This is a genomic window from Streptomyces sp. NPDC032940 (assembly GCF_040636935.1).
GTDB lineage: Bacteria > Actinomycetota > Actinomycetes > Streptomycetales > Streptomycetaceae > Streptomyces.
Genome location: NZ_JBEZVJ010000020.1, coordinates 57,672 through 113,590, shown reverse-complemented (window position 1 = coordinate 113,590; position 55,919 = coordinate 57,672). Strand labels below are relative to the sequence as shown.

General features: G+C 70.2%; 52 protein-coding genes and 1 riboswitch (2 of these 53 cut by a window edge). Of the genes, 28 read left to right on the top strand and 24 right to left on the bottom strand.

Annotated features, from left to right (window positions below; translation table 11 throughout):
• From AB0E77_RS23235 to AB0E77_RS23215, 5 genes are all read left to right on the top strand, one after another.
• Positions 1 to 194, top strand: the 3' end of a protein-coding gene (locus AB0E77_RS23235; protein WP_361573570.1) for an SDR family oxidoreductase. 1,564 nt of this gene lie to the left of the window's left edge; the window shows 194 of its 1,758 coding nt (coding positions 1,565–1,758); the start codon falls outside the window, past its left edge; the stop codon is at positions 192 to 194.
• Positions 195 to 262: 68 nt separating this feature from the next.
• Positions 263 to 811 carry an RNA 2'-phosphotransferase gene (locus AB0E77_RS23230; RefSeq protein WP_361573569.1) on the top strand — a complete coding sequence of 183 codons (549 nt, stop codon included), beginning with the start codon at positions 263 to 265 and terminating at the stop codon, positions 809 to 811.
• Between the two features lie 6 nt (positions 812 to 817).
• Complete coding sequence (locus AB0E77_RS23225) at positions 818 to 1,276, top strand: hypothetical protein (RefSeq protein WP_361573599.1); 459 nt, start codon at positions 818 to 820, stop codon at positions 1,274 to 1,276.
• 75 nt (positions 1,277 to 1,351) lie between these two features.
• Positions 1,352 to 2,254, top strand: coding sequence for an LLM class flavin-dependent oxidoreductase (locus tag AB0E77_RS23220; protein ID WP_361573567.1), 903 nt, complete (start codon positions 1,352 to 1,354; stop codon positions 2,252 to 2,254).
• Between the two features lie 121 nt (positions 2,255 to 2,375).
• Entirely contained in the window at positions 2,376 to 3,263 is an 888-nt protein-coding gene (locus tag AB0E77_RS23215; RefSeq protein WP_361573565.1) for an HAD family hydrolase, read from the top strand.
• A gap of 45 nt (positions 3,264 to 3,308) precedes the next feature.
• On the opposite strand, the gene AB0E77_RS23210 is transcribed toward AB0E77_RS23215, so the two are convergent.
• From AB0E77_RS23210 to AB0E77_RS23190, 5 genes are all read right to left on the bottom strand, one after another.
• Entirely contained in the window at positions 3,309 to 4,358 is a 1,050-nt protein-coding gene (locus tag AB0E77_RS23210; protein ID WP_361573563.1) for a peptidoglycan DD-metalloendopeptidase family protein, read from the bottom strand.
• A gap of 149 nt (positions 4,359 to 4,507) precedes the next feature.
• Positions 4,508 to 6,190, bottom strand: a complete 1,683-nt coding sequence (locus tag AB0E77_RS23205) for a GAF domain-containing protein (RefSeq protein ID WP_361573561.1) — start codon at positions 6,188 to 6,190, stop codon at positions 4,508 to 4,510.
• 120 nt (positions 6,191 to 6,310) lie between these two features.
• Positions 6,311 to 9,820: a thiol reductant ABC exporter subunit CydD gene (cydD, locus tag AB0E77_RS23200; RefSeq protein WP_361573559.1), complete on the bottom strand. Its 3,510-nt coding sequence runs from the start codon at positions 9,818 to 9,820 to the stop codon at positions 6,311 to 6,313.
• Between the two features lie 22 nt (positions 9,821 to 9,842).
• Positions 9,843 to 10,847, bottom strand: coding sequence for a cytochrome d ubiquinol oxidase subunit II (gene cydB / locus AB0E77_RS23195; protein ID WP_361573557.1), 1,005 nt, complete (start codon positions 10,845 to 10,847; stop codon positions 9,843 to 9,845).
• Positions 10,848 to 10,867: 20 nt separating this feature from the next.
• Complete coding sequence (locus AB0E77_RS23190; RefSeq protein ID WP_361573555.1) at positions 10,868 to 12,373, bottom strand: cytochrome ubiquinol oxidase subunit I; 1,506 nt, start codon at positions 12,371 to 12,373, stop codon at positions 10,868 to 10,870.
• A 200-nt stretch (positions 12,374 to 12,573) separates the two neighbouring features.
• On the opposite strand from AB0E77_RS23190, the gene AB0E77_RS23185 reads away from it, so the two are divergent.
• Positions 12,574 to 12,978: a cyclophilin-like fold protein gene (locus AB0E77_RS23185; protein ID WP_361573553.1), complete on the top strand. Its 405-nt coding sequence runs from the start codon at positions 12,574 to 12,576 to the stop codon at positions 12,976 to 12,978.
• Between the two features lie 87 nt (positions 12,979 to 13,065).
• On the opposite strand, the gene hisC is transcribed toward AB0E77_RS23185, so the two are convergent.
• Positions 13,066 to 14,145 carry a histidinol-phosphate transaminase gene (gene hisC / locus AB0E77_RS23180; RefSeq protein ID WP_361573551.1) on the bottom strand — a complete coding sequence of 360 codons (1,080 nt, stop codon included), beginning with the start codon at positions 14,143 to 14,145 and terminating at the stop codon, positions 13,066 to 13,068.
• A 401-nt stretch (positions 14,146 to 14,546) separates the two neighbouring features.
• Between hisC and AB0E77_RS23175 the strand changes: the two genes are divergently transcribed.
• The 3 genes from AB0E77_RS23175 (at position 14,547) to AB0E77_RS23165 (ending at position 18,060) form a co-directional block, all read left to right on the top strand.
• Positions 14,547 to 15,659: a LacI family DNA-binding transcriptional regulator gene (locus AB0E77_RS23175; protein ID WP_361573549.1), complete on the top strand. Its 1,113-nt coding sequence runs from the start codon at positions 14,547 to 14,549 to the stop codon at positions 15,657 to 15,659.
• Between the two features lie 263 nt (positions 15,660 to 15,922).
• Complete coding sequence (gene sppA / locus AB0E77_RS23170) at positions 15,923 to 17,014, top strand: Ser/Thr/Tyr protein phosphatase SppA (protein ID WP_361573547.1); 1,092 nt, start codon at positions 15,923 to 15,925, stop codon at positions 17,012 to 17,014.
• 182 nt (positions 17,015 to 17,196) lie between these two features.
• Positions 17,197 to 18,060: a hypothetical protein gene (locus AB0E77_RS23165; protein WP_361573546.1), complete on the top strand. Its 864-nt coding sequence runs from the start codon at positions 17,197 to 17,199 to the stop codon at positions 18,058 to 18,060.
• Positions 18,061 to 18,081: 21 nt separating this feature from the next.
• Here the strand turns inward: AB0E77_RS23165 and AB0E77_RS23160 are convergent, their stop codons facing one another.
• Positions 18,082 to 19,536 carry a VWA domain-containing protein gene (locus AB0E77_RS23160; protein ID WP_361573544.1) on the bottom strand — a complete coding sequence of 485 codons (1,455 nt, stop codon included), beginning with the start codon at positions 19,534 to 19,536 and terminating at the stop codon, positions 18,082 to 18,084.
• Complete coding sequence (locus AB0E77_RS23155; protein ID WP_361573542.1) at positions 19,533 to 19,874, bottom strand: helix-turn-helix domain-containing protein; 342 nt, start codon at positions 19,872 to 19,874, stop codon at positions 19,533 to 19,535. Before AB0E77_RS23155 ends, AB0E77_RS23160 begins: the two co-directional genes overlap by 4 nt.
• 189 nt (positions 19,875 to 20,063) lie before the next feature.
• On the opposite strand from AB0E77_RS23155, the gene AB0E77_RS23150 reads away from it, so the two are divergent.
• On the top strand, positions 20,064 to 20,483 hold the full coding sequence (locus AB0E77_RS23150; protein ID WP_361573540.1) for a nuclear transport factor 2 family protein: 420 nt from the start codon (positions 20,064 to 20,066) through the stop codon (positions 20,481 to 20,483).
• A gap of 51 nt (positions 20,484 to 20,534) precedes the next feature.
• Here the strand turns inward: AB0E77_RS23150 and thiC are convergent, their stop codons facing one another.
• Positions 20,535 to 22,346, bottom strand: a complete 1,812-nt coding sequence (gene thiC / locus AB0E77_RS23145) for a phosphomethylpyrimidine synthase ThiC (RefSeq protein WP_361573538.1) — start codon at positions 22,344 to 22,346, stop codon at positions 20,535 to 20,537.
• A riboswitch (TPP riboswitch) is annotated at positions 22,339 to 22,528 on the bottom strand. Its footprint overlaps the gene before it by 8 nt.
• A gap of 71 nt (positions 22,529 to 22,599) precedes the next feature.
• On the opposite strand from thiC, the gene AB0E77_RS23140 reads away from it, so the two are divergent.
• Complete coding sequence (locus AB0E77_RS23140; protein ID WP_361573536.1) at positions 22,600 to 24,093, top strand: YibE/F family protein; 1,494 nt, start codon at positions 22,600 to 22,602, stop codon at positions 24,091 to 24,093.
• A 101-nt stretch (positions 24,094 to 24,194) separates the two neighbouring features.
• On the opposite strand, the gene AB0E77_RS23135 is transcribed toward AB0E77_RS23140, so the two are convergent.
• From AB0E77_RS23135 to AB0E77_RS23120, 4 genes are all read right to left on the bottom strand, one after another.
• The gene (locus AB0E77_RS23135) at positions 24,195 to 24,632 is read right to left on the bottom strand and encodes an SsgA family sporulation/cell division regulator (protein WP_161166502.1); all 438 of its coding nucleotides are present in this window, start codon (positions 24,630 to 24,632) and stop codon (positions 24,195 to 24,197) included.
• Positions 24,633 to 24,731: 99 nt separating this feature from the next.
• Entirely contained in the window at positions 24,732 to 25,445 is a 714-nt protein-coding gene (locus AB0E77_RS23130) for an IclR family transcriptional regulator C-terminal domain-containing protein (protein WP_361573597.1), read from the bottom strand.
• A 339-nt stretch (positions 25,446 to 25,784) separates the two neighbouring features.
• Positions 25,785 to 25,997, bottom strand: a complete 213-nt coding sequence (locus AB0E77_RS23125) for a DUF5326 family protein (protein ID WP_361573535.1) — start codon at positions 25,995 to 25,997, stop codon at positions 25,785 to 25,787.
• Positions 25,998 to 26,131: 134 nt separating this feature from the next.
• On the bottom strand, positions 26,132 to 26,449 hold the full coding sequence (locus AB0E77_RS23120) for a cupin domain-containing protein (protein WP_361573533.1): 318 nt from the start codon (positions 26,447 to 26,449) through the stop codon (positions 26,132 to 26,134).
• Between the two features lie 59 nt (positions 26,450 to 26,508).
• On the opposite strand from AB0E77_RS23120, the gene AB0E77_RS23115 reads away from it, so the two are divergent.
• The 6 genes from AB0E77_RS23115 to AB0E77_RS23090 all read left to right on the top strand — a co-directional run bounded on the left by AB0E77_RS23115 (position 26,509) and on the right by AB0E77_RS23090 (position 31,168).
• The gene (locus AB0E77_RS23115; RefSeq protein ID WP_361573531.1) at positions 26,509 to 26,886 is read left to right on the top strand and encodes a phage holin family protein; all 378 of its coding nucleotides are present in this window, start codon (positions 26,509 to 26,511) and stop codon (positions 26,884 to 26,886) included.
• 5 nt (positions 26,887 to 26,891) lie between these two features.
• Positions 26,892 to 27,386 (top strand): low molecular weight protein-tyrosine-phosphatase, encoded by a 495-nt coding sequence (locus AB0E77_RS23110; RefSeq protein ID WP_361573529.1) that lies wholly within the window; start codon positions 26,892 to 26,894, stop codon positions 27,384 to 27,386.
• Positions 27,383 to 28,552 (top strand): cystathionine gamma-lyase, encoded by a 1,170-nt coding sequence (locus AB0E77_RS23105; RefSeq protein ID WP_361573527.1) that lies wholly within the window; start codon positions 27,383 to 27,385, stop codon positions 28,550 to 28,552. Before AB0E77_RS23110 ends, AB0E77_RS23105 begins: the two co-directional genes overlap by 4 nt.
• Before the next feature lie 213 nt (positions 28,553 to 28,765).
• On the top strand, positions 28,766 to 29,671 hold the full coding sequence (locus AB0E77_RS23100) for a LysR family transcriptional regulator (protein ID WP_361573525.1): 906 nt from the start codon (positions 28,766 to 28,768) through the stop codon (positions 29,669 to 29,671).
• Between the two features lie 53 nt (positions 29,672 to 29,724).
• Entirely contained in the window at positions 29,725 to 30,207 is a 483-nt protein-coding gene (locus AB0E77_RS23095; protein ID WP_361573524.1) for an NUDIX hydrolase, read from the top strand.
• Between the two features lie 94 nt (positions 30,208 to 30,301).
• Positions 30,302 to 31,168 (top strand): GNAT family N-acetyltransferase, encoded by an 867-nt coding sequence (locus AB0E77_RS23090; RefSeq protein ID WP_361573522.1) that lies wholly within the window; start codon positions 30,302 to 30,304, stop codon positions 31,166 to 31,168.
• A 30-nt stretch (positions 31,169 to 31,198) separates the two neighbouring features.
• Here AB0E77_RS23090 and AB0E77_RS23085 read toward each other — a convergent pair whose 3' ends face one another.
• A complete protein-coding gene (locus tag AB0E77_RS23085) occupies positions 31,199 to 31,627 on the bottom strand; it encodes a heme-binding protein (RefSeq protein WP_361573520.1) in 429 nt (142 codons plus the stop codon).
• Between the two features lie 119 nt (positions 31,628 to 31,746).
• Complete coding sequence (locus AB0E77_RS23080; protein WP_361573518.1) at positions 31,747 to 32,955, bottom strand: MFS transporter; 1,209 nt, start codon at positions 32,953 to 32,955, stop codon at positions 31,747 to 31,749.
• A 138-nt stretch (positions 32,956 to 33,093) separates the two neighbouring features.
• Here AB0E77_RS23080 and AB0E77_RS23075 point away from each other — a divergent pair, with 138 nt between their 5' ends.
• Together AB0E77_RS23075 and AB0E77_RS23070 are read left to right on the top strand one after the other, a co-directional pair.
• Positions 33,094 to 33,558, top strand: a complete 465-nt coding sequence (locus AB0E77_RS23075) for a MarR family transcriptional regulator (RefSeq protein ID WP_361573516.1) — start codon at positions 33,094 to 33,096, stop codon at positions 33,556 to 33,558.
• Between the two features lie 55 nt (positions 33,559 to 33,613).
• A complete protein-coding gene (locus AB0E77_RS23070) occupies positions 33,614 to 34,066 on the top strand; it encodes a GNAT family N-acetyltransferase (RefSeq protein ID WP_361573514.1) in 453 nt (150 codons plus the stop codon).
• 64 nt (positions 34,067 to 34,130) lie between these two features.
• On the opposite strand, the gene AB0E77_RS23065 is transcribed toward AB0E77_RS23070, so the two are convergent.
• Together AB0E77_RS23065 and dnaB are read right to left on the bottom strand one after the other, a co-directional pair.
• Positions 34,131 to 35,516 (bottom strand): serine hydrolase domain-containing protein, encoded by a 1,386-nt coding sequence (locus tag AB0E77_RS23065; RefSeq protein ID WP_361573512.1) that lies wholly within the window; start codon positions 35,514 to 35,516, stop codon positions 34,131 to 34,133.
• Between the two features lie 57 nt (positions 35,517 to 35,573).
• On the bottom strand, positions 35,574 to 37,055 hold the full coding sequence (dnaB, locus tag AB0E77_RS23060) for a replicative DNA helicase (RefSeq protein WP_361573510.1): 1,482 nt from the start codon (positions 37,053 to 37,055) through the stop codon (positions 35,574 to 35,576).
• Between the two features lie 459 nt (positions 37,056 to 37,514).
• Between dnaB and AB0E77_RS23055 the strand changes: the two genes are divergently transcribed.
• Complete coding sequence (locus tag AB0E77_RS23055; protein WP_361573508.1) at positions 37,515 to 38,852, top strand: MATE family efflux transporter; 1,338 nt, start codon at positions 37,515 to 37,517, stop codon at positions 38,850 to 38,852.
• A 142-nt stretch (positions 38,853 to 38,994) separates the two neighbouring features.
• Here the strand turns inward: AB0E77_RS23055 and rplI are convergent, their stop codons facing one another.
• From rplI to rpsF, 4 genes are all read right to left on the bottom strand, one after another.
• Positions 38,995 to 39,441 carry a 50S ribosomal protein L9 gene (rplI, locus tag AB0E77_RS23050; RefSeq protein WP_189230198.1) on the bottom strand — a complete coding sequence of 149 codons (447 nt, stop codon included), beginning with the start codon at positions 39,439 to 39,441 and terminating at the stop codon, positions 38,995 to 38,997.
• 18 nt (positions 39,442 to 39,459) lie between these two features.
• The gene (rpsR, locus tag AB0E77_RS23045) at positions 39,460 to 39,696 is read right to left on the bottom strand and encodes a 30S ribosomal protein S18 (RefSeq protein WP_003949403.1); all 237 of its coding nucleotides are present in this window, start codon (positions 39,694 to 39,696) and stop codon (positions 39,460 to 39,462) included.
• Positions 39,697 to 39,736: 40 nt separating this feature from the next.
• Positions 39,737 to 40,321, bottom strand: a complete 585-nt coding sequence (locus AB0E77_RS23040; protein ID WP_361573506.1) for a single-stranded DNA-binding protein — start codon at positions 40,319 to 40,321, stop codon at positions 39,737 to 39,739.
• Between the two features lie 75 nt (positions 40,322 to 40,396).
• The gene (gene rpsF / locus AB0E77_RS23035) at positions 40,397 to 40,687 is read right to left on the bottom strand and encodes a 30S ribosomal protein S6 (protein ID WP_077798159.1); all 291 of its coding nucleotides are present in this window, start codon (positions 40,685 to 40,687) and stop codon (positions 40,397 to 40,399) included.
• 279 nt (positions 40,688 to 40,966) lie between these two features.
• On the opposite strand from rpsF, the gene AB0E77_RS23030 reads away from it, so the two are divergent.
• The 3 genes from AB0E77_RS23030 to AB0E77_RS23020 all read left to right on the top strand — a co-directional run bounded on the left by AB0E77_RS23030 (position 40,967) and on the right by AB0E77_RS23020 (position 43,668).
• Positions 40,967 to 41,272: a hypothetical protein gene (locus AB0E77_RS23030; RefSeq protein WP_361573504.1), complete on the top strand. Its 306-nt coding sequence runs from the start codon at positions 40,967 to 40,969 to the stop codon at positions 41,270 to 41,272.
• A 137-nt stretch (positions 41,273 to 41,409) separates the two neighbouring features.
• Positions 41,410 to 42,531 carry a peptidoglycan bridge formation glycyltransferase FemX gene (femX, locus tag AB0E77_RS23025; RefSeq protein ID WP_031040037.1) on the top strand — a complete coding sequence of 374 codons (1,122 nt, stop codon included), beginning with the start codon at positions 41,410 to 41,412 and terminating at the stop codon, positions 42,529 to 42,531.
• A 105-nt stretch (positions 42,532 to 42,636) separates the two neighbouring features.
• Positions 42,637 to 43,668: an alanine racemase gene (locus AB0E77_RS23020; RefSeq protein WP_361573502.1), complete on the top strand. Its 1,032-nt coding sequence runs from the start codon at positions 42,637 to 42,639 to the stop codon at positions 43,666 to 43,668.
• Positions 43,669 to 43,750: 82 nt separating this feature from the next.
• Here AB0E77_RS23020 and AB0E77_RS23015 read toward each other — a convergent pair whose 3' ends face one another.
• Positions 43,751 to 45,259, bottom strand: a complete 1,509-nt coding sequence (locus AB0E77_RS23015) for a glycosyltransferase 87 family protein (RefSeq protein WP_361573500.1) — start codon at positions 45,257 to 45,259, stop codon at positions 43,751 to 43,753.
• A gap of 121 nt (positions 45,260 to 45,380) precedes the next feature.
• On the bottom strand, positions 45,381 to 48,086 hold the full coding sequence (locus AB0E77_RS23010; RefSeq protein ID WP_361573498.1) for a transglycosylase domain-containing protein: 2,706 nt from the start codon (positions 48,084 to 48,086) through the stop codon (positions 45,381 to 45,383).
• Positions 48,087 to 48,438: 352 nt separating this feature from the next.
• Here AB0E77_RS23010 and AB0E77_RS23005 point away from each other — a divergent pair, with 352 nt between their 5' ends.
• The 4 genes from AB0E77_RS23005 to AB0E77_RS22990 all read left to right on the top strand — a co-directional run bounded on the left by AB0E77_RS23005 (position 48,439) and on the right by AB0E77_RS22990 (position 52,229).
• Positions 48,439 to 49,116 (top strand): helix-turn-helix transcriptional regulator, encoded by a 678-nt coding sequence (locus AB0E77_RS23005; protein ID WP_361573496.1) that lies wholly within the window; start codon positions 48,439 to 48,441, stop codon positions 49,114 to 49,116.
• A gap of 44 nt (positions 49,117 to 49,160) precedes the next feature.
• Positions 49,161 to 50,243, top strand: a complete 1,083-nt coding sequence (locus AB0E77_RS23000; protein ID WP_361573494.1) for an inositol-3-phosphate synthase — start codon at positions 49,161 to 49,163, stop codon at positions 50,241 to 50,243.
• A 77-nt stretch (positions 50,244 to 50,320) separates the two neighbouring features.
• Positions 50,321 to 51,583, top strand: a complete 1,263-nt coding sequence (locus tag AB0E77_RS22995) for an MFS transporter (protein ID WP_361573492.1) — start codon at positions 50,321 to 50,323, stop codon at positions 51,581 to 51,583.
• Positions 51,584 to 51,704: 121 nt separating this feature from the next.
• On the top strand, positions 51,705 to 52,229 hold the full coding sequence (locus AB0E77_RS22990) for a hypothetical protein (protein WP_361573490.1): 525 nt from the start codon (positions 51,705 to 51,707) through the stop codon (positions 52,227 to 52,229).
• Between the two features lie 104 nt (positions 52,230 to 52,333).
• On the opposite strand, the gene AB0E77_RS22985 is transcribed toward AB0E77_RS22990, so the two are convergent.
• On the bottom strand, positions 52,334 to 53,779 hold the full coding sequence (locus tag AB0E77_RS22985) for a CCA tRNA nucleotidyltransferase (RefSeq protein WP_361573488.1): 1,446 nt from the start codon (positions 53,777 to 53,779) through the stop codon (positions 52,334 to 52,336).
• A gap of 226 nt (positions 53,780 to 54,005) precedes the next feature.
• On the opposite strand from AB0E77_RS22985, the gene AB0E77_RS22980 reads away from it, so the two are divergent.
• On the top strand, positions 54,006 to 55,919 hold the 5' portion of the coding sequence (locus AB0E77_RS22980) for a DUF6049 family protein (protein WP_361573487.1). 492 nt of this gene lie beyond the right edge of the window; the window shows 1,914 of its 2,406 coding nt (coding positions 1–1,914); it begins with the start codon at positions 54,006 to 54,008; its stop codon lies beyond the right edge, outside the window.

The following is a 55,919-nucleotide window of genomic DNA, read 5'->3' as shown; positions in this document are numbered from 1 at the left end:
GGCAGCAGCGCAGCGCCCGGCTCTACGGGATGCGCAACTACCCGCCGGAGAAGGTCGCCGACGCGATTCTGGCGGCCGTCGTGCACGACCGGGCCGTCGTCCCCGTCACGCCGGAGGCGCGCGGCGCCCACCTCATGTCCCGTTTCCTGCCCGGGGCGTTGCGACGGCTGGCCCGCGTGTCGCCGCCGCTGTAGTTTCCACGCAAAATCGATCGCGTGCTGCCCGCCCGGCTCGGCACGCTGGCGGTATGAACGATGAACGCATGGACGACAGACGCACCGTGAAGGTGTCCAAGTACCTGTCGAAGCATCTGCGGCACCAGCCGGACCGGATCGGGCTCACGCTCGACGAGGCCGGCTGGGTCGAGATCGACACACTGATCGCCGCGGCGGCCGCGCACGGCTTCCGCTTCACCCGGCACGAGCTGGACCACGTGGTCGCCACCAACGACAAACGGCGCTTCGCCGTCGAGGGCACACGCATACGGGCCAGCCAGGGCCACAGCATCGACGTGGAGCTCGGGCTGCCCCCGGCGGACCCGCCTCCGTACCTCTACCACGGGACCGTGGCCCGGGCCCTCGCCGCGATCCGCACCGAGGGCCTGCGCCCGATGAACCGGCACGACGTGCACCTCTCGCCCGACCGGGAGACCGCCACCCGGGTCGGCGCCCGCCGCGGCCGGCCGGTCGTGCTGTCGGTGGACGCCGCCGCCATGCACCGCGACGGCCACGTCTTCCACGTCAGTGCGAACGGGGTCTGGCTGACCAAGTCCGTACCCCCGCGCTATCTGCGCTTCCCCGCATCGCACTGACCCCGCATCATCGGGGACATGGAGCATCTGCCCACGACCGAGTCCGCCGTGACCGCCCTCGTCGCCCTCGCCGCGGAATACGCGCGCGAGATCGAGGTGACCCATGACATCGGCGCAGATCAGACGTCCCGCCGCAGCACTGCGGGCCTGGGCGTGACCACGGATCCCGACGGCTCCCTTCCTCATGAGGCCCTCGTCGAGTTCGGCGGGGTGCCGCGGGTGAGCGTGCGGCTCTTCCCCGAGGACGACGCGCTGATCACCGTCGAGACCGTGGAATGCCCCGACATCCCGCGCGACGACGTGCCCGCGTTCCTCCGCTCCGTCTTCGGCGGGCCGGCCTACGTCCGGGCCCGCCGTTTTCCGCCCGGCTACCGTCTGGTCGTGCCGCTGCCCGGAGATCGCACGTACAAGGAACACGTGCCGATGATTCTCCTCACCCCCTGGCTGAGCAGCCGTGTGCGATGACGGCAGCGGCCGTTTCACGTGAAACCCGCCTGGCCGTTTCACGTGAAACCTGCGCGTCCGCATAGGCTCGGTGGCATGAGCCTGCGTCTGAGCACCGTGATCCTCCCGTACCGCCGCTGGCACGACGGCGGCCGCTCGACCTGGACTCGTGCCGAGCAGCTCGGTTTCCACAGCGCGTACACCTACGACCACCTCTCCTGGCGGAGTTTCCGGGACGGCCCGTGGTTCGGTGCCGTGCCGACCCTGACCGCCGCCGCGGCGGTCACCGAGCGGATGCGTCTCGGCACCCTGGTGACCTCGCCGAACTTCCGGCACCCGGTGACGCTCGCCAAGGAGCTGATCTCCCTCGACGACATCTCCGGGGGCCGGATCACGCTCGGCATAGGAGCGGGCGGCACCGGCTTCGACGCGACGGCGCTCGGCCAGGAGCCGTGGACGCCGCGCGAGCGGGCCGACCGGTTCGCCGAGTTCCTCCAGTTGCTCGACCGCCTGCTCACGGAGGAGGCGGTGTCGTACACGGGCGACTTCTACGCGGCGCACGAAGCGCGCAACATCCCGGGCTGCGTGCAGCGGCCCCGGCTGCCGTTCGCGGTGGCCGCCACCGGCCCGCGGGGGCTGCGGCTCGCCGCGCGGTACGGACAGGCCTGGGTGACCACCGGCGACCCGAAGCTGTACGAGAACGGCACTCCGGAGCAGTCGGTGCGGGCCCTGCGCGGGCAGGCCGAGAAGCTGGCCGACGCGTGCGCCGAGATCGGCCGCGACGTGGACGAGCTCGACAAGGTGCTGCTCACCGGCTTCACACCGGACCGTGGCCGGCCGCTGCAGTCCGTGGACGCGTTCGTGGACTTCGCGGGAACCCACCGGGAGCTGGGCTTCACCGAGATCGTCGTGCACTGGCCGATCCCCGATTCCGACTTCGCGACGGACGCCAAGGTATTCGAGAAGATCGCCATGGAGGCGCCGGCCCAGCTGCGCTGAAGACGCGCCGAGACGCTCCGTGCGGGCCCGGCCGGGCGACGGCGGGCCGGCGGGACGGAGGAGGCGCCGATGAGAGCCGTAGCTCACAGATGTGCAGACTCTCGCACGGGCGTGCGGGCATATGCGTGACAATGGCCGGGTGACCTCAGCGACCCGACAGCCCGAGACCCCGGCCGCCGCCGTACGCCCGCGACTGATCGCCACCGACCTGGACGGCACGCTGCTGCGCGACGACAAGTCGGTCTCCCCGCGCACGGTCGCCGCCCTGGCGGCCGCCGAGAAGGCGGGGATCGAGGTCTTCTTCGTCACCGGACGCCCCGCCCGCTGGATGGACGTCGTCAGCGAGCACGTCCACGGCCACGGCCTCGCCATCTGCGGCAACGGCGCCGCCGTGGTCGACCTGCACGGCGGCCCCGGCGCCCACCGCTTCGTGAAGGTCCGGGAGCTGGCCCGCGAGAACGCGCTGGACGCCGTACGGCTGCTGCGCGACGCGGCACCCGGCACGATGTACGCGGTGGAGCAGACCTACGGCTTCCACCAGGAGCCGGAGTACCCGAGGTTGCACATCGAGGTCCCCGACACCCTGGCACCCGCCGAGGAGCTGCTGGCGCCGGACGGGCGTGCCGCGGCCGAGCCCGTCCTCAAGATCCTGGCCTTCCACCCCGAGCTGGAGCCCGACGCCTTCCTCAAGCTGGCCCGCATCGCCATCGGCGACCGTGCCAATGTCACCCGGTCCAGCCCCAGCGCCCTGCTGGAGATCAGCGGACCGGAGGTCTCCAAGGCCAGCACGCTGGCCCTGTGCTGCGCCGAGCGCGGCATCTCGCACGAGGAGGTCGTCGCTTTCGGTGACATGCCGAACGACGTCGAGATGCTGACCTGGGCGGGGCGGTCCTACGCCATGGGCAATGCGCACCAGGAGGTGATCGCCGCCGCGTCGGGGCGGACGGTCGCCAACAACGACGACGGGGTGGCGGTCGTGATCGAGCGCATCCTGGCGGAGACGGCGTGAACCAGGCGTGGGCCGCAGGACGGCCCTGTCACAGGGGTCGCCCGGTCAGATCCGCACCCCGCGTCGCTCCAGCCAGGGCACGGGGTCCAGGGCCGAGCCCGTCTCCGGTGTGATCCGCACCTCGAAGTGCAGATGCGGCCCGGTGGAATTGCCGGTGCTGCCCGACTGCGCGATCCACTGCCCCGGCTCGACCCGCTCGCCCTGGTCGACGGCGACGGCGGCGAGGTGCGCGTACTGCGTGTAATAGCCGCCCGGGTGCCGGAGGACGACCTGGATGCCGAAGGCGCCCCCGCACGACACCCTGACGACCCGGCCCTCGCCGACCGCCCGCACCGGCGTCCCGACCGGCACCGCGAAGTCCTGCCCGGTGTGGCGGTTCGCCCACCGTGCACCGCCGCTGCCGAAGGACGCCGACAGTTCGTACGTCTCCACCGGTGTGACCCACGCCGACGAGGGGCGCCGCTCCGGCTGCTCCAGGCGGACCGCGCCCGGGCAGGAGCCGGCCGCCACCGAGGCATCCGCCTCGCCCTCCAGCCGGGCCCGCGCGGCCAGCAGTTTGCCCTCGATCTCCGTCTTGAGGTCCGCGAGCTCATCGTTGCGCTTGTCGAGCGCCTGCCGGGCCGCGGTCACCCGGGCCTCGTCCTCGGCGAGCCGGGCCTCCGCCCGCCTGCTCCGGCCGATCGCCCTGTCGACGGCCCGATCGGCACGGCGCAACGCACGCTGACCTCGCAACAGCTCGTCCGGGTCGTCGGCGAGCATCATCCGCGCGGTGACCGGAAGCCCGCCTCCGCTGCGGTACTGGGCGCGGGCGAGGGTACCCAGGTCCTCGTGCAGCGCGGCGCTCTCCCGCCGTTGCCTGTCGAGCTGTTCCTCGTAGTGCTGGGCCTTGGTCCGCAGCGCCTCGGCCTCGCGCCGGCCCCGCTCGTACCGCTCGGTGGCCTTGGCCGCCTCCTCGTACAGCCGCGCCACCTCCGTGCCGGCGGCGGTGCCGGGGCCACCGTCCTCCTCGGTGGCCCCGGTGGGGCGGGCGGCGAGCACGGCGAGTGCGCACAGCACCACCGGAACGAGCAGCGGATGGCGGCGAGATGAGCGCATGGCAGCGATCGTGGCCCGCGGACGGGCTCGCGGTCCTGTTCACGTCGTACGGGCGGGGGACCGGTTGCTGCACACGGCCCAGCGCGGTTGCTGCACATGGGGCAACACGCCGCTGACGCCCCCTCAGGACGGGGCGGCCTGGCGCCGCGTCAGTACGGCGCCTCCCACAGCACCGTCGTCCCGCTGCCGTCCGGGCCGATGCCGGGGCCGACGCGGCTGACGCCGCCGAGCGTCTCGGCCCGGCGCTCGAGGTTGTGCAGCCCACTGCGCCGGCCGCCCTCGGGGATGCCGACGCCGTCGTCCGCGACGGTCAGCCGCACGCCCGGCCGCCCGTCCGGCAGGATGGCCTCCGCGTCGACCACCACGTCGATCCGGGTGGCCCGGGCATGCCGGAAGGCGTTGGACAGGGCCTCGCGCAGGGCGGCGATGAGGTTCTTGCCGGTCAGGTCGCCCACCGCTTCGTCGACCGGGCCGACGAAGCGGTGCGAGGGCGTGAAGCCCAACGGCACGGCCGCCGTGGTGATCTCGCGCAGCACCCGGGCGCACAGACCCGCGGGGGCCTCGGCCGGCTGCCGCAGCGCGAAGATCGCCGAGCGGATCTCCTGGATGGTCACGTCGAGTTCGTCGACGGCCCTGCCCACTCCGTCGCGCACCTCGGGCACGAGCGGGCCGCGCTGGGCGCTCTCCAGCATCATGCCCGTGGCGAACAGCCGCTGGATGACGAGGTCGTGCAGGTCCCGGGCGATGCGGTCGCGGTCCTCGTACACGGCGAGCCGCTCCCGGTCACGCTGCGCGTCGGCCATCATCAGCGCCAGCGCGGCCTGCGCGGCGAACTGGCCGCCGAGCACGCGCTCCGCCCGTGTGAACGGATGCCCGCCCCGCGCCCGGGGCATCACCAGGCTGCCGAGGACTCGCCCGTCGTTGCACAGCGGCAGCAGCATCACCGGCCCGTAGGCGCGCACCGGCCCGGTGTCCAGCCGCGGGTCGGTGGCCGCGTCGTCGACGAACACGGCGTGCCCGGCGAGAAGTTCGGCGACCACGCCGTGGTCCGGCGGGATGACCGTGCCCAGTGCGTCCGTGGGCCGCGGCGCCGCGACGGCGGCGATCTCCATGCCTCCGCCGTCGGCCGTCAGCAGCACGATCCCGGCGGCCGCCCCGGAGAGCCGGCGGGCCTGTTCCGCGACGACCTGGAGTGCGTCGTCGGTGTCACCGCCGGAGAGCAGCGCGGTGGTGACGGCGACCGAGCCGTCGATCCAGCGTTCCCGCTGCTGCGCCGCCTCGTACAGACGCGCGTTGCCGATGGCGATCCCGGCCTCCGTGGCGAGGACTCGGACCATGGCGAGGTCGTAGTCGTCGAACGGCTCACCGTCCCGCTTGTCCGTCACGAAGAGGTTCCCGAAGATCTCCCCCTGCACCCGGACGGGCACTCCGAGGAAGGTGCGCATCGGCGGGTGGTGCTCGGGAAAGCCGCAGGAGCGGGGATCACCGGTCAGGTCCCTGAGCCGGACCGGCTCAGGGTCACGGAGGAGAGCGCCCAGCAGCCCCTTGCGACCGTCGGGCAGGCGCCCGATCCGCCGGGCGGTCGCCTCGTCGACGCCGTGGTGGACGAAGTCGGACAGGCCCTCGCCGTCCTCGGCGACGACACCGATCGCCGCGTACCGGGCGCCCGCGAGATCGGCCGCGGTCGCGCAGATCCGGTTCAGCGTGGAGTGCAGCTCCAGTCCGGTGCCGACCGACCGCATCGCCTCCAGCAGCTTCGGCACCCGCGCCAGGAGCTCGGCCGAGACGCCGTCGCGGGGCGTCGGAGGTCCGGGGGGCGGTGCTGCGGGCATGGACCGAGCCTAATCAGACCGTTTTGTTCAGGAAAGTCGGAAGGGTGGCTGCCCGGACCCGCGCACTGCCCGGACGGTCCGGCGCCCCCCGTCCCTCCCGTGGTCACCCCCGCCCCGTGGTCACCGGGCCGCCGCCAGGAGCTCCGACGCCGCCTCCCGCTCGGCCATCGTCCGCAGCGGTCCGTCCACGGCTGCCAGCTCCGCGTACGTGCCGCGCTGCACGACCCTGCCCTGATCCAGCACGATCACCTCGTCCACCGCGTCCAGGCCGGCCAGCCGGTGGGTGATGAGCAGGGTCGTACGGCCCTCGGTGGCGGCCAGCAGATCGGTGGTCAGCGCGTCGGCGGTGGGCAGGTCGAGATGCTCGGCCGGCTCGTCGAGCACGAGGACGGGGAAGTCGGCGAGCAGTGCACGGGCCAGGGCCAGCCGCTGCCGCTGGCCGCCCGACAACCGCGCCCCGTGCTCGCCGACCAATGTGTCCAGGCCGTCGGGCAGACCGTCGGTCCACTCCAGCAGGCGGGCCCGCGCCAGCGCGGCGCGCAGCTCGGGCTCCGTGGCGTCCTTCCTGGCCAGGAGCAGGTTCTCGCGCACCGAGCTGTCGAAGAGATGCGCGTCCTGCGCACACAGCCCGACGAGCCGTCGCACGTCGTCACCGTCCAGGGCGCCGGCGTCCGTGCCGGCCAGCGTGTAGGAGCCCGCGTCGGCGTCCAGGAACCGCAGCAGCACCTGGGCCAGCGTCGTCTTGCCGGAGCCGGACGGTCCGACCACGGCGATGCGGCGGCCCTCGGCCAGCGTCAGACCGAGGCCAGCGAGGGCGTCCCGTTCCTGCCCGGGGTGGCGTGCGGCCAGCCCCTCGAGGACGACCGGGAACGGTGACGCGGGCGCCTGCCGTGGCCGCACGGGTTCGCGTACGGGCGCGGGCGCGTCGAGCACCTCGTACACCCGCTCGGCGCTCCTGCGCACGCGCTGGCGGTACTGCACGGCCAGCGGCAGTCCGAGGACCGCTTCGAAGGCGGCCAGCGGGGTGAGGACCACGACGGCGACGGCCACGCCGGTGAGGCGGCCGTCGGCCACCGCCTGGACGCCGGTGAGCGCCGCACCCGCGACGGTCAGGCCGGAGATCAGCGCGACCAGGCCGTCGCCCAGCGCGGTGGCCGTGGCCGCACGCGAGGCGATCCGGGTCAGGGTGCCGTCGGCCCGTCGCGCCTCGGCGGTCCGCCCGGGCAGGGCACCGGCGACGGTCAGTTCGGCGGTACCGGTGAGCAGGTCGGTCACCCGGGTGGCCAGGACACCGCGAGCCGGGGCCAGCCGGTGCTCCGCCCGCCGCGCCACCGCCCCGGTGACCAGCGGGACGCCGGCCCCGGCCGCGAGCAGTCCGGCGGCGAGCACGGCACCGGCCTCCGGCAGCAGCCAGGCCGTGAAGCCGACCGACGCGGTGCAGACGGCCACGGCGGTGCCGGCGGGCAGCAGCCAGCGCAGCCAGTAGTCCTGCAGCGCGTCGACGTCGGCGACGAGCCGCGACAGCAGGTCGCCCCGCCGGCTGGTGCGCAGTCCGGCGGGCGCCAGCCGCTCCAGCCGCCGGTAGACGGCGACCCGGGTGTCGGCCAGCATCCGTAGCACGGCGTCGTGCGAGACGAGCCGCTCGGCATAGCGGAACACCGCCCGCCCGATCCCGAAGGCACGCGTCGCCGTCACGGCCACCATCAGATACAGCACCGGCGGTTGCTGCGACGCCCGCGAGATGAGCCACCCCGACGTGGCCATGAGTCCGACGGCACTGCCGAGCGCGAGGCTCCCCAGAAGCAGCGCGAGACCGAGCCGTCCGCGCCGGGCGGCGGACATCGCGCGCACCCGGGCGAGGACCCCGGCCGAAGTGTCCGGCGCCGGTTCCGGCGTGCCCGGACCGCCGGCGGGAGTCGGGGCGGTGGTTCCCGGCGCCTCCTCGACAGGGCGGTCCGCCACGGGCCTCGGGGCATCGCCGGCCGCGGGCGCCGAGACCGGTTCGTCGAGGCGCACCACGCGGTCGGCCACTTCCAGCAGGGCCGGACGGTGCACCACCAGCAGGACGGTCCGGCCGGCCGCGAGCCTGCGCACGGCGGCCACGACCTCGGCCTCGGTCGCCCCGTCCAGGGCGGCCGTCGGCTCGTCGAGCAGCAGCACCGGCCGGTCCGCGAGGAACGCCCGGGCCAGGGCGAGCCGCTGACGCTGCCCGGCGGACAGCCCGGCACCGTCCTCGCCGAGCACCGTGCCCGCCCCCTCCGGCAGCGCGTCCACGAACTCCAGCGCCCCGGCGTCGCGCAGCGCCCGCCGCACGGCCGCGTCGTCCGCCTCGGGACGGGCCAGTCGTACGTTCTCGGCGATCGTGCCCGCGAACAGGTGCGGACGTTGCGGCACCCAGGCGACGCGAGCGTGCCACTGCGCCGGGTCGAGCCCGGTCAGGTCGGCCCCGCCGATCCTGATCCGCCCGTGGGAGGGACGGACGAAGCCGAGGAGGGCGTGGAGAAGCGTCGACTTGCCCGCTCCGCTGGGTCCGACCAGCGCGACCGTCTCGCCGGGCTCGACGACGAGGTCCACGTCCGACACGGCGTCCGCGGTACGCCCCGGGTAGCGCACGGTCACGCCCTCGAAGGACAGCGCGCCGTCCGGCGGCACCGGTCGGTCGCCCGAGGACGGGGCGGGCGTCTCCAGTACCGAGAAGATCTCCTCGGCGGCGGCGAGGCCCTCGGCTGCCGCGTGATACTGCGCTCCCACCTGCCTCAGCGGCAGATAGGCCTCGGGCGCGAGCACGAGCACGAGCAGGCCGTCGTACAGGGCCATGTCGCCGTGGACGAGCCGCATGCCGATGGTCACGGCGACGAGTGCCACCGAGAGCGTGGCGAGCAGTTCCAGGGCGAAGGAGGACAGGAAGGCGATCCGCAGGGTCCGCATGGTCGCCTGCCGGTATGCGCCGGTGATGCGTCTGATCGACTCGGCCTGTGCCTTGGCCCTGCCGAACACCTTCAGCGTCGGCAGCCCCGCGGCCACGTCCAAGAAGTGCCCGGACAGCCGGGACAGCAGCCGCCACTGCCGGTCCATCCGCGACTGCGTGGCCCAGCCGATCAGCATCATGAAGACCGGGATGAGCGGCAGGGTGGCGACGATGATGGCCGCCGAGACCCAGTCCTCGGTGACGATCCGCGCCAGCACCGCCACCGGCACGACCACCGCGAGCCCCAACTGCGGCAGGTAGCGCGAGAAGTAGTCGTCGAGGGCGTCGACTCCCCGGGTGGCCAGGGCGACGAGCGACCCGGTGCGCTGTCCGCTCAGCCAGCCGGGGCCGAGCGCCGTCGCCCGTTCCAGGAGCCGGCCCCGCAGCTCCGACTTCACGGCCGCGCTCGCCCGGTGCGCGGCCAGTTCGGTCAGCCAGCCGATCAGGCCCCGGCCACAGGCGACGGCCACCAACAGCAACAGCGGGGTGCGCAGTTCGGCGGCCGTCATACCGTGCTGGAAGGCGCCCACCACGGTCTCGGCGATGAGCATCGCCTGGGCCACGACCAGTCCGGCCCCGACGGCGCCCAGGACGACGACCGCCACCAGGAAGAACCGCGTGGCGCGGGCGTACCGCAGCAGTCGTGGATCGATCGGTTTCACGTGAAACACACCCCGCCCGGACTCAGTGCGCGGCGTCGGCGAGGTGCTGAGTGCCGATCCGCTTGCGGAACACCCAGTAGGTCCACCCCTGGTAGAGCAGGACGACCGGGGTGGCGATCACGGCCAGCCAGGTCATGATCTTCAAGGTGTACGGGCTGGACGAGGCGTTGGTGACGGTGAGGCTCCAGTCCGCGTTCAGCGTGGAGGGCATGACGTTCGGAAACAGCGTCAGGAAGAGCATCGCCACAGCCGCCACGATGGTGACGCCGGACAGCGCGAACGCCCAGCCCTCACGCCCCGCCTGATTCGCCAGCAGCGCGACGACCAGGGCGGCGACGGCCACCACCAGCGCGACCAGGCTCTTGCCGTCGCCGCTGTCGGCCTGCGTCCACAGCAGGAAGACGAGGGCCAGCACCGCGGCGACGAGGCCCACCCGCAGTGCGAGTGCCCGCGCCCGTCCGCGGATCTCACCGACGGTCTTGAGCGCGGTGAACACCGTTCCGTGGAAAGTGAACAGGGTCAGGGTGACCAGGCCGCCGAGGAGGGCGTACGGGTTCATCAGGTCCCAGACGGTGCCGACGTACTCCAGGTCCCGGTCGATCTCCACTCCGTGGACGATGTTGCCGAAGGCGACGCCCCACAGGAACGCCGGGATCAGCGAGGTCCAGAAGATCGCGGTCTCCCAGTTGCGCTGCCAGCGCTCCTCGGGCCGCTTCACCCGGTACTCGAAGGCGACGCCCCGGACGATCAGGCAGAGCAGGATGACCAGCAGGGGAAGGTAGAAGCCGGAGAAGAGGGTGGCGTACCACTCCGGGAAGGCGGCGAACGTGGCGCCGCCGGCCGTCAGCAGCCACACCTCGTTGCCGTCCCAGACGGGACCGATCGTGTTGATCAGCACCCGCTTCTCGGCACGGTCACGGGCGAGCAGCCGGGTGAGCACGCCGACCCCGAAGTCGAAACCCTCCAGGAAGAAGTAGCCGGTCCACAGGACGGCGATCAGAACGAACCAGACGTCGTGCAGTTCCATGACTGTGCAGCTCCCTCGGCCTAGTACGAGAAGGCCATCGGCTTGTCGGCGTCACGGGCGTCGCCGCCGATCTTCGTGGGCGGGTTGAGGTCGGCCTCGGTGAGCTCGGGCGGACCGGCCTTGACGTACTTCACCAGCAGCTTGACCTCGACGACGGCGAGGACGGCGTAGAGCAGGGTGAAGGCGATCATCGAGGTGAGGACCTCGGCCGTGGAGACACCGGGGGAGACCGCGTCACGGGTCTGGAACAGGCCGTAGACGACCCAGGGCTGACGGCCCATCTCGGTGAAGATCCAACCCCAGGAGTTGGCGATCAGCGGGAAGGCCATCGTCCAGACCGTCAGCAGCCAGTACAGCCGTGAGAGCTTCGCCCCGAGCGGCTTCCTCAGCAGCACCAGACGGGGCACCTCGTCCTCACCGGTCCGCCAGGCCGCCGGCAGCATGAACTTCTTCCGGGTCAGCCACAGTCCCAGCAGACCGAGCGAGAAGGACGCCATGCCGAAGCCGATCATCCACCGGAATCCCCAGTAGGCGACGGGGACGATGGGCTTGTAGTCACCGGGTCCGAACTGCTCCTGCTCGGCCTTGTTGGTGTCGTTGATGCCGGGCACGTACGAGTCGAAGTCGCTGTGGGCCAGGAAGGACAGCAGGCCGGGGATCTCGAGGGCGACCTTGTTGTGCCCCTTGTCGACGTCGCCGTAGGCGAAGACGGAGAAGGGCGCCGGCTGTTCCCCGTCCCACAGGGCCTCGGCGGCGGCCATCTTCATCGGCTGCTGCTCGTACATGACCTTGCCTAGGGTGTCGCCGCTGACGGCGGTGAGCAGGCCGCCGACGGCCAGAGTGACCAGGCCGAGCCGCAGCGAGGTGCGCATCACCGGGATGTGCTTCTTGCGCATCAGGTGGAAGGCGGCGATGCCCGCCATGAAGGCGCCGCCCGTCAGGAAGGCTGCCGAGAAGCTGTGGAAGACCTGGTTGAGCGCGGTGTTCTGGGTGAGGACCTGCCAGAAGTCGGTGAGTTCGGCGCGGCCCTTCTCCTCGTTGATCCGGTAGCCGACGGGGTGCTGCATCCAGGAGTTGGCGGCGAGGATGAAGTACGCCGACAGCAGCGTGCCGATCGAGACCATCCAGATGCAGGCCAGGTGGATCCTCTTCGGCAGCTTGTCCCAGCCGAAGATCCACAGGCCGATGAAGGTCGACTCGAAGAAGAAGGCGATCAGCGCCTCGAACGCGAGCGGTGCGCCGAAGATGTCACCGACGAAGCGGGAGTAGTCGGACCAGTTCATACCGAACTGGAACTCCTGCACGATGCCGGTGACGACACCCATGGCGATGTTGATCAGGAAGAGCTTGCCCCAGAACTTCGTCGCCCTGAGGTACTTCTCCTTCTCCGTGCGCACCCAGGCGGTCTGCAGCCCGGCCGTGAGAGCGGCCAACGAGATCGTCAGTGGCACGAAGAGGAAGTGGTAGACGGTCGTGATGCCGAACTGCCATCGCGCCAGTGTCTCCGGCGCCAAAGCCATGTCCACGTCGTCGGCCTCCTTGCATCGCCGTGGTTCCGGCTGTTTGTGCGTGTATATGCCACCTGTCTCGGGAGCAAACAGACACGCTTGTGAACGCGTTCACATTCACAAGCAATTATGACTTACAGCTTTTCGACGTCGGAAGGGGGGTCCCTTGTGACGTCAACCCCTTGGCAAGAACTTCAACATCTTGTTGAATCCGCGGCATGAACCCCACGGACACGCAGGGGCATCACGCCCGGATACGCATCTCCTGGCCCGCGGGCCATCTCACCGCGGCACTCGAGGAGACCCCCACCACACAGGCGCTGCTCAAGGCCCTGCCGCTCACCGCCTCCGCCCACACCTGGGGCGAGGAGGTGTACTTCGACACAGGTGTGTCGGTTTCACGTGAAACGGATGCCCGGCAGGTCGTCGAGCCGGGCACCGTCGCTTTCTGGACCGACGGCGACGCGCTGGCTCTCCCGTACGGCCCCACGCCGATCTCGCGAGGCGACGAGTGCCGCCTCGCGAGCCCGTGCAACGTCCTCGGCCACGTCGAAGGCGACCCCCGCCGGCTGGCGACGGTGCGCGACGGCGACCCCGTACGCGTGGAGGCGGTGGACGCCTGACGCTCACCGCCCCGGTGGACGCCTGACGTCCACGCCCCCATAGACGCCCGACGCCCACCTCGGTGGACGCCCGACGTCACCGCCTCGTCAGATCTCCTTGCGGAACGCTTCCGACACCTTCAGGAAGATGTCGTTCGCCTCGCTCTCCCCGACGGTCACCCGCACACCCTCGCCCGGGAACGGCCGTACGACCACGCCGGCCCGCTCACACGCCTCCGCGAAGGCGACCGTGCGCTCCCCCAGCCGCAGCCACACGAAGTTGGCGTGGGTCTCCGGCACCGTCCAGCCCTGCGCGCGCAGACCGTCGACCACACGGGTGCGCTCGCAGACCAGCGAGCCGACCCGGCCGATCAGCTCGTCCTCGGCCCGCAGCGAGGCGATCGCCGCCTCCTGGGCGATCTGGCTCACGCCGAAGGGCACGGCCGTCTTGCGCAGCGCGGCCGCCACCGGCTCATGGGCGATCGCGAAGCCGACCCGCAGCCCGGCGAGGCCGTACGCCTTCGAGAAGGTCCGCAGCACACAGACGTTGGGCCGCTCCCGGTAGATCTCGACGCCGTCCGGCACCTCGGGATCGCGGATGAACTCGCGGTAGGCCTCGTCGAGGACCACGAGCACGTCGCTCGGCACCCGGTCGAGGAAGCGCTCCAGCTCGGCCCGGCGCACCACCGTGCCCGTCGGGTTGTTCGGGTTGCAGACGAAGATCAGCCGCGTCCGGTCGGTGATCGCGGCGGCCATGGCGTCGAGGTCGTGCTCCTCGCCCGGCGTCAGCGGCACCTTCACCGAGGTCGCCCCGCTGATCTGCGTGATGATCGGATACGCCTCGAAGGAACGCCAGGCGTAGATCACCTCGTCGCCGGGACCGGAGGTCGCCTGGATCAGCTGCTGTGCCACACCGACCGACCCGGTACCGGTGGCCAGGTGGGAGAGCGGGACGCCGAACCGTTCCGACAGCTCGTTCATCAGGGCCGTGCAGGCCATGTCCGGGTACCGGTTGAAGGACGAGGCCGCGGCCGCGACCGTCTCCATCACACCCGGCAGCGGCGGGTACGGGTTCTCGTTGGAGGACAGCTTGTAGGCCACCGGCCCGTCCGCCGCGGCGGGCTTGCCCGGCTTGTAGGTGGGAATTCCCTCCAGCTCGGCGCGCAGCTTGGGGCTCGTCTCGCTCACCGCAGTCCTCCTCGTGACCACCACCGGCATCGAATACTTCTCACCTTATGAGGATTCGGCGCCGCTGCGTATAGGTGCGGGCGGACCTCCTCCGTCACATCGGCATCAGGGGCATCAGTACACGAAGGCGCACGATTCGGGGGGCGCGCTGCACATATATCTACGCGCCGGTGGCTCGCGCCGTGGCGCGCATCCCCCGTGCAGGTGAGTTGAGACCTCTTCGCAACATCGGCCAGTCGCCAGGCCCCTGCTCGCCGACACGTCACTTACTGGGGCACAGGCCCTCAACCTCCTTGCTTTCAAAGGCTGTTACGCCCACGCCGCCATGCAGAAACGTGCCTGTCAACGCGTGCATATGCGTCCGCCCTACCCCGCCGCATGAGCCCTACTATCGGCTCGCCATGACAGCAGCAGGGAAGCACCAGGTGAGCCGCTCGGAAACCTCACGTCGAGGCAGTCGGCCGGGCCGTGCGGGTATCAGAGACGTGGCCGCCGCCGCCGGAGTATCCATCACGACCGTCTCCGACGCCCTCAACGGCAAGGGCCGGCTCCCGGATGCCACCCGGCGCCACGTCCGCGAGGTCGCCGACCGGCTGGGATACCGGCCGTCGGCCGCCGCCCGTACGCTCCGCACCGGCAAGTCGGGACTGATCGGCCTGACGGTGACGACGTACGGGAATGAACCTTTCACCTTCACCGAGTTCGCGTACTTCGCCGAGATGGCGCGTGCCGCCACCTCCGCCGCGCTCGCCCGCGGCTACGCCCTCGTGATCCTCCCGGCGACCTCCCGCCACGACGTGTGGTCCAACGTCGCGCTGGACGGCACGGTCGTCATCGACCCCTCCGACCAGGACCCGGTCGTCAGCGAGCTGGTCCGGCAGGGCTTACCGGTCGTCTCCGACGGCCGCCCGGCCGGCGCGCTCCCCGTCACCGCCTGGGTCGACAACGACCACGAGGCCGCCGTCCTCGGCATCCTCGACCACCTGGCCGCCGCCGGCGCCCGCCGGATCGGCCTGCTCACCGGCACCACGACCGACACGTACACCCACCTGTCGACCACCGCCTACCTGCACTGGTGCGAGCGCGTCGGGCAGGACCCGGTCTACGAGGCCTACCCGGCACACGATCCGTGCGCGGGGGCGGTGGCCGCCGACCGGCTGCTCGCCCGGCCCGACCGGCCCGACGCCGTGTACGGCCTGTTCGACCCGAACGGCACCGACCTGCTCGCCGCCGCCCGCCGCTACGGCCTGCGCGTCCCGGAGGACCTGCTGCTGGTCTGCTGCAGCGAGTCCACGGTGTACGCCAGCACCGAGCCGCCCATCACCACCCTGTCGCTGAAGCCCCGCCGCATCGGCACTGCGGTGATCCAGCTCCTCATCGACGCCATCGAGGGGCTGGACTCCGAGCAGACGGTCGAGCAGGTGATACCGACGGAGCTGATCGTGCGGACGTCGTCGCAGCGCCGCCCGCCCCGGACGACGGTCAGCCCGCCGCGGTCACCCGACCACGAGTAGGGGCCGGCCGGAACACGGACCGCGAGCGGTGGACATCACGCCGGACGGGCCGGGGCGGTGAAGATCACGCCGATGTCACGGACGGGCGAAGACCGGCCCAATCGGGGCGAAAGCCGCAGTGAACCGGAGTCCTGCTCTGATTCACCACCCCTGGGTCATCACACAGAGCGATCCGCATTCCTATGATGGGCCCACACACCGCGGGCCGCTGCGACCAGGCAGTCCGAAGCGGTGCAGATGCGGCGCGATGGTGGAGGGGTCTGATGACTCAGGGGGCCGGTCAGGGACCCGAGGTGGAGCGGACGGCGACGGTGCGCGACTTCCGGGTACCCGCGTACGTCCACGAGGCCGCTCCGTACGCCGCCCCCGGCACGCGCGTCGGCGAGGCCGCCCCTCCCTCCGAGGAGGGGTACGAGGAGGCCTATCCGGAGGGGTACACGCCCACCCAGCGCGACCTCCCCGTCATCCGCAGGGGTGACACGGTGCAGGTGACCGTCGACCCCGAACCTGCCCCGACGGCGCAGCCCGCCACGGGCCAGGGACCGCTGTTCGTCGTCGGCGACGTGCACGGCTATCTGGACCAGCTGGTCGCCGCCCTCCAGGAGAAGGGCCTCATCGATGCCGCCGGCCAGTGGTGCGCGGGCACCTCGCGCCTGTGGTTCCTCGGCGACTTCACCGACCGCGGCCCGGACGGCATCGGCGTCATCGACCTGGTGATGCGGCTGTCCGCCGAGGCCGCCGCGGCCGGCGGCTACTGCAAGGCGCTCATGGGCAACCACGAGCTGCTGCTGCTCGGTGCCAAGCGGTTCGGCGACACCCCCGTCAACTCCGGCGCCGGCACCGCCACCTTCCAGGCGGCCTGGCTGCTCAACGGAGGTCAGAAGACCGACATGGACCGGCTGCAGGACCACCATCTGCAGTGGATGGCCCGCCTCGACGCCATGGAGGAGGTCGACGACCACCTCCTGGTCCACTCGGACGCCACCACCTACCTCGACTACGGGCGCTCCATCGAGGAGGTCAACGACACCATCCGCGAGACGCTCACGCGCAACGACGCGGAAGAGGTGTGGGACCTGTTCCGCAAGCTCACCAAGCGCTTCTCCTTCCGCGACGAGGGCGGCGCCGACGCCGTCCGCTCGCTGCTGGACACGTACGGCGGCACCCGCATCGTCCACGGCCACAGCCCCATCCCCTATCTCCTGGGCGAGGTCGGGTCCGAGGACGGCGAGGACGACACCCGTACCGCGGTCGAGGGCCCCCACGTCTACGCGGACGGGCTGGCCATCGCGATGGACGGCGGCGTGACCATGGCCGGAAAGCTGCTGGTCCAGCAACTTCCGCTGACCGCCTGACGATTCACGGAACGGCCCTTCACCGGACGGCTGCCCTACAGGTCGGCACCCAATTTCTGGAAACCCCCTGTCACCGCGCGCCGTCACCGCTCTACCATCGGCTTATCCGTAGCAGGCTCCCCTCCGTTTCTGCCCGACGGCTCGTTGGCATGCGAGCCCCAAGCCCTACGGAGCATCGGGGGATGCACATGAACAGCGTTCCGCAGCATCTGTCGAACGAGGACCGCCAGGAGTACGAGCGGATCCTCGACGAGGCGCTGCGCTCCGCACCACACCGTCCGGAGCTGGCCGCTGTCGGACAGCGGCTCAACGCCGAACAACTGCGCACCATGGCACTCAACGCCTCCGCACTGATCGCGGCGGCTGCCACCACCGAGTACCAGCACTATGTGAAGGTCCGCGAGGAACTGCGTCATCCGGCGCCGTCCTCCGCGTCGTCCTCGCGCGACTCCGGATCCGACGAGCCGGGCACGGGCGCGGTGGGTCTCGCCGCCACCGTGGGGGAGGCCGCCGAGGCCGGCGCGGGTGCGGTCGCGGTCGTCGCCGTTCTGGCACCCGTCCTGGCCGGCACCGCGGCGGCGATCTTCCTGCTCGTCGGCTACGTCCTGAAGATGCTCGACCCGGGGCAGGCGTTCGCGCAGACCATGCTCACCACGGGCTGGGTCTTCGGCGGGGTGACCGCCGTCGCCATCCTCGTCGCGGGCGTGGGGCTGCTGCTCACCGCGCTGCGCAACCGCCCCTCGGCCGAGTCCGGCATCTACCGTCAACTCGACGGCGAGGTGGCCCGTGCCAGGGAAGCCTGGCACGACGCGCTGCTCGAACGCGGCATCCTGCCCTTCCTGCGGGAGGCGCTCGCCGATCCGAACGCGGCGGTCGCGCTGCACCCCGCGGGCCCGACGGCGCCGGCGAGCCGGATGCCGCACCTGGGCTACGACCGTCCGGGGTTCACGAGCCCGGACGACGGCCGGGAGGGCGCGCGCCCGAGCTACTCGAGCCCGGACTACAGCAGCCCGGACTTCGGCGGTCCGGAACACCGACCGGAGTAGCCACCGGCCGGGGCGGGCACGTCAGAGAATGCCCGCCCGGCCGGCGGCGTCGATCCAGGACGGGAACTCGGACAGCAGGCGGTCGTACAGCTCCTGGTCGGGGACGGTGCCGATGTCGTCCACGGCGAAGAACCCGACGTTGTCCACGCGACGGCCGGGCAGGGTGTCGAACCGCTCGAGCACCCCGTAGTCGGACCGGCCGAGGCCCACGAACTGCCAGAAGACCGGCTCCTCCACCGCTTCCCGCAGCTCCCGCTCGATCTCCCTGTTGCGGTAGACGCCGCCGTCGGAGAAGAACAGCACCAGCGTCGGTACCTGCGCCGGGTTGTCCCGGACGAAGGCCCGAACCTCGGCGATCACCTTCTGCTCCTCGTTCTGGATGCCGACCGCGCGCATGTCGACCTGGTCGTCCCGCAGTCCCTTCTTCCGTCCCCGGCGGAAGAGCGCCACCTCCCCCACCCGCACGTGCAGGCGCAGCCACTCGGGGAGATCGCCCAGCCTCAGGTCGGGCAGGCGTGCCGGGTTCGAGGCGAAGGTCCAGGCCTGCATCTCGCCGTCGTCGTCCAACTGCGCGGCGACGGCGGCCATGCGTTCCACCACGTCGGCGACCACGCCCTTGGAGTACAGGAAGGACATGGACCCGGAGGCGTCCAGGACCAGGACGACGCGCGCGGTGACGCCGGCGGCGCCGTGCTTGCGCAGGCTGACGGCGACCTGCTCCTTGCGCAGGGACAGCCGCTTGCGCATGTCGACGGGGAGGCGCTCCTCGCCCTTGATGAGCCGGGGGCCGGCCTGGGCGGACGCGGGCGGGGCCGTGGGCGCGGGAGGTACGGCGAGGACCGGCGGAGCCGGCTGCGGGGCCGGGGCGGACGGCACGGGAGGTGCCTGGGCGCACGGCGCGGGAGGTGCCGGGGTGGACGGGACCGTGGTGGACGGGGCGTCGTCCACCGTGATGCCGAAGTCGGTGGCCAGACCGGCGAGTCCGCTGGCGTAACCCTGTCCGACGGCCCGGAACTTCCAGTTCCCCCGACGCAGATACAACTCGCCGCCGACCAGCGCCGTCTCCGTGCCGGCCGCCATGTCGAAGCGGGCCAGCTCGGTCCCGCTGCCGGCGTCGAGCAGCCGCAGCGACAGTCCCGGCACCTGGCCGAAGGTCCCGCCGTCCGCGGAGGCGCACAGGACGATCCGCTCGACGCCGGGCTCCAGCGCGCGCAGATCCACCTCGACGGTGTCGGTCGTGACGCCGGACCCGGGCCCCGTCCCCTTCCTCAGGTGCCGCACCGCGCCGGACGCGTGCCGGGGCTGGTTGTAGAAGACGAAGTCGCCGTCGTCCCGTACGCGTCCGGCCGAGGTGAGCAGCAGCGCCGAGGCGTCCACCTCGGGCACCCCCGGCCCGGCGGACCAGCTGAGTGCGACGCGCACCACGGCGGAGTCGACGGGGAGATTGGCGCCCTTACTGAGGGAGGTGGCTGTCATGGACCCAGTCTGCCGAGGCGGGGCCCTCGGGGGGAGGGGTCGGGCCCGGCGGTCAGGCGCTGCAGCTCGGCACCGGTCGCGTACAGCGCCACCAGCAGCGGCCGCAGGGAACGGCCCGCCTCCGTCAGCTCGTAACGGGTGCGCACGGGAAAGCCCCGTAGCCGTTCGGCGGTCACCAGGCCCCTCTCCCGCAGTGCCGTGAGGCGCTCGCTGAGCACCTTCGCAGAGAGCTCGGGCAGCAGCGTCCGCAGCTCCGTGAATCCACGGGGGCCGCCCATGAGTTCGCGGAGCACCAGGGTGGTCCAGCGGCCGGACACCGCCGCGAGGGCGGTCTCCACGGGGCAGTCGGCTTCCGGACGGCGAGTGCGGCCCCGCGCATCGGGCACCAGCTCGTCGTCCCAGGCGTGGGCGTCCCCGCCATGGGCTTCCCTGCCATGGGCTTCCCTGCCATGGGCTTCCCCGCCGTGAGCGTCCCCGCCGTGGGTTCCCGTTTGGTGACCTGTGCCGGCGGGCTGTTCGCTTGCCACATGACCCATCCCCTCAGTGTGCCGCCGGCCACCAGCGCGGCCGAGCATCCGTACGTCTTCGAGCGAGCTTTCAACACCTTCGATCCACAGGTCCTCGACCAGGTCTACGAACCCGGTGCCGGTTTCGTCCCCGAGCCCGGCCGGCTGGTCACCGGAGCGGACCGCGTACGGGCCAACGACGCCTTCCTCGGCCTGCGCGTCCCGATCCGGGTGACGCCCCGGCACACCTACGTCGTCGGCGATCTGGCGTTGCTGATCGTCGACTTCGTCATCGACGGCATCGCCGCGCACGGCGGCACGGTGCACATCGAGGGAACCGCGACGGACGTGGCCCGCCGCGGCCCGGACGGATGCTGGCGCTACGCCGTCGACAACCCCTTCGGAGTGGCAGGGCCGCCCGTGTCCCCGGCGCCCCGCTGACGCCGGGCGGTCCCGGGGAGGGACCGCCCGGCGCGGGGCAGGGACAGGGGATCAGTCGGCCAGCGGGAGATACACCCGGTTACCGGCAGCGGCGAACTCCTTCGACTTCTGGAGCATGCCCTCGGCGATCTCCTCGGGGGACGCCCCCTCGGCGGCCGCACCGCCGAATCGCTCGTTGATGTTCTGGCTGATCTTCATCGAGCAGAACTTCGGCCCGCACATCGAGCAGAAGTGGGCCGTCTTGGCGGGCTCGGCCGGCAGCGTCTCGTCGTGGAACTCCCGTGCCGTGTCCGGGTCGAGAGCCAGATTGAACTGGTCCTCCCACCGGAACTCGAAACGGGCGTCCGACAACGCGTCGTCCCACTCCTGCGCCCCCGGGTGCCCCTTGGCGAGGTCGGCGGCATGAGCGGCGATCTTGTAGGTGATGACGCCGGTCTTGACGTCGTCACGGTTGGGCAGGCCCAGGTGCTCCTTGGGCGTGACGTAGCAGAGCATGGCCGTGCCCCACCAGGCGATCATCGCGGCACCGATGCCGGAGGTGATGTGGTCGTACGCCGGTGCGACGTCCGTCGTCAGCGGGCCGAGCGTATAGAACGGAGCTTCATCGCAGATCTCCTGCTGAAGGTCGATGTTCTCCTTGATCTTGTGCATCGGGACGTGCCCCGGGCCCTCGATCATGGTCTGTACGTTGCAACGCCTGGCGATCCGGTTGAGTTCCCCGAGCGTGCGCAACTCGGCGAACTGCGCCTCGTCGTTGGCGTCCGCGATCGATCCCGGCCGCAGGCCGTCGCCGAGGGAGTACGTGACGTCGTACGCGGCGAGGATCTCGCAGAGCTCCTCGAAGTTCTCGTACAGGAACGACTCCTTGTGGTGGGCCAGACACCAGGCCGCCATGATGGAGCCGCCGCGCGAGACGATGCCGGTCTTGCGGTTCGCGGTGAGCGGTACGTGCGCCAGGCGGACGCCCGCGTGGACCGTCATGTAGTCCACGCCCTGCTCGGCCTGTTCGATCACCGTGTCCTTGTAGATCTCCCAGGTCAGCTCCTCGGCCCGGCCGTCGACCTTCTCCAGCGCCTGGTAGAGCGGCACGGTGCCGATGGGCACGGGGGAGTTGCGCAGCACCCACTCGCGGGTGGTGTGGATGTTGCGGCCGGTGGACAGGTCCATGACCGTGTCGGCGCCCCACCGGGTCGCCCAGGTCATCTTCTCGACCTCCTCCTCGATGGAGGACGTCACCGCCGAGTTGCCGATGTTGGCGTTCACCTTCACCAGGAACCGCTTGCCGATGATCATAGGCTCGATCTCCGGGTGATTGACGTTGGCCGGCAGCACGGCCCGCCCGGCGGCGATCTCCTCACGGACCACCTCCGGTGCGACGTTCTCCCGGATGGCCACGTACTCCATCTCAGGCGTGATCTCACCCCGGCGCGCATACGCGAGCTGGGTCACCGCCGTCCCGCTGCGGCCACGGCGCGGCTGACGCGGACGACCGGGGAAGACCGCGTCCAGGTTGCGCAGACCACCGCGGGGCGAGGTGTGCTTGATCCCGTCGTCCTCGGGACGGACGGGACGGCCCGCGTACTCCTCCGTGTCACCGCGGGCGATGACCCAGTTCTCCCGCAGCGGCGGCAGCCCCCTGCGGACGTCGGTTTCGATGAGTGGATCGGTGTACGGGCCGGAGGTGTCGTAGAGCGTGACCGACTGCCCGTTGGTGAGGTGCACCTGACGGACCGGCACCCGCAGGTCGGGGCGAGAGCCCTCGACGTACGCCTTGTGCCAGCCGATGGACTTCCCGGCCTCCGCGGACTCCGCCTCGGCGGAGTGCTGGGTGGAGGCAGGCGTGCGTGCGTCCTTGATGGTCATGAGACCTACTCCCTACGCCGGCATTACCCGGTAACAGGTTCAGCGGTCGACGCAGCGGTATCCGTCTGCCGATGTCTCGTGGGCAACATCACTCGACTTCGGTGACGTTTCCCGTGAAACATCGCTGGGACGGAGGTCAGCGCCCTCTCAGCCCGGTGCTCCGAGCTCCCGCGTGTACAAAGGTGCCCCCACGCTAGCGTCAATTCGGGCGCGGTGAACAGAGGGCCCCCCTCGTTCTTGCGATGATCGGTCGGTGACCACGACCCAGCACCCTTCCTACCCACCGCACGAGCCTCACCGCGGCCCGGGCGCGCACGCAGGCGCCGGGAGTGCGGAGAGCCATGCCTCCGAAGGCCCGTACGGTGCGGCGGACCGACCTGAGCACACCGGTGACGGCGGGCACGGCGGCGGTGGACACGGGCACGGGAACGGGCACGGGCACAGCCACGGACACGGACCCGCGGCGCCCGTCTCACGCCATCTGCGGAAGGTCATCGCAGCGGTCCTCATCCCCTTCGCCGCGGCGGTGGTGGTCGGGCTCGCCGTGCTCTGGCCGGGCGGCGCGCCGGCGCACGAGCGCACCGGTGTCGGTTTCGACCGGCAGACGCAGGAGGCCACGGTCACCAAGGTGGAGAGGCTGAGCTGCAAGTCCGCCAACGCCTCCGGTGTCCCCCCGACCGGTGACACCTCTACCGCGGAGGGCTCCTCCGCGGTGCAGCAGGCGAACGGCGACTGCAAGCGGGCGACGATCCGCGTCGACACCGGCAAGGACAAGGGCCGTACCTTCAACGAGATCGTGCAGCCGGACCAGACGCGTCAGCTGCACGAGGGCCAGAAGGTGATCGTCGCCTACGAGCCCTCCGCGCCGAAGGACCTGCAGTACTCGGTGACCGACGTCGACCGCGGGTTCCCGTTGGCCCTGCTCGCCGGCATCTTCGCGGTCGCCGTCGTGGTCGTCGGCCGGCTGCGGGGTCTGATGGCCCTGATCTCGCTGGCCATCAGCTTTTTGCTGCTGAACTTCTTCATCCTGCCCGCCATCCTGCAGGGCTCGAACCCGCTGCTCGTGGCGGTGATCGGGTCCAGCGCCATCATGCTGATCGCCCTGTACCTGTGCCACGGGCTGTCGGCGCGGACCTCCGTGGCCGTGCTGGGAACCCTGGTCTCGCTGCTGCTGATCGGTGTCCTGGGGTCGCTGTTCATCGGCTGGGCCGCGCTCACCGGCAACACCGACGACAACACCGGTCTGATCCACGGTCTGTATCCGTCGATCGACATGAGCGGTCTGCTGCTCGCCGGGGTCATCATCGGTTCGCTCGGTGTCCTCGACGACGTGACGGTCACCCAGACATCGGCGGTCTGGGAGCTGCACGAGGCCAATCCGACGATGGGCTGGCGCGGCCTGTACCGCGCGGGCATCCGGATCGGCCGCGACCACATCGCCTCCGTCGTCAACACGCTCGTCCTCGCCTACGCGGGCGCCGCGCTGCCGCTGCTGCTGCTGTTCTCGATCGCACAGAGCAGCGTGGGGGCGGTCGCCAACAGTGAGTTGGTCGCGGAGGAGATCGTGCGCACGCTGGTGGGCTCGATCGGCCTGGTGGCGTCCGTGCCGGTCACCACCGCGCTCGCGGCCCTGGTCGTCTCGGCCGACCGCCCGTCGGGGCGCACGGCCGCGCAGGGGGCCGGTGCGGCGCCGGGTGCCGTGCCGCCGCCGGCGCGTGGCGGGCGGGGCCGTCGCCGCAAGCGCTGAGGCGCCCGGAGACGCCCTCGCGGGCCTTCGCAGAAGAACCGTTCCTGCAAAAGTGCAGGGTCTGAAGCGTTACACCACCCGTCCTGAACCGCCGTAACGGTTCAGCCCGCGCTCTGCTCCTCCGCCAGGATGCGGTCCAGCGCCTCGTCGAGGTGCGCGTCGAAGTCGGCGAGCGCGCCCTCCTGCCCCAGCGGCACCAGCTTGTCGGTCCGGTCGAGGAAGGCCACGAGTGGCGCCGCCGAGGAACGGAACAGCGCCTGGTCGCTGCCGACCTGAAGCCGGATCAGCACCTCGGCCAGCGGCCCCGGGTCGACCGGCGCGATCCGCACATCGCCGTCACCGCACGGCGTACCCACCCCGTCGACCAGCAGCTCCCGTCCGAAGGCCCAGGTCACCGGGGCATCGCCAGGCAGATGGAAGGTCAGCCGCACCGCATAGGGATCACTGGTCTGGTACCGCAGCTCCACCGGGATACGGAAAGAGAGCTCCTCGGACACGAGAAAGCTCATCATGACCTCTGCCTGTACGGACTCGCCCATCGCCTACCCCGTCGTTCGCCGTCGACTGTCCGGGAATCAAACCTCTTACACTGGTGGCATCTTGCTTAACGTACACACCAGATCACAAGGAGTGAGTTTTCAGATACTGATAGAGATCGCGAGTGACCCCAGCAGCAGGCCCATTTCCGTCTGCAGACGCTCCGCCGCGGGCAGCAGCCGGTCGGCCTGACGGGCGGGCAGGGAAAGGGCCACCGCGGCGGCCGTGGTGCCGACGCTGATCGGGATCGCGGCACAGACCACACCCAGCGCGTACTCCTGGCGTTCGGTCACCGGAGCCGTCCGGCGCGTACGTTCCAGTCGTCTCGACAGACTGGCCGCGTCGCGCACCGTGTACGGCGTCACGGGACTCACCGGATAGCGGGCGAGGTGATCGCGGCGGGCTCCCTCGTCCAACTGCGACAGCAGGCACTGCCCGATGGCGTGCGCATGGCCGGTCTCGCGGAAGTCCGCCCACTCCTCGACCGCGGGAGTACCCGGGGCGTCGGAGACGCACATGATCTCGATCTCCCCGTCGCGGTACATGGCGTAGTAGACGGGGGCGCCGATCGCGTCGCGCCAGCGGGCCAGCGCGTCGGCCACCGTGCTGCGACGTTTCTGCTCGGCCCCGCTGCTGCTCAGCCGCTCGGCCGCCTCGCCGAGGAAGAACAGGCCCTTCTCCCGGCGCAGATATCCCTCGTGCACCAGCGTGCGCAGCAGGTGGTACGCCGTGGGCAGCGCCAGCCTCGTCTCACGGGCCAGCTGCTTGGCGGGCGCCCCGTACCGATGCTCCGCGACGCACTCCAGAAGACGCATCGCGCGCTGCACCGAGCCGATGAGGGTCACCGCCGGCGGGTCCACGGACGGTGGCCCGGCGGGGGCGGCGGGCGTCCGGGGTGCCGAACGGGGCTGCACGGGCAGGGCGTGCGGCGGTACGAATGCGGTGTCAGCCGTGGCCAAGGGTCACTCCCGGAACGCGAGGGGGCAGCCCGTGCGGGGAAACACGGGTGGGGTGTACGCCGCTCGCGGGGTCGCCCCCGCGTGGATTTCCGGACTCTAACCGCCGGTCACCGCATACCGACGGCCCGTCCGGGAAACTTCCCTCGCGCGAGGGAACCGGTGATTCCTGTTACCGCCACCGGTGTCCCATGTCGCTCACCAGTCGCTGCGTGACGAGGACCCAGTCATGAACTTGCGTACGACGTAGATCAGTCCGCCGACGAGCGCCACGAAGAGCAGCAGCTTGAACAGCAGTCCGATCACGAAGCCGACCACCGTGGCGATCAGCCCGCCGAACACGACCAGGGCGATGACCGGCACCGCGATCCACTTCACCCACCACGGCAGTCCCGTGAAGATCTCTCGCATCGCCCTCGTCCTCACCTTTCCAGGGAATCTCCTGATGTCCTGCACCCGATGCTAGGGGTGCGAGGGTCACGTCGGGGCCCTCGCACCCCTTGTCTCCCCCTGACCGATCCCCTAGGGAACCCCGGGGCCGCGGCTCAGCTCTCGGGTGGAGAGAACACCACGAGCACCCTCAGATCCTCGCTGATGTGATGGAACTTGTGGGCCACACCGGCCGGCACGTACACCACGCTGCCGCGGGCGACCTGGGTGGTCTCCAGACCCACGGTGATCGAGGCGCGGCCGCTGACCACGAAGTACACCTCGTCCTGCTCGTGCGGCTTCTGCGGATCCGACGTGCCCGCGTCGAGCGCGTACAGACCGACCGACATGTTCCGTTCGCGCAGGAACTGCAGATAGGCACCGTCGTTGGCGGCGCGCTCCGCCTCCAGTTCGTCCAGCCGGAATGCCTTCATCGCTTCGTCCGCCCCTGCCTCACCGTTCGTTTCCGATCGCGTCTGCCACGATCAGACACATGAAGAATTTCCTCGTCAAGACGGTCGCCAACGCGGGCGCCCTGGCCGTCGCCGTATGGCTGCTCGACAAGATCACCCTGACCGGGGGCAGCACCGGCGAGAAGGCCCTCACGCTGATCGTGGTCGCCCTGGTGTTCGGGCTGGTCAACATGCTGGTGAAGCCGATCGTCCAGGTGCTGACCTTCCCGCTGTTCATCCTCACCCTCGGCCTGTTCACACTGGTGGTCAACGCGCTCATGCTGTTGCTCACGTCGTGGCTGGCCGACAAGATCGACCTGAGCTTCCACGTCGACGGCTTCTGGACCGCCGTCCTGGGCGGCCTGATCATCTCCGTCGTGTCCTGGGCGCTCAACGCCTTCCTGCCCGACGAGGACTGAGCCCCATGACCTACCGCGTCTGTTTCGTGTGCACGGGGAACATCTGCCGCTCCCCGATGGCCGAGGCCGTCTTCCACGCGCGCGTGGCGGAGGCCGGCCTCGAGGGCCTCGTCGAAGCCGACAGCGCCGGCACCGACGGGTGGCACGAGGGCGAGGGCGCCGACCCGCGCACCCTGGCCGTCCTGGAGGAGAACGGCTATGGCCTCGACCACACGGCCCGGCAGTTCCAGCCGTCCTGGTTCGCCCGCCTCGACCTCGTCGTCGCGCTCGACGCCGGCCACCTCAGGACGCTGCGGCGGCTCGCGCCCACGGAGCGGGACGCGGCCAAGGTACGGCTGCTGCGGTCGTACGACCCCGCTGCCGACAGCGGGGACCTGGACGTACCGGATCCCTACTACGGAGGTCCGGACGGCTTCGCGCAGTGCCTCGAGATGGTGGAGGCGGCGAGCGACGGACTGCTCGACGCCGTACGCGCACACATGAAGGGACGGGTGGCATGAACGATTCCGCAGGGCACGACGGGGCGGTGCCGGGCACGGACATGTCCGCCGGAGAGGGCACGCGCGCGGTGCGTGCCGGGCTGCCCGAACCGGTCAAGCACGAACCGACCCTGCCCGGACCGGTGTTCGCCGCCCACTTCCATCTGCCGGGCGACCCCACCGGCCCGTACACCTACGGCCGCGACGAGAACCCCACCTGGACGCTCCTGGAGCGCGCCATCGGCGAGCTGGAGGCACCCGGGACGGACGGCGCCGAGACCCTCGTCTTCGCCTCGGGCATGGCCGCGATCTCCTCGGTGCTCTTCTCCCAGCTGCGTGCCGGCGACGTGGCCGTGCTGCCCGACGACGGCTACCAGGCGCTGCCGCTGGTACGGGCCCAGCTGGAGACGTACGGCATCGAGGTGCGCACGGCACCGACCGGCGGCGACGCCCAGCTCGGCGTCCTGGACGGGGCGAGGCTGCTGTGGATCGAGACGCCCTCGAACCCGGGCCTCGACGTGTGCGACATCCGCCGGCTCGTCGAGGCGGCCCACACGCGCGGCGCCCTGGTCGCCGTCGACAACACGCTCGCCACACCGCTCGGCCAGCGCCCCCTGGAGCTCGGTGCCGACTTCTCCGTGGCCAGCGGGACCAAGCAGCTGACCGGCCACGGCGACATCCTGCTGGGATACGTCACCGGCCGCGACGCCGAGGCCATGGCCGCCGTACGGCGCTGGCGCAAGATCGTCGGCGCGATTCCCGGCCCCATGGAGGCCTGGCTCGCGCACCGTTCGATCGCCACCCTCCAGTTGCGCGTCGACCGGCAGAACGCCACCGCGCTGAAGGTCGCCGAAGCTCTGCGGGAGCGGCCCGAGGTGACCGGCCTGCGCTATCCGGGACTGCCCGGCGACCCCGCGCACGAGGTCGCCGAGCGGCAGATGCGGCGCTACGGGTGCGTGGTCTCCTTCACGCTGCCCTCACGCGCGCGTGCCGATCGTTTCCTCCACGCCCTGCGCCTCGTGGACGACGCGACGAGCTTCGGCGGGGTGCGGTCCACGGCCGAGCGGCGCGGGCGCTGGGGCGGCGACGCGGTACCGGAAGGCTTCATCCGTCTCTCGGTCGGCGCGGAGGACCCCGAGGACCTGGTGGCGGACCTGCTGGGCGCGCTGGAGCGGTCGGCGGACTGAGCCCCGCCCCACGGCCTGGTACGACGGACGGTCCGAGCCTCCCCCCTCGTGGCTCGGACCGCCCTTCCGGTTCTGCGCGCGAAGAACCGCGCGACCAAGGCTAGTTGACTCAGTGTCAGTGTCCAATCACAGTAGCGACAGCGACCTATCGACATATTTATAGTTGAGCGCAGCCGAGGGCTCCGGAAACGGCGGGGAAGGGGGAGGTCTTCCGTGGATCTGGCCTTGCTGCGCACGTTCGTGACCGTGCACCGGGCCGGTTCCTTCACCCGCGCCGCCGCCCTGCTCGGCCTCTCCCAGCCTGCCGTCACCTCACAGATCCGGACGCTCGAACGGCAGCTCGGCCGGCCCTTGTTCCTGCGGCAGGCCCGCGGCGTGACCCCGACGACCATCGGCGACGAACTCGCCCACAAGGCCGCCCCGCACCTCGACGCCCTGGTGGAGATCGCCGAGACCGGAGTCGACGACGGCTCCCCGGTACGGACCCTGCATCTGGCCGGACCGCCGGAGTTCACCGCCGAGCGGGCGCTGCCCGCGCTCACGGAACTCACCGGCGCGGACGGACAGGGCTTCGCGCTGCGCGCCACCTTCGGGAACGCCGAGGAGGCACTGGAAGGGCTCTCCGCCGGACATCATGATCTGGCCATCAGCACCGCCCGGCCGCGCGGCGCCCTGCTCACGGCGACTCCGCTCTGCGACGAGGAACACGTCCTGGTCGCCGCGCCTCACTGGGCCGCCCTGACCGGTGCGAAGGAGATCCGCCGAAGCTCGGCGACGGACCTGGCGCATGTGCCCGTGGTCGAGGTGCACGAGTCGCTGCCCTTTGTCACCCGGTACTGGGCGTCCGTCTTCGACACCTGCCCGGCCGTCCCGGGCACCGTCGTCGTCCCCGACCTGCGTGCGGTGCTCACCTGCGTGATCGCGGGAGCCGGGCTCGCCGTCCTGCCCCGCTATCTGTGCGCCGACGCTCTGGTACGCGGGGACGTCGTCGCCCTGCACGATCCGGCGGTGCCGCCGCTACGGACGTACTTCCTGGTGGTGCGCACCGGCACGCTGGCGATGCCGCACATCACCCGGGCCCATGAGTGGCTGCTGCGTGCGGCGGGGGACTGGAACTGAACGGGCGGGCACGCCGATGTTTCACGTGGAACCAGCCGGGCCACATTTCTCCCATGACCGTCCGACCCGTGGTCAAGCGCACCGCCCGCGCCGTCCTCCTGGACGGCGGCGACCTGATTCTGATCAAGCGCACCAAGCCCGGCGTCGATCCCTACTGGGTCACTCCCGGGGGCGGGGTCGAACCGGAGGACACGACTGTCGTCGACGCCCTGCACCGCGAGGTGTACGAGGAACTGGGCGCCAAGATCACCGATGTGGTCCCCTGCTTCGTGGACACCGTCGAGCACATCGGTGAGGACGGCGGGGCGACCGGTGTGAAGGTGCAGCACTTCTTCGTCTGCCGCCTGGAATCCATGGATCCGGCGCTGCGGCACGGTCCCGAGGTCGACGAGCCCGCCGGCGAGTACGAGATCGTCCGGGTGCCGTTCACCAGGGTCGGGATCGCCTCGGTCCACCTCGTGCCGCTGTCGTTGCGGCACTATCTGGACGGCAACATCGAAGGCGTGCGCGCGATGCACGCTCCCGATCTCGGCTGACACCCACGGCACCGGTCCGCCGATGGCCAAAAGGTCACGCGTCCCACAGCAAAGAGGTGGACGCGGACGGCCCCTGTCGGCCAGCCTGACCTGCGTGGCGACTCCTTCCCTCTCCTCTCTGCCGATCCGCCGTCTGACGCTTCGCGATCTCACCGCCTGCGCCGACTTGTCCGAGGACCGGGGGTGGCCACGCGAAGAACACAAGTGGGGCTTCCTTCTCACCGCCGGAAAGGGCTACGGCATCGACGACCCCGACGGCGGTCTCGTCAGTGCCTGCACCGTCACCGAGTACGGCCCGGTCGAGCGGCCGTCCCTCGCGGCCATCGGCATGGTGCTCGTGGCCGAACGGCACGCCCGCCGTGGCGTGGGGCGTCGGCTGATGCGCCATGTGCTCGAGGCGCAGGGCACCACGCCGCTGACACTGCACGCGACCCCCAACGGCCGTCCGCTCTACGAGGAGCTCGGCTTCAAGTGCACGGGCCGGGCGGAGATGGTGCGCGGTCCCTTCACCCCCGACGGCCCCGGACCGCGGGTCGCCACGCGGGCGGCCACCGCGGAGGACCTCACCGCCATCCTCCGGCTCGACGAGGAGGTCTTCGGCGCCGACCGCACACACATCGTCACGCGCCTGCCCGCCTTCGCCGACCAGCTGCGCGTGGCCGAGGAGGCGGGCCGGCTCATCGGGTTCGCCGCCGCCTGGCCCAACATGGACACCCATGTCGTGGGCCCGCTGATCGCCCGCGACACCGAGACGGCCAAAGCGCTCGTCACCTCACTCGCGGCCCACACCGACCGCCCGCTGCGCACCGACATCGACGTACGGCACGAGGAGCTGCTGGCGTGGGCGAACGAGCGCGGCCTCGCATCGGTCGCCACGAACGCGGTCATGACGTACGGGGTCACGGAACTGCCCGGGGACTGGACCCGGCGGTTCGCTCCCCTGACCGTGGCGGCGGGCTGACCTCCGCGCCGCGCGGCGGCACGCCTGCCATCAGCCGAGAGCGTCCACTGCGGCCGTGGCAAAGGCGTGGTCCTGCTCGGGAGCTCCGCCGCCGACCCCGATCGCGCCGATCAGCCGGCCGTCCCGGCGCACCGGCACACCGCCCGCGATGAACAGCAGCGGCCGGTCGAGCGCTGTGGGCAGGGTGTGGAAAAGGCCTCCGGGCTGCACGGTGTCCACGAGGCCGGCGGTGGGGGCGTCCAGCTGGAGTGCCGTGTAGGCCTTGCGGGTGCTGGTCTCTCCCGAGATCAGCACGGCGCGGTCGTCCCGCCGGAAGGCGAGCAGATGACCGCCGGCGTCGAGGACGGTGACGCTGACGGTGACCCCTGCGGCCTCGGCGGCACGGTGGGCCGCGGCGACGAGGTGCTCGGCGTCCTGGATGGTCAGCGGGGTGACGGCAGTGCTGGTGGTCGTGGTCATGCGGGGTTCTCCTTGGTTGTTGCCGGTGGTGGCTGAACCTCGTTGAACGAGGTGGGGTGGGGCCGCTGCGCGGGGACGGCACTGGCCCCGCGACGCGGTGTCCTGGTCGTCCGGGCGGTTCAGTGGGGCACGGTGGTCCGCTGCTCGCCGGGTACGGAGCCCGCGACCACCGCGCTGGGCGCGCTGTCGCGGCGTTCGAGCGCGGCCGAGACGAGGGCCAGGACCAGAGCCGCTGCGGCGAGGGCGGCGCCGACCCAGTTGGGCGCGGTGTAGCCGAAGCCCGCGGCGATGACGACACCGCCGAGCCAGGCGGACAGCGCGTTGCCGAGGTTGAAGGCGCCGATGTTCACCGCCGAGGCCAGCGTGGGGGCGCCGTGCGCGTGGTCGAGGACACGCTTCTGCAGCGGTGGCACGGTGGCGAAGCCCAGCGCGCCGATCAGGACGATCGTCCCGGCTGCCGTGACCTTGTTGTGCGCGGTGAGCGTGAAGAGGGCGAGGACGACGGCCAGGGAGCCCAGGGAGACGTACAGCATGGGCATCAGGGCGCGGTCGGCGAACCGGCCGCCGACGAGGTTGCCGCCGACCATGCCCAGCCCGAAGAGGACCAGCAGCCAGGTGACCGAGCCGTCGGCGAAGCCCGCGACGTGCGTCATCATCGGCGCGATGTACGTGATGGCCGCGAAGACGCCGCCGAAGCCGAGGACGGTCATCGCCATCGCCAGGAGGACCTGAGCGTTCTTGAAGGCGGCGAGCTCGTGCCGCAGGCGCACGCCCTCCGGCTTGGGCACGTCGGGAACGAGCTTGGCGACGCCCGCCAGACCGATCACACCGAGCGCGGCGACAAGGGCGAAAGTGACGCGCCAGCCTGCCGACTGCCCGACCAGCGTGCCCAGGGGTACGCCCACGACATTGGCGACGGTCAGGCCGGTGAACATCATGGCGATCGCTCCGGCCTTCTTGTGCGGGGCGACCAGATCGGCCGCGACGACCGAGCCGATACCGAAGAAGGCGCCGTGGGCGAGCGAGGCGACCACCCGCCCGACGAGCATGACGGAGAACGCGGGGGCCACGGCGGAGAGCAGGTTGCCGACGATGAACAGGCCCATCAGCAGCATCAGCATCCGCTTGCGCGGAACCTTGGTGCCGAGCACGGTCATCAGCGGGGCGCCGAGCATCACGCCGAGCGCGTAGCCGGTCACCAGGAAGCCGGCGGTGGGGATGGAGACCCCGTAGTCGCTCGCGACGTCGGGCAGCAAGCCCATGATCACGAACTCGGTCGTTCCGATCCCGAAGGCCCCGATCGCGAGGGCCAGTAGCGCGAGAGGCATGGAGGTACACCTTCCCAGACGATTGCAGGAGCGCCTTGAGTGCGTCCACAATAGTTGCAGACGCGGGCTACATGCAAACGCTCTAAATTGCGCGACTGGTCTACCCTTGTCACAGCCGCTCCAGGACGGAGGAACCACATGACAGCGACGGACCCCGCGCTCACCGCCCTCTCCCAGGGCTGGTGCGCCCTCTCCCTGCTGCACGGGAGGATCGAGGCACACATCGAGCGCGCCCTGCAGTCCGGGCACGACCTGAGCGTGCGTGAGTACTCCCTGCTCGACGTGCTCAGCCGACAGCACGACGGCGACGGAGGCCATCTGCAGATGAAGCAGGTCGCCGACGCCGTCGTCCTCAGCCAGAGCGCCACCACCCGCCTGGTGACACGCCTCGAGGACCGCGGTCTGCTCGAGCGGTACCTGTGTCCCACCGACCGCCGCGGCATTTACACCAACGTCACCGCCGAGGGCATGAAGCTGCTGAACGCGGCACGGCCCACCAACGACGCCGCTCTGCGCGAGGCTCTCGACGAGGCGGCACGAAACCCCGAGCTGGCTCCGCTGGTCCGGGCGGTGGAGACGTTGAAGGCACCGGTGCCCGCATGACCGAAGCCGGCGCGGGCCCGTCTCCGCGCCGGTCCGCGCTGCATAGGGTGCGGTCATGGGAGATCTTGAAATACGTCGCACCACCGAGGACGACATCCCCGCGATCGTGGCGATGCTCGCCGACGACCCGCTGGGCGCCCGGCGCGAGTCACCGGACGATCTGAGCCCTTACCTGGCGGCCTTCGAACGGCTCCGTGCCGATCCCCAGCAGCAACTGGTCGTGGCCGTTCGCGAGGACCGCGTCGTGGGCACGCTCCAGCTGACCGTCGTCCCCGGCCTCTCCCGGCGCGGCGCCACCCGCTCGATCATCGAAGGCGTACGTATCCACGCCGACGAGCGGAGCAGCGGCCTGGGCACCCAGCTCATCGAATGGGCCGTCGCCGAGTCCCGTCGGCAGGGATGCCACCTGGTCCAGCTCACCTCCGACAAGACCCGCACGGACGCGCACCGCTTCTACGAACGCCTCGGTTTCTCGGCCTCGCACACGGGCTTCAAGCTCGAACTCTGAGGTCGTCCGCCCGTGCCCTTGGGCCGCTGTTTCACGTGAAACGGCCCCAAGGGCAGGCGCAGACCTAGCCGATGCCTCGCCATCCCGCCGGGTCCACCCCTCCCGGCACGGAGGCCTCTTCGTCATAGGGCCGGCGTGTGAAGACGAACGACCCGAGGTCCAGATGGCTCACGGTCCCGTCCGGGCGCCGCTCGGCGCGCAGCAGCTCACCGGCGTAATAGCCCTCCAGCCCCGTCCAGGTTCCGTCGCCGTTCGCCCGGAAGCGTGAGCGGCGGCCCTGGCCCGACAGCGGCCCCAACGAGACTCCCCCATCAGGTGTCAGCCGCAGCGCGAAGGCCTGGGTCCCCCAGTACCACTGCCCGGTCAGCTCCAGCACGGAGGCGTCGACGTCCGGCAGCGGCCGCCACGGCTCCGGGATCCGCGGTTCGGCCTCCGCGACGATCCGTACGAGGTCGGCGCCCACCCCGGCCGTCAGCGGGCCGGAGGTGCAGTTGGTCAGCACGACCGCCGCCACGTCGTCCTCGACGCCGATGGTGAGGTTGGCCAGAAAACCCGGCAGGGAACCGGAGTGGCCCACGAGCAGCCGTCCGTCCCGGTGCTGGATCTGCAGGCCCAGCCCGTACGTCACACCGTCCGCGACGTCCGCGGCCTCGGCCGGCGCCGCGGGGGCCCGCATCTCCCGCACCGTCTCGGCGCTCAGCACCCTGTCGTCGCCCTTCACCAGGAAGGCGGCGAACCGCGCCAGGTCCCCGGTGGTGGACCAGAGCTGACCGGCCGGAGCCATCCGCCCGAGGTCCTCGGCGGGCTCCGGCAGCATCACGTCGGCCCACGGATGCACCGCCCAGCCGCCGGCATGCGGCGCCTGTGGTTGCGTGGTCGTACGGTCCAGACCCAGCGGCTCCAGCACCTCCCGCCGCAGCACGTCCTCCCACGGCGCCCCGCGCAGTCGCTCGACCAGCGCGCCCAGCAGCGTGTAACCGGGGTTCGAGTAATGGTGTCGACGGCCCACCGGATGCAGCAGAGGCTGCTTGCCCAGGACATCGGCCAGCTCGGGACGCAGGGAGCCAGGGGTCCGCTCCCACCACGGCGCGGGGGACTCGGCGGCCAGCCCGCCCGTGTGCGCGAGGAGTCCGGCAATGGTGGCCTCGCCCGCTCCGGTGCCCGGCAGGTGCTTCTCCAGCCGGTCTCCGAGGTCGAGCACGCCCTCGTCGCGCAACCGCAGCACCAGAACGGCGGTGAAGGTCTTGGTGATCGAGCCGATCCGGTACTGCACGTTCTCGTCCGGCGCGTGCCCGTCGACCGATGTCCGCGCCCCGTGCCACACGGTCCGTCCGTCCCGCACCACCGCGGCGACGAGCGACGGCGTGCGGCCTTCGGCCTGGGCGACGGCGATCCGGTGCAGCAGTGCACGGCGGGTGCCGGGGAGCAGCTCTTCGTGTGGTGTCGTCATGCCCCCAGTCCACCGGGCCGCGCACCCCGCGTCGAACCGTTTTCCCTGATCGGCCGATCAGGTCTGCGCCATGTCCACGAACCGGGAGTAGTGACCCTGGAAGGCGACCGTGATGGTCGCCGTCGGACCGTTTCGGTGCTTGGCCACGATCAGGTCCGCCTCGCCCGCGCGCGGCGACTCCTTCTCGTAGGCGTCCTCACGGTGCAGCAGGATCACCATGTCGGCGTCCTGCTCGATGGAGCCGGACTCACGCAGGTCGGAGACCATCGGCTTCTTGTCGGTGCGCTGCTCGGGGCCACGGTTCAGCTGGGAGAGCGCGATGACGGGGATCTCCAGCTCCTTGGCCAGCAGCTTGAGGTTACGGGACATGTCCGAGACCTCCTGCTGGCGGCTCTCGGCCCGCTTGGAGCCGCCGGACTGCATCAGCTGGAGGTAGTCGATGACCACCAGCTTGAGGTCGTTGCGCTGTTTGAGCCGGCGGCATTTGGCGCGGATCTCCATCATCGACAGGTTCGGGGAGTCGTCGATGTAGAGCGGAGCGGCCGAGACGTCGGGCATCCGGCGTGCCAGCCGCGTCCAGTCGTCGTCCGTCATCGTGCCGGACCGCATGTGGTGCAGCGCGACGCGGGCCTCGGCGGACAGCAGACGCATCGCGATCTCGTTGCGTCCCATCTCGAGCGAGAAGATGACGCTCGGCAGATTGTTCTTGATCGAGGCGGCGCGAGCGAAGTCCAGCGCGAGCGTCGACTTGCCCATCGCCGGACGGGCGGCGATGACGATCATCTGCCCCGGGTGGAGGCCGTTGGTGAGCGAGTCGAAGTCGGTGAATCCCGTCGGCACACCGGTCATCTCGCCGCTGCGCGACCCGATCGCCTCGATCTCGTCGAGCGCGCCCTCCATGATGTCGCCCAGCGGCAGGTAGTCCTCGCTGGTGCGCTGCTCGGTGACGGCGTAGATCTCGGCCTGGGCACGGTTGACGATCTCGTCGACGTCGTCGTCGGCCGCGTATCCCATCTGCGTGATCCGGGTGCCTGCCTCCACGAGGCGGCGCAGGACCGCACGCTCGTGGACGATCTCCGCGTAGTAGGCGGCGTTCGCGGCCGTGGGCACGGTCTGGACGAGCGTGTGCAGATACGAGGCACCGCCGACCTTGTTGATCTCACCGCGCTTGGTGAGCTCGGCGGCGATCGTGATGGGGTCGGCCGGCTCCCCCTTGGCGTAGATGTCGAGGATCGCCTGGTAGATCGTCTCGTGGGCCGGCTTGTAGAAGTCGTGGCCCTTGAGGATCTCGACGACGTCCGCGATGGCGTCCTTGGACAGCAGCATGCCGCCGAGTACAGACTGTTCGGCCTCCAGGTCCTGCGGGGGCACCCGCTCGAACGTGGACGGTCCCGCGCCGTCCCACGCGCCGCCGTCACGGCCACGATCGTGCTGGTCGTCGCGGGTCCTGGCGCTGTCGCTCCGACGGCGGGACGCAGGAAGACGATCACTGGGGCCGCTGTCGGCCCACGGGTCGTCCAAGGGCTCGGAAATGCTCACCGAGCCACCTCCTCCCGTCCGCCGAGCGGACCTCGCCGTGCTCGTCATTTCTACGGCACGGCACTGACAAATAAGACGCCCAACTCCGGTTCTAAAGCGTCGGTTTTGTGATGGTTCACAAGCCGTCGACAGGAGCAGGCGCCGGACCACCGTAGGCCCGCGGGCACCGTCAGCCAATCTGGTTATCCACAGGCCATGTGGACGACTGGCCAGATGCTGTGGACAACTCGTCGAAAGCTGTGCACGACCCGGTGGACAGCCCTGTGAACAAGCCCTCCCTGTGACCACAGACACTCTTCTGACCTGCGGGTTCACCATCCACGGGCTGTGCAGAAGAAAAACTTTCCCAGTCGGATCAAGATCACTTCGAACCGCACACAAGAGCGCACCGGGTGCGAGGATAAGTAAGGGTTGCTAAAGCTTTGCATCTCTTACCTGTGGACGATTAGATTGGTGCTCATGACACAGGCCCCCGCGCGCTCCCGCACCGCCCGGCGCCGGCACGACCGAGAGATCGTCGCGCTGGCTGTCCCGGCCTTCGGCGCGCTCGTCGCCGAGCCCCTCTTCGTCATGGCCGACAGCGCCATCGTCGGCCATCTCGGCACCGCACAACTCGCCGGTCTCGGCGTCGCCTCAGCCCTGCTGACCACCGCCGTCAGCGTGTTCGTCTTCCTCGCCTACGCCACCACGGCGGCCGTCGCCCGACGCGTCGGGGCAGGCGATCTGCAGGCCGCCATCCGTCAGGGCATGGACGGCATCTGGCTGGCGCTGCTGCTCGGCGCCGCCGTCATCGCCGTCGTCCTGCCGACGGCGCCGTCCTTGGTCGACCTCTTCGGGGCCTCCGACACCGCTGCCCCCTATGCAGTCACCTATCTGCGGATCTCCTCGCTCGGTATCCCCGCCATGCTCGTCGTGCTCGCCTCGACCGGTGTTCTGCGGGGACTGCAGGACACCCGGACCCCGCTCTACGTGGCCGTCGCCGGCTTCGTCGCCAACGCCGTTCTCAATGTCGGGCTCGTCTACGGCGCCGGTCTCGGCATCGCGGGCTCCGCCTGGGGCACCGTCATCGCCCAACTCGGCATGGCCGCGGTGTACCTGGGAGTGGTCGTCCGCGGAGCACGCCGGCACGGCGCGTCCCTGCGCCCGGACGCCGCCGGGATCAGGGCGTCCGCGCAGGCCGGAATTCCCTTGCTCGTCCGTACCCTGTCCCTGCGGGCGATCCTCATGATCGCCACGGCCGTGGCGGCCCGGCTCGGCGACGCCGACATCGCAGCCCATCAGATCGTCCTGTCCCTGTGGAGCCTGCTGGCCTTCGCCCTCGATGCGATCGCCATCGCCGGACAAGCCATCATCGGGCGCTATCTGGGAGCCGGTGACACCCAGGGCGCCCGGGACGCCTGCCGCAGGATGGTCGAGTGGGGCATCGCCGTCGGAGTCCTGCTGGGCCTTCTCGTGGTGCTGGCCCGGCCGGCGTTCCTGCCCCTGTTCACCAGCGACTCCTCGGTCAAGGACGCCGCGTTGCCCGCCCTGGTGATCGTGGCGCTCTCCCAGCCGGTCTGCGGCGTGGTCTTCGTCCTGGACGGCGTACTGATGGGCGCGGGGGACGGCCCGTACCTTGCCTGGGCGATGCTGCTCACCCTGGCGGTCTTCACTCCCGCTGCGCTTCTCGTCCCGACGCTCGGCGGGGGGCTCACGGCGCTGTGGGGAGCCATGACCTTGATGATGACCATGCGCATGCTGACGCTGTGGTGGCGTGCGCGGTCGGGCCGTTGGGTCGTCACCGGCGCGACGCGCTGACCGTTTCACGTGAAACAGACGGTTTCACGTGAAACACGCGGCGCGACCGGCTCCCCGGCGTCTCGTCCGCCATGACAATGGGGCCGCACTCCCGGTCGGTCGGGAATGCGGCCCCATCTCATCGCTTCAGCGAGAGCCAGGCTCAGGCGGAAACAACCTCGATGTTGACCGTGGCGGCAACCTCGGGGTGCAGACGCACGGACGTCGCGTGGGCGCCCAGGGTCTTGATCGGCGAGCCCAGCTCGATACGGCGCTTGTCGACCTCGGGGCCACCGGCAGCCTTGATCGCCGAGGCGACGTCGGCCGGGGTGACGGAGCCGAAGAGACGACCGGCGTCGCCGGAGCGGACGGCCAGACGGACCTTCACACCCTCGAGCTGGGCCTTCACCTGGTTGGCCTGCTCGATGGTCTGGATCTCGTGGATCTTGCGAGCACGACGGATCTGCTCGACGTCCTTCTCGCCACCCTTGGTCCAGCGGATAGCGAACTTCCGCGGGATCAGGTAGTTGCGAGCGTAGCCGTCCTTGACGTCGACGACGTCGCCCGCGGCGCCGAGGCCGGAGACCTCGTGGGTGAGGATGATCTTCATGAGTCGGTCACCCTTCCCTTATCGCGCGGTGGACGTGTAGGGCAGCAGCGCCATCTCACGGCTGTTCTTGACGGCCGTGGCGACGTCACGCTGGTGCTGCGTGCAGTTGCCGGTCACGCGGCGGGCACGGATCTTGCCGCGGTCGGAAATGAACTTCCGCAGCATGTTCGTGTCCTTGTAGTCCACGTACGTGACCTTGTCCTTGCAGAAAGCGCAGACCTTCTTCTTCGGCTTGCGCACAGGCGGCTTAGCCATGATGTTTCTCCTGTGTGATCAAGAAGTGTGGGTGGAGCCCCTAGAAGGGGGGCTCGTCCGAGTAGCCGCCGCCGCTGCCGGAGCCACCGCCCCAGCCACCGCCGCCGCCCTGCTGACCGCCACCGGCGGGAGCGCCCGTGGCCCAGGGGTCGTCGGCGGGTGCGCCGCCGCCCTGCTGGCCGCCACCGGGGCCGCCGCCCCAGCCGCCGCCGCCCTGGCCGCCACCGCCGCCGTAACCGCCCTGGCCGCCGCGACCCTGGCCCGAGGTCTTGGTGACCTTGGCCGTGGCGCTGCGCAGGCTGGCACCGACTTCGTCGACGTCCAGCTCGTAGACCGTGCGCTTGACGCCCTCACGGTCCTCGTAGGACCGCTGCTTCAGCCGGCCCTGCACGATGACGCGCATGCCTCGCTGGAGCGACTCGGCGACGTTCTCCGCCGCCTGGCGCCAGACCGAGCAGGTCAGGAAGAGGCTCTCGCCGTCCTTCCACTCGTTCGTCTGGCGGTCGAAGGTGCGGGGGGTCGACGCGACACGGAACTTCGCGACGGCCGCACCGGACGGGGTGAAGCGCAGCTCGGGGTCGTCGACAAGATTGCCGATGACCGTGATGACGGTCTCGCCTGCCATGGGGGAACCTCTCGGCGGGTTTGCTGCTGGCTGCTTGTGCTGCTACTCGAATCCCGGATTCAGCTGAGCGGAAGCTCAGTGCATCTCGGGACGGAGGACCTTGGTCCGGAGGACCGACTCGTTCAGGTTCATCTGGCGGTCGAGCTCCTTGACGACCGCAGGCTCGGCCTGCAGGTCGATGACCGAGTAGATGCCCTCGGGCTTCTTCTTGATCTCGTACGAGAGACGACGACGGCCCCAGGTGTCGACCTTCTCGACCTTTCCGCCGCCGTCACGGACGACAGAGAGGAAGTTCTCGATCAGCGGGGAGACAGCGCGCTCCTCGAGATCGGGGTCGAGGATGACCATCACCTCGTAGTGACGCATGTGGAACCCACCTCCTTTGGACTCAGCGGCCACGGTCGTTCCGTGGCAGGAGGGTTGCGATGCGTTGGCACCGGCATCAGTGAGTAAACCAGCACCCACTGACAATCGGGGCTCCTCCGAGGAGGCGACCCGGCCCGGGGCTGGCAGCAGACACCAGTGCAGAAGGTACAGAGTACCCGGCCGGTGGCTTGCGGTTGAAATCCGCCTGCGGGGGGACGCAATCTGTACACATCGGAAGCGCAGGGCGAAGACAGACCTGCCTTCGGCTGGAGGTTCTCCATGGCACAGATCATGCGACCCGCCAAACCCAGGACCGGCCTGCTGGCCACCGACGGCAAACCTCACCCGCTCCAGGACACGCTGATGGCCGTGAGCCTGGCGCTGGGGGTGCTGTCCCTCGTGACCGCGGGTTTCTCATGGCTCCACGCCCTGACCTCCTGGGCCGGACTGGCCGGTGTCCTGACCGGTGGATACGGCCAGTACATCTCCGAGACGACCCGAGAGCGTTTCGGACTGGTCCTGGGCATCGGCGCCTCCGCGATCGGCCTTTACTTCGGCATCGCCCACGGCGGGCTCGTCGGCTGACCCACGGTCCGCGCCGTCCCGCGGGAGGCGCGGACCCCCCGTACGCCGGACGGGGCGCTCACAGGGCGCAGTAGGCTTCGCGCGAGAGCCGGAGCCCCTGTACCCATGGGGACACACCAGCCCGAGGAGCGCCCCGAATGAGCCTGACCCTGAGGACCATCAGCCGCGAGCAGCATCTGGCATACATCCAGAGCCTGCCGGCGGCGAGTCACATGCAGGTTCCGGCCTGGGCCGACGTCAAGGCCGAATGGCGCTCGGAGAACCTCGGGTGGTTCGACGACCGGACCGGTCAGCTGGTCGGTGTGGGCCTCGTGCTGTACCGGCAGCTGCCCAAGATCAAGCGGTACCTCGCGTACCTCCCCGAGGGCCCGGTCATCAACTGGTTCGCTCCGAATCTCCAGGAGTGGATGGAGCCCATGCTGGCGCACCTGAAGCAGCAGGGCGCCTTCTCGGTGAAGATGGGCCCCCCGGTGATCATCCGGCGCTGGGACGCCGCGTCGATCAAGAAGGGCATCCAGGACCCCGACGTCAAGCGGCTTCGCGACATAGAGGCCGACCACATCGAACCGCGTGCCTTCGAGGTGGCCGACAAGCTGCGCCGCATGGGTTGGCAGCAGGGCGAGGACGGCGGCGCCGGCTTCGGCGACGTGCAGCCCCGTTACGTCTTCCAGGTCCCGCTGGCCAACCGGTCCCTGGAAGAGGTCCACAAGAACTTCAACCAGCTGTGGCGCCGCAACATCAAGAAGGCCGAGAAGGCCGGCGTCGAGGTCGTCCAGGGCGGCTACCACGACCTCGAGGAGTGGCAGCGCCTGTACGAGATCACGGCGGTGCGCGACCACTTCCGGCCGCGTCCGCTGTCCTACTTCCAGCGCATGTGGGCGGCCCTCAACAACGAGGACCCCAACCGCATGCGGCTGTACTTCGCCCGGCACAACGGGGTGAACCTGTCGGCGGCCACGATGCTGGTGGTCGGCGGGCACGTCTGGTACTCCTACGGCGCCTCCGACAACATCGGCCGCGAGGTCCGGCCCTCGAACGCGATGCAGTGGGCGATGCTGCGCGACGCCTACGCCCTCGGGGCCACCGTCTACGACCTGCGCGGCATCTCCGACTCCCTGGACGAGAGCGACCACCTCTTCGGCCTGATCCAGTTCAAGGTCGGTACGGGCGGGCAGGCGGCCGAGTACCTCGGGGAGTGGGACTTCCCGCTGAACAAGCTGCTCCACAAGGCGCTCGACATCTACATGTCGCGCCGCTGACCCGCGCACGCCGCTCCAGTAGCGTCTAAGGGGCTTCCACAGCCTCCGGCGAGTCACCCTCACCTCTGACACACCGCAGCCACGAGAAAGGTTCCAGGTCCGGCCATGGCGCTCACGCTCTACGTCGACACCGCGCGCTGGCGGGCGCACCACAAGCACGTGCAGGAGCAGTTCCCCGGGCTCGTCCCGGTCTGCAAGGGCAACGGCTACGGCTTCGGACACGAGCGGCTGTCGGAGGAGGCCACGCGCCTCGGTTCCGACGTCCTCGCCGTGGGCACGACGTACGAGGCCGCCCGGATCAAGGACTTCTTCGGCGGCGATCTGCTGGTGCTGACGCCCTACCGGCGCGGCGAGGAGCCGGTGCCGCTGCCGGACCGGGTCGTGCGCTCCGTGTCCTCCATCGACGGCGTGTACGGCCTGGTCGGCGCGCGGGTGGTCATCGAGGTGATGTCCTCGATGAAGCGGCACGGCATCAGTGAGCAGGACCTGCCGCAGCTGCACGCCGCCATAGAGAACGTCCGGCTGGAGGGCTTCGCCATCCATCTGCCGCTGGACCGCACCGACGGCTCGGACGCCGTCGAGGAGGTCATCGGGTGGATGGACCGGCTGCGCGCGGCCCGGCTGCCGCTGCACACGATGTTCGTCAGCCACCTCAAGGCGGACGAACTCGCCCGCCTCCAGCAGCAGTTCCCGCAGACGCGGTTCCGCGCGCGCATCGGGACGCGGCTGTGGCTGGGGGACCACGAGGCCACCGAGTACCGCGGTGCGGTGCTGGACGTCACCCGTGTGGCCAAGGGGGAGCGCTTCGGCTACCGGCAGCAGAAGGCGGCTTCCGACGGTTTCCTGGTGGTCGTGGCGGGCGGCACGTCCCATGGCGTCGGTCTGGAGGCGCCGAAGGCGCTGCACGGTGTCATGCCGCGCGCCAAGGGTGTCGCCCGGGCGGGCCTTGCCACGGTGAACCGGAACCTGTCGCCGTTCGTCTGGGGCGGCAAGCAGCGCTGGTTCGCGGAGCCGCCGCACATGCAGGTGTCGATCCTCTTCGTGCCCTCCGACGCCCCGGAGCCGACGGTGGGTGACGAGCTGGTGGCGCACCTGCGGCACACCACCACGCAGTTCGACCGCCTCGTCGACCGCTGAGGGCCGCGCACGGCGCGAGAGTCCCGAGAACGGCGAAAGGGCCGTGCACGGTCACCCGTGCACGGCCCTTTTCACGCCTCGCTCAGAGCGAACCGCCGGGCTGCCGGCCGGCGCCCCATTCCACGCGAGGGCCCTCGACATGGGCCGCGTGCTGCGCCGGACGGGCCGCGGGTCCGAGGACGAAGACGTCCTCGGCGCCGTCGAGCACGCCGCCCGAGGGATCGTCGTCGCCGGTCCGCCGTACCGGGTCCCGGTCCGGCAGCAGGATGTCGCGGACGACCATGACGCACAGATACAGCGTCCCCAGCAGATGGATGCCGATGGCCCAGTGGTAGCCGTCCGTCGGCAGGCCCTTGTGGGCGTCTCCGCTGGTCGTGTAGGCGAGGTACATCCAGATGCCCAGGAAGTAGGCCACCTCGCACGCCTGCCAGATCAGGAAGTCCCGCCACTTCGGCCGGGCCAGCGCGGCCAGCGGCACCAGCCACAGGACGTACTGCGGCGAGTACACCTTGTTGGTGAGGATGAACGCCGCGACGATGAGGAAGGCGAGCTGGATGAACCGCGGCCGTCGAGGCGCGGTCAGGGCGAGTGCCGCGATGGCGCCGCAGCACAGCAGCATCAGGAGCGTGGCGAGTGTGTTGACGGTTTCGGTGCTGGGCGGGTCGTCCGAGTTCCGGACGAGGATCAGCCAGAAGGACCCGAAGTCGACGCCGCGTTCCTGGCTGAACGTGTAGAACTTCGACCAGCCGTCGAAGGCGAAGAGCATCACCGGCAGGTTCACCACCAGCCAGGCACCGGCCGCGCCGATCAGGGCCTTCCCGAACTCCCGCCACTTGCCCGCACGCCAGCACAGCACGAGCAGCGGGCCGAGGATCAGGAAGGGGTAGAGCTTGGCGGCCGTGGCCAGCCCCAGCAGCACACCGAAGGCCAGTGCACGCCCTCGTGACCACATCAGCATCGCCGCGATCGTCAGGGCGACCGCCAAAAGGTCCCAGTTGACGGTGGCGGTGAGCGCGAAGGCGGGCGCCAACGCGACCAGCAGGCCGTCCCACGGGCGCCTGGGGTGCATGCGGGTGACGCAGACGGCGATGACGGCCGCGCACACCATGAGCATCCCGGCGTTGACCATCCAGTACCACTGTTCCTGGTCCTGGACGCTGCCGCTGCCCGGGGTGAGCCAGGCGGCCACCTCCATGAACACGCCGGTCAGCACCGGGTACTCGAGGTACTCCATGTCGCCCGGGAGCTTGTCGAAGTAGGGCACGAGCCCGTCGATGAACCCACGGCCCTGGTAGAGGTGGGGGATGTCCGAGTAGCAGGCATGCGTGTACTGGGAGCTGGCGCCGAAGAACCAGGCGCCGTTGTAGCAGGGCGCCTTCTGGACCAGGCCGAGGGCGAACACACCGATCGCCACGAGCGCGATCACTCGCACCGGGGTCCACCAGGACGTCCCGAGCAGGGCGCGCCGGCCGAGGGGACCGCCGATCAGCTCGCTGCCTGCCGCGGCGACCGCGTCCTCCCTGCTCGGGGGCACCCGATCCGGTTCGTGCACGCTCGCTGGCGTCGATTCTGCACTGGGCATGGGGCACATCCTGCCGTACGTGTCTGGGAATACGACGGGGCCGCCGCACCCTGATGGGTGCGGCGGCCCCTGTTTCACGTGAAACAAGCGGGTGTTTCACGTGAAACACGCACACCGGGCATCTCGGCGGCTATCCGCTCGAACCCCAGATGGTGCCTCCTGGCCCGTTTCCGTTGCCATTACCGCCGCCGTCGCCATTGCCGTCGCCGTCCGTCGCACTGGACGAGGGCGTGGGCGACGGATCACCGTCCCCGCCGGAGGTGTCGTTGCCGCCGTTCTGATTGCCGCTGTTGTCCCCGTTCTCGCAGTCCCAGTCGAAGACACCGCAGGTCTCCGTCGGCGTGGGCGAGGGACTGGTCGGAGTCTCACTGGGCGTCGGGCTCGGCGTGGGGCTCGCCTCCTCCGTCTCCGTGGGGGTGGGGGTCGGGCTCGGTGACGGTGTGTCGTTGATGACCTCACCGATGGGTTCCGGAGTCGGGAACTTCTCCGCCGGCTCGTCCTTCAGCGCCTCCAGCATGTAGTCGTGCCAGATCTCGGACGGGAACGACGCACCGTGGATCTTGTCCTGATCGCCCGTTCCGTACATCTCCAGGAACGTGCGGTTCTTGATGGACTCGTCGTCCGGGTAGCGGAACATGCTGATCGCGGTCGACAGCTGCGGGGTGTATCCGACGAACCAGGCGGACTTGTTGCCGTCGGTGGTACCGGTCTTGCCCGCCACCTCACGGCCCGGCAGCTGGGCGTTGGAGCCCGTGCCGTCCTCGACGACCGTCTTCAGGACGTCCGTGACATTGTCCGCGACCTTCGCGGTGAAGGCCTGCTCGGTCTCGCCTTGGTGCGTGTAGATCGTGGCGCCCTCTCGGACCACCTTGGTGACGGAGAAGGGGTCACGCTGCTTCCCGCTGTCCGCGAAGGTGGCGTACGAGCCCGCCATGCGGATCGCGCTGGGGTCCGAGACGCCGATGGAGAAGGACGGGTAGCTGGTGCCCGTCAGGCTGTCCGGCAGGAGGCCCGCGTCGACAGCGGCCTCCTTGACCTTGTCGAGCCCGACGTCCATGCCGAGCTGCACATAGGCGGAGTTCACCGACTCCCGCATGGCCTCCCGCAGGTCGATCTTGTAGTCCGGCGGATCACCGACCGAGTCCTTGCCGTCATTCTCCTGCCGCCACTGCTCGCCCTTCTCGTTCGTCCAGATCGAGCCGTCGTAGTTCTTGATCTTGAGGTCGTTCTCACCGCTGTAGAGGCTCTTCGGGGAGACGACGGTACGTGCGTCCTGCGGCTGTTCCTCGGGGCCCTCGGGATCGCGCACCCCCCACTTCATCGCCGCCGCGAGCACGAACGGCTTGAACGTCGAACCGACCTGGGCACCGGTCACATCGGCGTTGTTGGTGAAGTGCCTGGTCGCGTCGGCGCCACCGTAGATGGCCTCGATGGCCCCCGTCTTGGGGTTCACGGACGCTCCGCCGAACTGGACGTGGGTGTCGGTCTTGGGACGTTCCTCGGGCTTGATGTTCGCCTTGTAGACCTTGGTGACCGCGGCTTCGAGCTTCTGGACCTTGTTCTTGTCGAAGGTCGTGTGGATCTCGTAGCCGCCCTGGTCCAGCTGGTCCCGGGTCGCGACGCCCTCCTTGATCAGGGAAGCCCTCGCGAGATCGACGAGGTACCCGATCTGACCGCCCAGCTGGGTGTTCGACCGAGGGTTCTGCACCTTGGGGAGCTCGGTGTACTTGGCCCGCTCCGCCTGGTCCAGATGCCCGTACTCGACCATCTTGTCGAGGGTGTCCTGCATCTGCCTCAGGGCGCGCTTCTGGTTGGCCTGCGGGGTGGCGGCCGGGTCGATCGACCTGGCACCCGCGGGGTCGTAGTAGGTGGCGCCCTTGAGGACGGCCGACAGCAGGGCGCACTCGCCCGGGTTCAGGTTGACGGCGTCCTTGTTGAAGTACGCCCGTGCCGCGGCCTGGATGCCGTAGGCACCTCGGCCGTAGTAGGCGGAGTTCAGGTAGCCGGCGAGGATCTCGTCCTTGTCGACCTCGGCGCCCACCTTGACCGATACGAGGATCTCCTTGAACTTCCGGGAGAGTGTCTGCGACTGGTCCTCGAGCATCGCGTTCTTGACGTACTGCTGGGTGATGGTCGAACCACCCTGCGTCTCGCCGCCCCGGGCCATGTTGAACACGGCGCGGGCGATGCCCTTCGGGTCGATGCCGCTGTCGGAGTAGAACGTCTTGTTCTCCTGGGAGATGACGGCGTTCTGCATCGCCTTGGGGATCTGGGAGAGCTTGACCACCTGCCGGTTGCGCTCACCACCGGTGGCGACCATCACGTCACCGTTGGCCCAGTAGTACACGTTGTTCTGGGCGGTCGCGGTCTTGGCGACATCGGGGATGCCCACCATGGCGTACGCGATGCCGGCGGCGGCCACGAAACAGCCGAAGAACGCGATGCAGAGACCCGAGACGAGCTTCCATGACGGCACCCAGCGCTGCCAGCCGTCCCGGTCACCCCGCGGATAGTCGATCATCCGCTTCTTGCCGGAAGCCGCCGCCCGGCCCCGCCCTGCGGCGCCCCCGGCGGCGGCGCCGCCTGCCCGCCGGCCGCCACGGGCCGGTTCGGCCGCCCTGCGGCGACCGCCTCCGCTGCGTTGTGCCGCGCGCCGGGCCTCGGCTCGGCCCCCATAGGGGCGCTCCTCGTCCTCCGGACCGTACGAGCCGGACGGAGACCCTGTGGCGCCTCGCGGTGCCGCACGGCGGCCGGAGGACGAGCCGAACTGGCCGCGTCGGGCCGCGGCACGTCCGCCTCCCTGCGGCTGCGGCGGTTTGCGACGGTGCTCGCTCATCGAACGACTACTCCTCGGGCAGGCGCACCTTTGCGCGCCTGGAAAAGGCGGCTGGTTTCCGGTCCCCCCGAAGTACGGATGCGGCCCCTACCGCATTCACCCGTACTGCACCGGGGACGAGGACGCCCCCACGCGTCACTCGGTTCCCGGCAGTCTGCATGGCGCACAGACTACGCACCGCCAAAACCCCCGAGGCCCGAAGTTCACCTCAAATCAGGCAACTTGCTCACTATGAATCCTCGATGTGATCCCGTTCACCAGCGCACCCCTTGTCGCATGGGCGAGGTCGTTCTATCGTCTGGATGTATCGAGTCGATACATCAGTGCGGCATAAGGACGAGAGGAGGCGACGATGAGCCGGCGTTCCGGCATCCTCGAGTTCGCCGTACTCGGCCTGCTCCGCGAATCCCCGATGCACGGCTATGAGCTGCGCAAGCGGCTCAACACGTCACTCGGTGTGTTCCGGGCGTTCAGCTACGGGACGCTGTACCCCTGCCTCAAGACGCTGGTCGCCAACGGCTGGTTGATCGAGGAACCGGGGAACGTCGGCGAGGCCGCCGCCTCCCTCACGGGTCGGCGCGCCAAGATCGTCTACCGGTTGACGGCCGACGGCAAGGATCACTTCGAGCAGCTCCTCTCGCAGACCGGCCCCGACGCGTACGAGGACGAGACCTTCGCCGCTCGCTTCGCGTTCTTCGGGCAGACGTCGCGTGACGTGCGCATGCGCGTCCTCGAGGGCCGACGCAGCCGGCTGGAGGAGCGCCTGGAGAAGATGCGGGCCTCGCTGGCCCGCACCCGGGAGCGCCTCGACGACTACACGCTCGAGCTCCAGCGCCACGGAATGGAGTCCGTGGAGCGCGAAGTGCGCTGGCTGAACGAGCTCATCGAGAGCGAGCGGGCGGGGCGGGACCTGCGAGGTTCCGCCGCCGAGGGGACCGCTCAACAGGACACGACATCTGGAGCGACGGGCGGCCTGCCCCGGCCGGGGGACGACCCCCGGCCGGATACGCCCGGCGACACCGCCACGTGAGCGCCCAGTCAGGGCCTCACTCGTACACACAGGGAGCAACCGGAATGGGTTCGGTTCGCGTAGCCATCGTCGGTGTGGGCAACTGCGCCGCATCGCTGGTGCAGGGCGTCGAGTACTACAAGGACGCCGACCCGGCGTCCAAGGTCCCGGGCCTGATGCACGTCCAGTTCGGCGACTACCACGTCCGTGACATCGAGTTCGTCGCCGCGTTCGACGTGGACGCCAAGAAGGTCGGCCTGGACCTCGCGGACGCCATCGGCGCCTCCGAGAACAACACCATCAAGATCTGCGACGTGCCGAACAGCGGCGTCCAGGTCCAGCGCGGCCACACCCTCGACGGTCTCGGCAAGTACTACCGGGAGACCATCGAGGAGTCCCCCGAGGCCCCGGTCGACATCGTCCAGGTCCTCAAGGACAAGCAGGTCGACGTCCTCGTCTGCTACCTGCCCGTCGGCTCAGAGGACGCGGCGAAGTACTACGCCCAGTGCGCCATCGACGCCAAGGTCGCCTTCGTCAACGCTCTCCCGGTCTTCATCGCCGGCACCAAGGAGTGGGCGGACAAGTTCACCGAGGCCGGCGTGCCGATCGTCGGTGACGACATCAAGTCGCAGGTCGGCGCCACCATCACGCACCGCGTGATGGCGAAGCTGTTCGAGGACCGGGGCGTCATCCTCGACCGCACGATGCAGCTGAACGTCGGCGGCAACATGGACTTCAAGAACATGCTCGAGCGCGAGCGCCTGGAGTCCAAGAAGATCTCCAAGACGCAGGCCGTCACCTCCCAGATCCCCGACCGGGACCTCGGCGAGAAGAACGTCCACATCGGCCCGTCCGACTACGTGGCCTGGCTGGACGACCGCAAGTGGGCCTACGTGCGCCTCGAGGGCCGCGCGTTCGGCGACGTCCCGCTGAACCTGGAGTACAAGCTCGAGGTCTGGGACTCCCCGAACTCGGCCGGTGTCATCATCGACGCCCTGCGCGCCGCGAAGATCGCCAAGGACCGCGGCATCGGCGGTCCGATCCTGTCGGCGTCGAGCTACTTCATGAAGTCCCCGCCGGTCCAGTACTTCGACGACCAGGCCCGCGAGAACGTCGAGAAGTTCATCAAGGGCGAGGTCGAGCGCTGAGCGCGCCCGGCTGAAGTCCGCTGAAGGTCCCTGGGTCGCACGACCCGGGGACCTTTGCGTATGTGAGGCTGTGCCCCATGGCCGTCGTCCGTGACCTGCGCGTCCTGCTGCGCCTGAAGGGGTTCCGGCGCCTGCTCGCCGTGCGTCTGCTCTCCCAGGGCGCCGACGGCGTCTACCAGGTCGCGCTCGCCACCTATGTGGTCTTCTCACCGGAGAAGCAGGCCTCGGCCGCCGCGATCGCCTCCGCGATGGCGGTCCTGCTGCTCCCGTACTCGCTGGTGGGGCCCTTCGCCGGTGTCCTCCTGGACCGCTGGCGCCGCCGCCAGGTCCTTCTGTACGGCAATCTGCTGCGCGCCGTACTCGCGTCGGTGACCGCGGCGCTGATCGTGGCCTCCGTCCCGGACTGGCTCTTCTACGTCTCCGCCCTGTGCGTCACCGCCGTCAACCGCTTCGTCCTCGCAGGGCTGTCCGCCGCGCTGCCGCGCGTGGTCGACCCGGGGCGCCTGGTGATCGCGAACTCCCTCTCGCCGACGGCGGGGACCCTGGCGGCGACGGCCGGCGGCGGACTGGCCTTCGTCGTGCGGATCGTGGTCGCCGACTCCGACGCAGCCGTGGTGCTGCTCGCGGCCGCCCTGTACCTGTGCGGCGCGCTCGCGTCGCTGCGGATGGCGGTGGAGCTGCTGGGTCCGGACCGGGTGCTGGTGCACCCGCATCTCGCGTCGGCGCTCGCCGGGACGGCCAGAGGACTGGTGGCCGGCATACGCCATCTCCTCGCACCCGCCCGCCGGGGAGCGGCCTGGGCGCTCGCGGTCATGACGCTGATGCGGTTCTGCTACGGCGCCATGCTCGTGCTCCTGCTGATGCTGTGCCGGTACGCCCTGACGTCGGAGACGGACGAAGGGCTCGCGCTGTTGGGGCTGGTGTTGGGCGTCTCGGGCGGCGGCTTCTTCGCCGCGGCGGTGCTCACGCCGTGGGGTGCCGGGCGGTTCGGCCCCGGCCGCTGGATGGCCGTGTGCGCGACCACCGCGGCGGTGCTGGTGCCGGCGCTGGGGCTGCCGTTCGCCACGGGCCCCCTCCTCGCCGTGGCGTTCGTGCTGGGCCTGACGACCCAGGGCTCAAAGATCGCGACCGACACGATCGTGCAGTCGACTGTCGACGACGCCTTCCGTGGCCGGATCTTCTCCGTTTACGACGTGCTCTTCAATGTCGCCTTCGTCGGTGCTGCCGCGGTGGCCGCGCTGATGCTGCCGCCGGACGGCCGATCGGTGCCGCTGGTCGTCACTGTCGCCGCTGTCTACGGAGCAGTTGCGGTGGCTATGGCCTGTTTTGGCAAGCAGTAAGTGTCACATCAGTGCCACAGAGCCCCACCGGGCTACAGAGATGTCGGTGGGGCCCGGTAACTTACGTGCGTCTTACTCGCGCCATGTTCGCGTCATGCACCCATGTTTAGGGGGACCCCCAGTGACCACTCCGCCGCCCCAGGGCAATCCGTTCGCGCAGGGCCAGCCGCAGGCCCCGCAGCAGCCCCAGGGGCAGAACCCCTACGCGCAGGGCCAGCAGGGCTTCCCGCAGCAGGCCGGCCAGACCGGCTTCCCTCAGCAGGGTGCACCGTACGCCCCGGTCCCGCCGGAGCCGACCCGCCGCAAGGTCAGCTTCAAGACGATCAAGAACATAGTCATCGCCGTGATCGTCGTCGGTGTGGCTGTCGGCGGTTACATCGCCAGCCGCGACGACGCCAACACGGCGGCGGTCGGTGACTGCATGCACCGCGGCAGCACCAACGACAACGACCCGGACCTCGAGGTCGTCGACTGCTCGGACTCGAAGGCCCAGTACGAGGTGCTGGCCAAGATCGAGGGCTCGTTCCTCACCGACACGATGGCCCAGAGCAAGTGCGAGGCCGAGGCGAAGGACTTCCAGTACGTCTACACCGAAAGCGGCGACGGCAAGGACTTCCTGCTCTGCCTGAAGGACTACAAGAAGTAGGCAGACGCCTGTGAGGGCGTGAAGGGGCGGTGTTTCACGTGAAACACCGCCCCTTTTGCGGAACCAGGTCGTGTTTCACGTGAAACACGACCTGGTTCCGCAGCTCACGACTCCTGGCCGGCCCACCACTCCTTGAGCGCCGCCACCGCGGCCTCGTGGCCCATGGGGCCGTTCTCCAGGCGGAGCTCCAGCAGGAACTTGTACGCCCGGCCGACGACCGGACCCGGCGGGACGCCCAGGATCTCCATGACCTGGTTGCCGTCCAGGTCCGGGCGGATCGCGTCCAGCTCCTCCTGCTCCTGGAGCTTCGCGATCCGCTCCTCCAGGCCGTCGTACGCCCGGGAGAGCGCGGTGGCCTTGCGCTTGTTGCGAGTCGTGCAGTCCGAGCGCGTCAGCTTGTGGAGGCGGTCGAGCAGCGGGCCGGCGTCGCGGACATAGCGGCGCACCGCGGAGTCCGTCCACTCGCCCGTGCCGTAGCCGTGGAAGCGCAGGTGCAGCTCGACCAGGCGGGAGACGTCCTTCACCAGGTCGTTGGAGTACTTGAGCGCGGTCATGCGCTTCTTGGTCATCTTGGCCCCGACCACCTCGTGGTGGTGGAACGAGACCCGGCCGTCCTTCTCGAACCGGCGCGTGCGCGGCTTGCCGATGTCGTGGAGCAGAGCGGCCAGCCGGAGAACCAGGTCGGGGCCTTCGGTCTCCAGGGCCATCGCCTGCTCGAGGACGATGAGCGTGTGGTCGTAGACGTCCTTGTGCCGGTGGTGCTCGTCCCGCTCCAGACGCAGCGCGGGCAGCTCGGGCAGGACGTGCTCGGCGATGCCGGTGTCCACGAGCAGGGTCAGCCCTTTGCGCGGGTGAGTGGAGAGAAGGAGCTTGTTCAGCTCGTCCCGGACCCGCTCGGCGGAGACGATCTCGATCCGCCCGGCCATGTCCTTCATGGCCGTGACGACCTCGGGGGCCACCGTGAAGTCGAGCTGGGCGGCGAAACGCGCGGCCCGCATCATCCGAAGCGGGTCGTCCGAGAACGACTCCTCGGGAGTGCCGGGAGTCCGCAGCACACGGGCCGCGAGGTCGTCGAGCCCGCCGTGCGGATCGATGAACGTCTTCTCCGGGAGCGCGACGGCCATGGCGTTCACGGTGAAGTCGCGACGGACCAGGTCCTCCTCGATGGAGTCGCCGTACGACACCTCCGGCTTGCGCGAGGTGCGGTCGTACGCCTCCGACCGGTAGGTGGTCACCTCGATCTGGAAGCCGTCCTTCTGTGCCCCGACCGTGCCGAAGGCGATCCCGACCTCCCAGACGGCGTCCGCCCACGGCCGCACGATCTTCAGTACGTCCTGCGGCCGGGCATCGGTCGTGAAGTCCAGGTCGTTGCCGAGCCGGCCGAGCAACGCGTCCCGGACCGAGCCGCCGACCAGGGCGAGAGAAAACCCGGCCTCCTGGAAACGGCGGGCGAGGTCGTCGGCGACAGGCGCTACCCGCAACGGTTCGCTCACCGCGCGAGGCTGCGCCTGACTCATGGCACTGGGGTTGACTTCGTTGGCGTTCGGCACAACAGGACAGGGTACGTGGCCCGGGCGGACGCGGTCGCCTCCGTTGTCCGTGCGCCCGGCCACCCGCCCTTGCCGTCCCGCTCCCCTATATAGGGGCACATACGGGGCAGCCCACGTCGGGGCGGATCTTGTGGCGTACGCCGCGGCACTTCCCCTCAGCGCGCATCGTTACCATGCGTGGACGCACATTCCGACGACCACTGACACGACGAGGGACGGACAGCGCGTGGCCGAGGCGGCAGACTTCCAGGGCACCGGTGCCTCACCTGCCCGCCGGCGGGCCCGGCGCACCGCGGCACTGCTCGCCGGTGCGCCCCTGCTGGCCGGTCTGCTCCAGCTGCCCGCCGGTCCGGCGCACGCGGAAGGCCAGGCGGCCACCGAGGCCGACTCGGACTCCGGCTCGGTGGCCGTCGCCGTCGACTCGCTCACCCCGTCCGCCCCGACCGCGGGGGACACGGTGACCGTGTCCGGCACCGTGACCAACCACGGCAAGCAGCCGGTCACCAAGGCCCATGTCGGACTGCGGGTGGGAGCGGAGATCAACACCCGCTCGTCGGTCGACGCGGTCGCCAAGGACGGCACCGACCTGTCGGGATCCGTCCCTCCGGAGATCGACGACAAGTACACGGCGAAGTTCGACGAGCTCGCCCCCGGTGTCGCCGAGCACTTCAACATCTCCGTCCCGGCCGACGACCTGGACCTCGGCGAGGACGGCGTCTACGAATTCGCCGTCTCCCTCTCCGGCCAGACCTCGGCGCAGCCGTGGGAGCAGGTCCTCGGGATCCAGCGCACCTTCCTGCCCTGGCAGCCCGACGCGGCCGAGCAGAAGACGAAGACGACGTATCTCTGGCCCCTCGTCTCGACCACCCACATGGCCGCCGAGACGGGCCCGAACGAGGAGCAGACGCCGGTCTTCCTCAACGACGACCTGGCCAAGGAGATCTCCCCCGGAGGCCGCCTGAACCAGATGGTCGCGCTGGGCAAGGACCTCGACGTCACCTGGGTGGTCGATCCCGACCTGCTCGCCTCCGTCGACGCGATGACGGGCAGCTACCGGGTCCGCAGCGGGGACGACACCGTCAGCGGCACCCACCAGGACGTCGCCAAGCAGTGGCTCGCCGACCTCCAGGACGCGGTGGCCGACAGGGAAGTCGTCGCGCTGCCCTTCGCCGACCCCGATCTGGCCTCCCTGGCCCACAACGGCACGGACATCGCCGGGTCGCTGAGCCAGCTAAAGGAAGCCACCGACGTCGTCGACAACACGGTCCCGCCGATCCTCCACGTGAAACCGAACACGGACTTCGCGTGGCCCGTGGAGGGCGCGGTCGACCGGTCGATCGTCAAGGTCGCCACTTCGGCGGGCGCCGACAAGGTGATCGCCCGCAGCGACAGCCTCCAGGAGACCAACGGCCTGCCGTACACCCCGTCGGCCGCGCGTCCCATCGGCGGCGGGGTCACCGCCGTCGTCACGGACGCCCGGCTGTCCACGGCGTTCGAGGGCGACCTCGCGAAGGCTTCCGCGTCCACGCTCGCGGTGCAGCGGTTCCTCGCCCAGAGCCTGGCGCTGGGGCTCCAGACCGGCAAGCAGCGCAGCATCGTCGTCGCCCCGCAGCGCACGCCCTCCGGCAGCCAGGCCCGCGCGATGGCCGAGGCGCTGAAGACACTCCAGGGCGGCACCTGGTCCCAGCCCCAGAAGCTGGCGGACGCCGCCACGGCCAAGCCCGACCCCGAGGCCACCACCAAGGTGCCGGGCTCCTCCTCGTACCCGTCGGCACTGCGGAAGAAGGAACTGCCCCGGTCGGCGTTCACCCAGATCGCGCAGACGCAGGACAAGCTCGACGACTTCAAGGTCGTCCTGTCGGACCCGTCCCGGGTCGTGACGCCCTTCGGGCGGTCGCTGAACCGGGAGATGTCCGCGTCCTGGCGGGGCAGGGCCGCGCAGGCGGAGTCGTTCCGCGCCGGAGTGAGGTCGTACCTCGACGCGCTGAGCGGCCGGGTCAGACTGATCGACAAGTCGGAGACGAAGCTGTCGGGCCGCAGCGCCACGATCCCTGTGACGGTGCAGAACAACCTGGTCCAGGATGTCGGCCCCCTGGTGCTGCGGCTCACCTCGACGAATCCGACACGTCTGGAGATCGAC

Excerpts from the sequence above, each read along its gene's own strand:
- AB0E77_RS23230 (WP_361573569.1), top strand. The coding sequence starts at position 263 with ATGGACGACAGACGCACCGTGAAGGTGTCCAAGTACCTGTCGAAGCAT.
- AB0E77_RS23220 (WP_361573567.1), top strand. The coding sequence starts at position 1,352 with ATGAGCCTGCGTCTGAGCACCGTGATCCTCCCGTACCGCCGCTGGCAC.
- AB0E77_RS23215 (WP_361573565.1), top strand. The coding sequence starts at position 2,376 with ATGCGTGACAATGGCCGGGTGACCTCAGCGACCCGACAGCCCGAGACC.
- AB0E77_RS23210 (WP_361573563.1), bottom strand. The coding sequence starts at position 4,358 with ATGCGCTCATCTCGCCGCCATCCGCTGCTCGTTCCGGTGGTGCTGTGC.
- AB0E77_RS23205 (WP_361573561.1), bottom strand. The coding sequence starts at position 6,190 with ATGCCCGCAGCACCGCCCCCCGGACCTCCGACGCCCCGCGACGGCGTC.
- cydB (WP_361573557.1), bottom strand. The coding sequence starts at position 10,847 with ATGGAACTGCACGACGTCTGGTTCGTTCTGATCGCCGTCCTGTGGACC.
- AB0E77_RS23185 (WP_361573553.1), top strand. The coding sequence starts at position 12,574 with ATGAACCCCACGGACACGCAGGGGCATCACGCCCGGATACGCATCTCC.
- AB0E77_RS23175 (WP_361573549.1), top strand. The coding sequence starts at position 14,547 with ATGACAGCAGCAGGGAAGCACCAGGTGAGCCGCTCGGAAACCTCACGT.
- sppA (WP_361573547.1), top strand. The coding sequence starts at position 15,923 with ATGACTCAGGGGGCCGGTCAGGGACCCGAGGTGGAGCGGACGGCGACG.
- AB0E77_RS23165 (WP_361573546.1), top strand. The coding sequence starts at position 17,197 with ATGCACATGAACAGCGTTCCGCAGCATCTGTCGAACGAGGACCGCCAG.
- AB0E77_RS23160 (WP_361573544.1), bottom strand. The coding sequence starts at position 19,536 with ATGACAGCCACCTCCCTCAGTAAGGGCGCCAATCTCCCCGTCGACTCC.
- AB0E77_RS23150 (WP_361573540.1), top strand. The coding sequence starts at position 20,064 with ATGACCCATCCCCTCAGTGTGCCGCCGGCCACCAGCGCGGCCGAGCAT.
- thiC (WP_361573538.1), bottom strand. The coding sequence starts at position 22,346 with ATGACCATCAAGGACGCACGCACGCCTGCCTCCACCCAGCACTCCGCC.
- AB0E77_RS23135 (WP_161166502.1), bottom strand. The coding sequence starts at position 24,632 with ATGGGCGAGTCCGTACAGGCAGAGGTCATGATGAGCTTTCTCGTGTCC.
- AB0E77_RS23130 (WP_361573597.1), bottom strand. The coding sequence starts at position 25,445 with ATGCGTCTTCTGGAGTGCGTCGCGGAGCATCGGTACGGGGCGCCCGCC.
- AB0E77_RS23125 (WP_361573535.1), bottom strand. The coding sequence starts at position 25,997 with ATGCGAGAGATCTTCACGGGACTGCCGTGGTGGGTGAAGTGGATCGCG.
- AB0E77_RS23120 (WP_361573533.1), bottom strand. The coding sequence starts at position 26,449 with ATGAAGGCATTCCGGCTGGACGAACTGGAGGCGGAGCGCGCCGCCAAC.
- AB0E77_RS23115 (WP_361573531.1), top strand. The coding sequence starts at position 26,509 with ATGAAGAATTTCCTCGTCAAGACGGTCGCCAACGCGGGCGCCCTGGCC.
- AB0E77_RS23110 (WP_361573529.1), top strand. The coding sequence starts at position 26,892 with ATGACCTACCGCGTCTGTTTCGTGTGCACGGGGAACATCTGCCGCTCC.
- AB0E77_RS23105 (WP_361573527.1), top strand. The coding sequence starts at position 27,383 with ATGAACGATTCCGCAGGGCACGACGGGGCGGTGCCGGGCACGGACATG.
- AB0E77_RS23095 (WP_361573524.1), top strand. The coding sequence starts at position 29,725 with ATGACCGTCCGACCCGTGGTCAAGCGCACCGCCCGCGCCGTCCTCCTG.
- AB0E77_RS23085 (WP_361573520.1), bottom strand. The coding sequence starts at position 31,627 with ATGACCACGACCACCAGCACTGCCGTCACCCCGCTGACCATCCAGGAC.
- AB0E77_RS23080 (WP_361573518.1), bottom strand. The coding sequence starts at position 32,955 with ATGCCTCTCGCGCTACTGGCCCTCGCGATCGGGGCCTTCGGGATCGGA.
- AB0E77_RS23075 (WP_361573516.1), top strand. The coding sequence starts at position 33,094 with ATGACAGCGACGGACCCCGCGCTCACCGCCCTCTCCCAGGGCTGGTGC.
- AB0E77_RS23070 (WP_361573514.1), top strand. The coding sequence starts at position 33,614 with ATGGGAGATCTTGAAATACGTCGCACCACCGAGGACGACATCCCCGCG.
- AB0E77_RS23065 (WP_361573512.1), bottom strand. The coding sequence starts at position 35,516 with ATGACGACACCACACGAAGAGCTGCTCCCCGGCACCCGCCGTGCACTG.
- AB0E77_RS23055 (WP_361573508.1), top strand. The coding sequence starts at position 37,515 with ATGACACAGGCCCCCGCGCGCTCCCGCACCGCCCGGCGCCGGCACGAC.
- rplI (WP_189230198.1), bottom strand. The coding sequence starts at position 39,441 with ATGAAGATCATCCTCACCCACGAGGTCTCCGGCCTCGGCGCCGCGGGC.
- rpsR (WP_003949403.1), bottom strand. The coding sequence starts at position 39,696 with ATGGCTAAGCCGCCTGTGCGCAAGCCGAAGAAGAAGGTCTGCGCTTTC.
- AB0E77_RS23040 (WP_361573506.1), bottom strand. The coding sequence starts at position 40,321 with ATGGCAGGCGAGACCGTCATCACGGTCATCGGCAATCTTGTCGACGAC.
- rpsF (WP_077798159.1), bottom strand. The coding sequence starts at position 40,687 with ATGCGTCACTACGAGGTGATGGTCATCCTCGACCCCGATCTCGAGGAG.
- AB0E77_RS23030 (WP_361573504.1), top strand. The coding sequence starts at position 40,967 with ATGGCACAGATCATGCGACCCGCCAAACCCAGGACCGGCCTGCTGGCC.
- femX (WP_031040037.1), top strand. The coding sequence starts at position 41,410 with ATGAGCCTGACCCTGAGGACCATCAGCCGCGAGCAGCATCTGGCATAC.
- AB0E77_RS23020 (WP_361573502.1), top strand. The coding sequence starts at position 42,637 with ATGGCGCTCACGCTCTACGTCGACACCGCGCGCTGGCGGGCGCACCAC.
- AB0E77_RS23015 (WP_361573500.1), bottom strand. The coding sequence starts at position 45,259 with ATGTGCCCCATGCCCAGTGCAGAATCGACGCCAGCGAGCGTGCACGAA.
- AB0E77_RS23010 (WP_361573498.1), bottom strand. The coding sequence starts at position 48,086 with ATGAGCGAGCACCGTCGCAAACCGCCGCAGCCGCAGGGAGGCGGACGT.
- AB0E77_RS23005 (WP_361573496.1), top strand. The coding sequence starts at position 48,439 with ATGAGCCGGCGTTCCGGCATCCTCGAGTTCGCCGTACTCGGCCTGCTC.
- AB0E77_RS23000 (WP_361573494.1), top strand. The coding sequence starts at position 49,161 with ATGGGTTCGGTTCGCGTAGCCATCGTCGGTGTGGGCAACTGCGCCGCA.
- AB0E77_RS22995 (WP_361573492.1), top strand. The coding sequence starts at position 50,321 with ATGGCCGTCGTCCGTGACCTGCGCGTCCTGCTGCGCCTGAAGGGGTTC.